54 protein-coding genes (1 of these 54 running past the window's edge) are annotated in these 57,671 nt (G+C 72.5%); 19 read left to right on the top strand and 35 right to left on the bottom strand.

Translation table 11 applies throughout. The annotated features are described in order from the left end of the window. The 8 genes from ffh to ftsY form a co-directional block, all read right to left on the bottom strand. Positions 1-434: the 5' portion of a signal recognition particle protein gene (gene ffh, locus NIE79_RS27075; RefSeq protein WP_238681251.1), read on the bottom strand. Its footprint begins 1,126 nt before the window's first position; the window shows 434 of its 1,560 coding nt (coding positions 1-434); its start codon is at positions 432-434; the stop codon falls past the left edge of the window. A 114-nt stretch (positions 435-548) separates the two neighbouring features. Beyond that, positions 549-1,205 carry a response regulator transcription factor gene (locus NIE79_RS27070; protein WP_238681250.1) on the bottom strand — a complete coding sequence of 219 codons (657 nt, stop codon included), beginning with the start codon at positions 1,203-1,205 and terminating at the stop codon, positions 549-551. Then, positions 1,202-2,365 carry a sensor histidine kinase gene (locus tag NIE79_RS27065; RefSeq protein WP_238681249.1) on the bottom strand — a complete coding sequence of 388 codons (1,164 nt, stop codon included), beginning with the start codon at positions 2,363-2,365 and terminating at the stop codon, positions 1,202-1,204. Before NIE79_RS27065 ends, NIE79_RS27070 begins: the two co-directional genes overlap by 4 nt. A 320-nt stretch (positions 2,366-2,685) precedes the next feature. Beyond that, on the bottom strand, positions 2,686-4,962 hold the full coding sequence (locus NIE79_RS27060; protein ID WP_238681248.1) for a [protein-PII] uridylyltransferase: 2,277 nt from the start codon (positions 4,960-4,962) through the stop codon (positions 2,686-2,688). A 17-nt stretch (positions 4,963-4,979) separates the two neighbouring features. Continuing rightward, positions 4,980-5,318 carry a P-II family nitrogen regulator gene (locus NIE79_RS27055; protein ID WP_172862163.1) on the bottom strand — a complete coding sequence of 113 codons (339 nt, stop codon included), beginning with the start codon at positions 5,316-5,318 and terminating at the stop codon, positions 4,980-4,982. Between the two features lie 25 nt (positions 5,319-5,343). Beyond that, entirely contained in the window at positions 5,344-6,756 is a 1,413-nt protein-coding gene (locus tag NIE79_RS27050; protein ID WP_238681247.1) for an ammonium transporter, read from the bottom strand. A gap of 275 nt (positions 6,757-7,031) precedes the next feature. After that, positions 7,032-7,895 (bottom strand): phosphotransferase, encoded by an 864-nt coding sequence (locus NIE79_RS27045; protein WP_238681246.1) that lies wholly within the window; start codon positions 7,893-7,895, stop codon positions 7,032-7,034. A gap of 6 nt (positions 7,896-7,901) precedes the next feature. After that, the gene (gene ftsY / locus NIE79_RS27040; protein ID WP_091393035.1) at positions 7,902-9,083 is read right to left on the bottom strand and encodes a signal recognition particle-docking protein FtsY; all 1,182 of its coding nucleotides are present in this window, start codon (positions 9,081-9,083) and stop codon (positions 7,902-7,904) included. Positions 9,084-9,211: 128 nt separating this feature from the next. On the opposite strand from ftsY, the gene NIE79_RS27035 reads away from it, so the two are divergent. From NIE79_RS27035 to NIE79_RS27015, 5 genes are all read left to right on the top strand, one after another. After that, entirely contained in the window at positions 9,212-10,939 is a 1,728-nt protein-coding gene (locus NIE79_RS27035; RefSeq protein ID WP_238681245.1) for an alkaline phosphatase D family protein, read from the top strand. Positions 10,940-10,949: 10 nt separating this feature from the next. Continuing rightward, positions 10,950-11,390, top strand: a complete 441-nt coding sequence (locus NIE79_RS27030) for a MarR family winged helix-turn-helix transcriptional regulator (RefSeq protein ID WP_238681244.1) — start codon at positions 10,950-10,952, stop codon at positions 11,388-11,390. Positions 11,391-11,608: 218 nt separating this feature from the next. Next, positions 11,609-13,186 (top strand): MDR family MFS transporter, encoded by a 1,578-nt coding sequence (locus NIE79_RS27025; protein ID WP_504894141.1) that lies wholly within the window; start codon positions 11,609-11,611, stop codon positions 13,184-13,186. A gap of 9 nt (positions 13,187-13,195) precedes the next feature. Next, positions 13,196-13,690, top strand: a complete 495-nt coding sequence (locus tag NIE79_RS27020; protein WP_238681242.1) for a universal stress protein — start codon at positions 13,196-13,198, stop codon at positions 13,688-13,690. 44 nt (positions 13,691-13,734) lie between these two features. Beyond that, complete coding sequence (locus NIE79_RS27015) at positions 13,735-14,256, top strand: DinB family protein (protein WP_238681241.1); 522 nt, start codon at positions 13,735-13,737, stop codon at positions 14,254-14,256. A 7-nt stretch (positions 14,257-14,263) separates the two neighbouring features. Here NIE79_RS27015 and NIE79_RS27010 read toward each other — a convergent pair whose 3' ends face one another. From NIE79_RS27010 to NIE79_RS27000, 3 genes are all read right to left on the bottom strand, one after another. After that, positions 14,264-14,884, bottom strand: a complete 621-nt coding sequence (locus tag NIE79_RS27010; protein ID WP_238681240.1) for an HAD family hydrolase — start codon at positions 14,882-14,884, stop codon at positions 14,264-14,266. Next, a complete protein-coding gene (gene smc, locus NIE79_RS27005; protein WP_238681239.1) occupies positions 14,884-18,498 on the bottom strand; it encodes a chromosome segregation protein SMC in 3,615 nt (1,204 codons plus the stop codon). The genes NIE79_RS27010 and smc overlap by 1 nt, the downstream gene beginning before the upstream one ends. 348 nt (positions 18,499-18,846) lie before the next feature. Beyond that, a complete protein-coding gene (locus NIE79_RS27000) occupies positions 18,847-19,041 on the bottom strand; it encodes a hypothetical protein (RefSeq protein WP_030487463.1) in 195 nt (64 codons plus the stop codon). Positions 19,042-19,413: 372 nt separating this feature from the next. Between NIE79_RS27000 and NIE79_RS26995 the strand changes: the two genes are divergently transcribed. After that, positions 19,414-20,577 carry a CAP domain-containing protein gene (locus NIE79_RS26995; protein WP_238681238.1) on the top strand — a complete coding sequence of 388 codons (1,164 nt, stop codon included), beginning with the start codon at positions 19,414-19,416 and terminating at the stop codon, positions 20,575-20,577. Between the two features lie 116 nt (positions 20,578-20,693). Beyond that, positions 20,694-21,536, top strand: a complete 843-nt coding sequence (locus NIE79_RS26990; RefSeq protein WP_238681237.1) for an endo alpha-1,4 polygalactosaminidase — start codon at positions 20,694-20,696, stop codon at positions 21,534-21,536. 51 nt (positions 21,537-21,587) lie between these two features. Here NIE79_RS26990 and NIE79_RS26985 read toward each other — a convergent pair whose 3' ends face one another. From NIE79_RS26985 to rsmD, 9 genes are all read right to left on the bottom strand, one after another. Beyond that, positions 21,588-23,807, bottom strand: a complete 2,220-nt coding sequence (locus NIE79_RS26985; protein WP_238681236.1) for an MMPL family transporter — start codon at positions 23,805-23,807, stop codon at positions 21,588-21,590. Positions 23,808-24,028: 221 nt separating this feature from the next. Then, positions 24,029-24,886 (bottom strand): bifunctional DNA-formamidopyrimidine glycosylase/DNA-(apurinic or apyrimidinic site) lyase, encoded by an 858-nt coding sequence (mutM, locus tag NIE79_RS26980; protein ID WP_112582008.1) that lies wholly within the window; start codon positions 24,884-24,886, stop codon positions 24,029-24,031. Beyond that, complete coding sequence (gene rnc, locus NIE79_RS26975; RefSeq protein ID WP_238681235.1) at positions 24,879-25,802, bottom strand: ribonuclease III; 924 nt, start codon at positions 25,800-25,802, stop codon at positions 24,879-24,881. The genes mutM and rnc overlap by 8 nt, the downstream gene beginning before the upstream one ends. Then, a complete protein-coding gene (locus NIE79_RS26970) occupies positions 25,799-26,782 on the bottom strand; it encodes a phosphate acyltransferase (RefSeq protein WP_238681234.1) in 984 nt (327 codons plus the stop codon). Before NIE79_RS26970 ends, rnc begins: the two co-directional genes overlap by 4 nt. 114 nt (positions 26,783-26,896) lie before the next feature. Further along, positions 26,897-27,070, bottom strand: coding sequence for a 50S ribosomal protein L32 (gene rpmF, locus NIE79_RS26965; RefSeq protein WP_030335284.1), 174 nt, complete (start codon positions 27,068-27,070; stop codon positions 26,897-26,899). 5 nt (positions 27,071-27,075) lie between these two features. Further along, complete coding sequence (locus NIE79_RS26960) at positions 27,076-27,639, bottom strand: YceD family protein (RefSeq protein ID WP_238681233.1); 564 nt, start codon at positions 27,637-27,639, stop codon at positions 27,076-27,078. 109 nt (positions 27,640-27,748) lie between these two features. Beyond that, a complete protein-coding gene (locus NIE79_RS26955) occupies positions 27,749-28,246 on the bottom strand; it encodes an SPFH domain-containing protein (RefSeq protein WP_030335287.1) in 498 nt (165 codons plus the stop codon). 259 nt (positions 28,247-28,505) lie between these two features. After that, positions 28,506-28,988: a pantetheine-phosphate adenylyltransferase gene (gene coaD, locus NIE79_RS26950; RefSeq protein ID WP_030335289.1), complete on the bottom strand. Its 483-nt coding sequence runs from the start codon at positions 28,986-28,988 to the stop codon at positions 28,506-28,508. Continuing rightward, positions 28,985-29,548, bottom strand: coding sequence for a 16S rRNA (guanine(966)-N(2))-methyltransferase RsmD (gene rsmD / locus NIE79_RS26945; RefSeq protein ID WP_238681232.1), 564 nt, complete (start codon positions 29,546-29,548; stop codon positions 28,985-28,987). Before rsmD ends, coaD begins: the two co-directional genes overlap by 4 nt. A 395-nt stretch (positions 29,549-29,943) precedes the next feature. On the opposite strand from rsmD, the gene NIE79_RS26940 reads away from it, so the two are divergent. After that, entirely contained in the window at positions 29,944-30,906 is a 963-nt protein-coding gene (locus tag NIE79_RS26940; RefSeq protein WP_238681231.1) for an LPXTG cell wall anchor domain-containing protein, read from the top strand. Between the two features lie 76 nt (positions 30,907-30,982). Here the strand turns inward: NIE79_RS26940 and recG are convergent, their stop codons facing one another. Next, complete coding sequence (gene recG / locus NIE79_RS26935) at positions 30,983-33,181, bottom strand: ATP-dependent DNA helicase RecG (RefSeq protein WP_238681230.1); 2,199 nt, start codon at positions 33,179-33,181, stop codon at positions 30,983-30,985. Next, positions 33,178-34,791, bottom strand: a complete 1,614-nt coding sequence (locus NIE79_RS26930) for a DAK2 domain-containing protein (protein WP_238681229.1) — start codon at positions 34,789-34,791, stop codon at positions 33,178-33,180. The genes recG and NIE79_RS26930 overlap by 4 nt, the downstream gene beginning before the upstream one ends. A gap of 287 nt (positions 34,792-35,078) precedes the next feature. Here NIE79_RS26930 and rpmB point away from each other — a divergent pair, with 287 nt between their 5' ends. Beyond that, entirely contained in the window at positions 35,079-35,270 is a 192-nt protein-coding gene (gene rpmB, locus NIE79_RS26925; protein ID WP_007456456.1) for a 50S ribosomal protein L28, read from the top strand. A 128-nt stretch (positions 35,271-35,398) separates the two neighbouring features. On the opposite strand, the gene NIE79_RS26920 is transcribed toward rpmB, so the two are convergent. Then, positions 35,399-35,860 carry a GNAT family N-acetyltransferase gene (locus tag NIE79_RS26920; protein WP_238681228.1) on the bottom strand — a complete coding sequence of 154 codons (462 nt, stop codon included), beginning with the start codon at positions 35,858-35,860 and terminating at the stop codon, positions 35,399-35,401. Positions 35,861-35,889: 29 nt separating this feature from the next. Further along, entirely contained in the window at positions 35,890-36,879 is a 990-nt protein-coding gene (locus NIE79_RS26915) for a thiamine-phosphate kinase (RefSeq protein WP_238681227.1), read from the bottom strand. Positions 36,880-36,975: 96 nt separating this feature from the next. Between NIE79_RS26915 and NIE79_RS26910 the strand changes: the two genes are divergently transcribed. After that, positions 36,976-37,209, top strand: a complete 234-nt coding sequence (locus NIE79_RS26910; protein ID WP_030487446.1) for an Lrp/AsnC ligand binding domain-containing protein — start codon at positions 36,976-36,978, stop codon at positions 37,207-37,209. Between the two features lie 9 nt (positions 37,210-37,218). Then, on the top strand, positions 37,219-37,902 hold the full coding sequence (locus NIE79_RS26905) for a DUF3515 family protein (protein WP_274524705.1): 684 nt from the start codon (positions 37,219-37,221) through the stop codon (positions 37,900-37,902). Positions 37,903-37,956: 54 nt separating this feature from the next. On the opposite strand, the gene NIE79_RS26900 is transcribed toward NIE79_RS26905, so the two are convergent. Both NIE79_RS26900 and NIE79_RS26895 read right to left on the bottom strand, forming a co-directional pair. Next, positions 37,957-39,057, bottom strand: a complete 1,101-nt coding sequence (locus NIE79_RS26900) for a D-alanine--D-alanine ligase family protein (RefSeq protein ID WP_238681225.1) — start codon at positions 39,055-39,057, stop codon at positions 37,957-37,959. A gap of 196 nt (positions 39,058-39,253) precedes the next feature. Further along, positions 39,254-39,472: a hypothetical protein gene (locus NIE79_RS26895; protein WP_030335309.1), complete on the bottom strand. Its 219-nt coding sequence runs from the start codon at positions 39,470-39,472 to the stop codon at positions 39,254-39,256. Positions 39,473-39,750: 278 nt separating this feature from the next. Here NIE79_RS26895 and NIE79_RS26890 point away from each other — a divergent pair, with 278 nt between their 5' ends. Both NIE79_RS26890 and NIE79_RS26885 read left to right on the top strand, forming a co-directional pair. After that, a complete protein-coding gene (locus NIE79_RS26890; RefSeq protein ID WP_091393087.1) occupies positions 39,751-40,596 on the top strand; it encodes a helix-turn-helix domain-containing protein in 846 nt (281 codons plus the stop codon). Between the two features lie 5 nt (positions 40,597-40,601). Further along, positions 40,602-40,802, top strand: coding sequence for a DUF397 domain-containing protein (locus NIE79_RS26885; RefSeq protein WP_124817266.1), 201 nt, complete (start codon positions 40,602-40,604; stop codon positions 40,800-40,802). A gap of 42 nt (positions 40,803-40,844) precedes the next feature. Here NIE79_RS26885 and NIE79_RS26880 read toward each other — a convergent pair whose 3' ends face one another. From NIE79_RS26880 to NIE79_RS26860, 5 genes are all read right to left on the bottom strand, one after another. After that, positions 40,845-41,894, bottom strand: coding sequence for an ROK family protein (locus NIE79_RS26880; RefSeq protein ID WP_238681224.1), 1,050 nt, complete (start codon positions 41,892-41,894; stop codon positions 40,845-40,847). Between the two features lie 194 nt (positions 41,895-42,088). Beyond that, positions 42,089-42,874 carry a putative protein N(5)-glutamine methyltransferase gene (locus NIE79_RS26875; protein ID WP_238681223.1) on the bottom strand — a complete coding sequence of 262 codons (786 nt, stop codon included), beginning with the start codon at positions 42,872-42,874 and terminating at the stop codon, positions 42,089-42,091. 8 nt (positions 42,875-42,882) lie between these two features. Continuing rightward, a complete protein-coding gene (locus NIE79_RS26870) occupies positions 42,883-44,001 on the bottom strand; it encodes a cystathionine gamma-lyase (protein ID WP_238681222.1) in 1,119 nt (372 codons plus the stop codon). Positions 44,002-44,009: 8 nt separating this feature from the next. Continuing rightward, positions 44,010-45,017: an NAD(P)H-dependent glycerol-3-phosphate dehydrogenase gene (locus tag NIE79_RS26865; RefSeq protein ID WP_238681221.1), complete on the bottom strand. Its 1,008-nt coding sequence runs from the start codon at positions 45,015-45,017 to the stop codon at positions 44,010-44,012. A gap of 182 nt (positions 45,018-45,199) precedes the next feature. Further along, positions 45,200-45,937, bottom strand: a complete 738-nt coding sequence (locus NIE79_RS26860) for a lysophospholipid acyltransferase family protein (protein WP_238681220.1) — start codon at positions 45,935-45,937, stop codon at positions 45,200-45,202. 128 nt (positions 45,938-46,065) lie between these two features. Here NIE79_RS26860 and cofC point away from each other — a divergent pair, with 128 nt between their 5' ends. The 5 genes from cofC to NIE79_RS26835 are packed head-to-tail and all read left to right on the top strand — an operon-like array spanning position 46,066 to position 51,798. Continuing rightward, entirely contained in the window at positions 46,066-46,713 is a 648-nt protein-coding gene (cofC, locus tag NIE79_RS26855; protein WP_238681219.1) for a 2-phospho-L-lactate guanylyltransferase, read from the top strand. Positions 46,714-46,771: 58 nt separating this feature from the next. Next, on the top strand, positions 46,772-46,969 hold the full coding sequence (locus tag NIE79_RS26850) for a cold-shock protein (RefSeq protein ID WP_030335323.1): 198 nt from the start codon (positions 46,772-46,774) through the stop codon (positions 46,967-46,969). Between the two features lie 54 nt (positions 46,970-47,023). Then, the gene (locus tag NIE79_RS26845; protein ID WP_238681218.1) at positions 47,024-49,387 is read left to right on the top strand and encodes an RNA degradosome polyphosphate kinase; all 2,364 of its coding nucleotides are present in this window, start codon (positions 47,024-47,026) and stop codon (positions 49,385-49,387) included. Positions 49,388-49,411: 24 nt separating this feature from the next. After that, the gene (locus tag NIE79_RS26840; protein WP_238681217.1) at positions 49,412-50,932 is read left to right on the top strand and encodes a CYTH and CHAD domain-containing protein; all 1,521 of its coding nucleotides are present in this window, start codon (positions 49,412-49,414) and stop codon (positions 50,930-50,932) included. After that, positions 50,920-51,798, top strand: a complete 879-nt coding sequence (locus tag NIE79_RS26835) for an NUDIX hydrolase (RefSeq protein WP_238681216.1) — start codon at positions 50,920-50,922, stop codon at positions 51,796-51,798. The genes NIE79_RS26840 and NIE79_RS26835 overlap by 13 nt, the downstream gene beginning before the upstream one ends. A gap of 48 nt (positions 51,799-51,846) precedes the next feature. Here the strand turns inward: NIE79_RS26835 and NIE79_RS26830 are convergent, their stop codons facing one another. The 4 genes from NIE79_RS26830 to leuC form a co-directional block, all read right to left on the bottom strand. Next, positions 51,847-53,778 (bottom strand): endonuclease/exonuclease/phosphatase family protein, encoded by a 1,932-nt coding sequence (locus NIE79_RS26830; RefSeq protein ID WP_238681215.1) that lies wholly within the window; start codon positions 53,776-53,778, stop codon positions 51,847-51,849. A gap of 162 nt (positions 53,779-53,940) precedes the next feature. Beyond that, a complete protein-coding gene (locus NIE79_RS26825) occupies positions 53,941-54,624 on the bottom strand; it encodes an HU family DNA-binding protein (protein WP_181562658.1) in 684 nt (227 codons plus the stop codon). A gap of 172 nt (positions 54,625-54,796) precedes the next feature. Next, a complete protein-coding gene (leuD, locus tag NIE79_RS26820) occupies positions 54,797-55,384 on the bottom strand; it encodes a 3-isopropylmalate dehydratase small subunit (RefSeq protein ID WP_238681214.1) in 588 nt (195 codons plus the stop codon). A 14-nt stretch (positions 55,385-55,398) separates the two neighbouring features. Beyond that, positions 55,399-56,844 (bottom strand): 3-isopropylmalate dehydratase large subunit, encoded by a 1,446-nt coding sequence (leuC, locus tag NIE79_RS26815; protein WP_238681213.1) that lies wholly within the window; start codon positions 56,842-56,844, stop codon positions 55,399-55,401. Between the two features lie 49 nt (positions 56,845-56,893). Here leuC and NIE79_RS26810 point away from each other — a divergent pair, with 49 nt between their 5' ends. Then, positions 56,894-57,580 carry an IclR family transcriptional regulator gene (locus tag NIE79_RS26810; RefSeq protein ID WP_007456408.1) on the top strand — a complete coding sequence of 229 codons (687 nt, stop codon included), beginning with the start codon at positions 56,894-56,896 and terminating at the stop codon, positions 57,578-57,580. The last annotated feature ends 91 nt before the right edge of the window (positions 57,581-57,671 follow it).

Genomic DNA, 57,671 nt, shown 5'->3' with positions numbered 1-57,671 from the left:
CCGACGGCGTTGGGGCGCTGGAGGTCGGCGGCGACGAGCAGCGGCTGGTGCCCCTGGCCCTTGAGCCAGCGGGCCAGCTTGCCGGCGAGGGTCGTCTTACCGGAACCCTGGAGACCGGCCAGCATGATGACCGTCGGCGGCTGCTTGGCGAACTGGAGCCGTCGCCCCTCGCCGCCGAGCACCTTGATCAGCTCTTCGTTGACGATCTTGATGATCTGCTGGGCCGGGTTCAGCGCCTGGGAGACCTCGGAGCTGCGCGCCCGCTCCTTGACGGCCGCGATGAAGCCCTTGACCACCGGCAGCGCGACGTCCGCCTCCAGCAGCGCGAGACGGATCTCGCGCGCGGTGGCGTCGATGTCGGCGTCGGTGAGCCGCCCCTTGCCGCGGAGCTTGGTGAAGATCCCGGACAGGCGGTCACTCAAGGTGTCAAACACGCGAACATCCCGTTTGTCAGTGTTCCGGCGGGCACAACGCGGCCGGCACTGCGGAGTCCGGCCACCGCTAGGGTAACCGCCCGGCCGTAGGGCCGCTGTCGCCCGGCCCTGGCCTCACCCCGACACCAACCCCGACTGGTACGCGAACACGACGAGCTGGGCCCGATCCCGGGCTCCCAGCTTGCCCATCGCCCGGCTGACGTGGGTTCGCGCGGTCGCCGGGCTGACCACCAGCTGTGCGGCGATCTCCTCGTTGTTCAGGCCCTCACCGACCAGACCCACGACCTGACGCTCCCGATCGGTCAGCGTCTCCAGTCGGGGGTGCGGACGAAGCACCCGGGACGGCCGGGTGGCGAACTCCCGCACCACCCGACGGGTCACCGACGGCGACAGCAGCGCCTCCCCCTCGGCGACGAGCCGGATCGCGCGCAGCAGCTCGGCCGGCCTGGTGTCCTTGGTGAGGAACCCGCTCGCACCGTGGCGCAGCGCGTCGAAGACGTACTCGTCCAGCTCGAAGGTGGTGAGCACCACGACCCGCGTACCGGCCAGATCGGGGTCGGCGACGATCCGGCGGGTCGCCTCGATGCCGTCGATACCGGGCATCCTGATGTCCATCAGCACCACGTCCGGCCGTTCCCGACGCGCCAACTCGACCGCCAGCAGCCCGTCGGACGCCTCACCGGCCAGCGCCAGGTCGTCCTCGCTCTCCACCAGCGCGCGCAGCCCGAGCCGGACCAGGTCCTGGTCGTCGGCGATCAGCACCCGGATCATGTCGTCGGCTCCACGGGCAGCCCGGCGTACACCCGGAACCCGCCCTCGGCGCGCGGCCCGGTGGTCAACCGCCCGCCCAGCGCGGCGACCCGCTCGCGCATCCCGGCCAGACCGTGACCGCCCTCGCCGTCGGCCGGAGCGGTTTCGGCGCGGTCGGCACCCACCCCCCGGTCGGTGACCTCGACGGTCACCTCGTGGGCGCGGTAGTCCACCGTCACCTCCGCGCTCGCCACCCCCGCGTGACGCAGCACGTTTGTCAACGCCTCCTGCACCACCCGGTACGCGGCCAGGTCGACAGCGGCCGGCAGCTCCCGGGGGTCACCGACCACGCGCACGTCGACGGCGAGCCCCGCCCCGGCGAGCCGGTCGCGCAGCACGGGGAGCCGGGCCAGGCCCGGTACCGGCTCGCGCTCGGCACCCCGCCGCACCGCGCCCAGGGTGACCCGCAGCTCGTCCAGCGCCTCGCGGCTGGTCCGGCTGATGGCGGTCAGGGCCACCTCCGCCTGCTCCGGCCGCTTCGGCAGCAGGTGCAGGGCGATCTCCGCCTGCATGCTGATCGCGGCCAGCCCGTGCCCCACCACGTCGTGCACCTCCTGCGCGATGCGCAGCCGCTCCTCGTCGGCCTGCCGTCGCGCCTGTTCAACACGGCTGCGGGCCTCTTCGGCACGGGTACGCGCGGTCGCCTCACGGCTCACCCGCACCACCACCCCCACCGCGAACGGTACGACCACCCAGGCCGACGCGGGCAGCACACCCGTCCAGCCCGGTGCCGGCCCCCGACCGAAGAAGACGTGCGCCGACAACAGGACGAACGCGCCACCGGTGGCGAGCGCCGCCGGTCGCACCGGCAGCCTCACGGCCACTGTGTACACCGCGACCAGGAACGTGACCAGGATCGGCCCGTACGGGTAGCCGATCAGCAGGTACGTCGAGGTGGCCACTGTGACCACGGCGAGGGCAGCGACCGGAGCACGTCTCCGGACCAGCAGGGCGAGCGCGGCGACGGCGATCAGCACCCGACAGGCGGCGTCCACCGGCCTCGACCCCGGTTGGTTGTCCCCGGCCAGACCGGTGGCGAGCAACCCGAACGCGAGCAGCGCCAGGGCGAGCGCGGCATCCGCCATCACCCCCGGCCACCGCCACTGCCCGCCTCGTCGCATGGCCGTCATTCTGCCCGCGCAGGCGCCGCTCGACGTGCGCCCACGAGCGACACCGCCCCTACGCCCCCGGACGTACCCGCGCACCGGGCCTCCGATCGCGCCGCGTTGGCGGCGGGCACCCGCACGAGCGTGATGACACTCCCGACCGCAACCCGCAACGGCGGCGGACACCCTCACGAGCCTGATGACTGTGAGGCATCAAGATGACTGTGAGGCATCACGCTCGTAGGAGTGACCCGGCTGGCACGCGCGGCCAACGGCCGAGCAGCACCCGACCGCGCTACGCGGCAAGGCAGTCAGGCATCCGGCGTCGTCCTGGGTCAGACGGCGGCGAGGACCGCGGCTTCCAGGCGGGCCCGGGTGGCGTCGTCCGGCCAACCTCCGACCAGGTAGAAGGCGTCGACCACGTCGGCGCCGAGGGTGGAGATGCGGGCCGCGCGAACCAGGGCGCCGGCCTCGTCGAGCGCACAGGCGACCCGGTAGAGCAACCCGGCGGCGTCGGCGGCGCGCAGTTCCAGCAGTACGGCGTCGGTGGCCGCCTCGCGGTGCCAGACCACTCGTGGGGCTGCGCCGCCACCACGGCTGGCGAGCGCACGGCCCCGCAGCCGTTGGGTGACCGACACATCACCGGCTACCGCCCGGCGCAGGTCGGCGCGGAGGGGCACCGGGTCCGGCGGGAGGCCGTAGCGGGGCTGCACCCGGCACTCGACCAGGGCCCGGCCGTCGACGGCGGAGGCGTCCGCGGAGATCACCTCCAGCCGGTGCAGTGCCAGGCAGCCCGCCACCGTGGCGAGCAGACCCCGCCGGTCGGCAGCCGCGACCGACACCCGGTCGCCGGTCAGGTGGACGACCGGCAGGGGCCCGGCCAGCAGCTCCGGGTCCGGGGCGGGTGGCTCGGGGAGTACGCCGGTGTCCAGCGCGGTGCGAACACGGGCGACCAACTCGGCGACGAGTCGGCCCTTCCAGTCTGACCAGGCCGCCGGCCCGGTCGCCGCCGCGTCGGCGCGGACCAACGCGTGCAGCACGTCGAGGGTGCCGGTGTCACCGACCGCCTCGGCCACCGAGGCGATGGTGACCGGGTCGGCCAGGTCCCGGCGGGTGGCCACGTCGGGCAGCAGCAGGTGCAGCCGGACCAGCTTGCCGATCAGCTCGACCTCCGCCGTGGGCAGACCGACAGTGGTGGCCACCGCCTGGGCTACCGGCACACCGACAGTGCTGTGGTCACCCGGGAGGCCCTTGCCGATGTCGTGCAGGAGAGCGCCGAGGAGCAGCAGATCGGGGCGTTCCACCTCGCGGGCGTGCCGGCTGGCCTCGTACGCGGTCTGCACGAGGTGCCGGTCGAGGGTGAACCGGTGCACCGGGTTGTGCTGGGGCAGGCTGCGCAGCCGGGTCCACTCGGGCAGCCAGCCGTCGACCAGCCCGTACCGGTCGCAGGTCTCCCAGGCCGGTACCAGGCCGGCACCGGCGCCGAGCAGGGTGATCAGCGCGGCCCGGGCCTCGGCCGGCCAGGGGGCGGGCAGGGGCGGGCAGTACGCCGCCAGCCACTCGCAGGTGGCCCGCGCGATGGGGATTCGGGTCGTGGCCGACGCGGCGGCCACCCGCAGCGACAGGCTCGGGTCGGGGCGTGCCCCGATCGCCGTACGGGCGAGCACCAGCTCGCCGTCGTGTTCGACCACGTCACGGGCGACCGGACGGCGGGCCGGGCGGCCGTTCCCGCCCCGGGAGCGACCGGAACGCAACCGCTCGGCGGCTCGGAAGGCGTCGTCCAGGGCGTGGCTGACAGTGCGCGCGTCGCCGGCGACCCGCCGCAGCAGAGCGTCGCCGTCTTCGAGGTCGAGCAGGGTGGCCACTCCGTCGCGTTCCTGGGCGACCAGCCGGTCGACGCGTCGGCCGACCTGCTGGTGCAGGGCGTCGCGGGTGTCCAACAGGCGCAGGTGGGCGGCGCGTACGGCGGGACGCAGCGCGTCGGTGATGCCGGCCGCGGAGATCGCCCGCAACAGCCCCACGTCGCGCAGACCACCGGCGGCCTCCTTGAGGTCGCCCTCCAGCAGGAATGCCAGCTCACCATGGGCCTGCCAACGGGCTTCGGTGACCTCCCGCAGGCCGGGCAGGTGCCGGACGGCGGTACGCCGCCAGTGGTCGGCGGCGGTGCGGATCAACGCGTCGGCCAGCGCCTGGTCCCCCACGACCAGCCGGGCGTCGAGCAGCCCGAGGGCGACCTTGACGTCGTCCTGGGCCACCGAGAGCGCCTCGGCGACGGTGCGGACGGAATGGTCGAGCCGCAGGCCCGCGTCCCAGATCGGGTACCAGACCGAGGCTGCCAGCTCGTCGGTGCCGGGCACTCCGGCGTGCAGCAGCACCAGGTCGAGGTCGCTGTACGGGGCACACTGACGTCGACCCAGACCCCCGACGGCCAGCAGTGCCACCCCGCCCCGCGCCGGCAGCAGCCCTCGCAGGAACGCGTCGTACGCCGCGGCCCGCCCCCGCCGGGCCGCTTCCCCGATTCCCCCGGGAACGCCGACGACCTCGTTGATCAAGAGGTTCGCGTCGCCGTCATCGGCGGGTCCTGACGCGTTCTTCTTGATCAACGAGGTCATGTCAGTCGTGGCCGCGGTCAGAGTGCGTCGAGGCCGCGTTCGCCGGTACGTACCCGGACGACCTCTTCGACACCGGTGACCCAGACCTTGCCGTCACCGATCTTGCCCGTGCGGGCCGCTCCGACGATCGCGTCGACCACCTTGTCGACGTCGATCTCATCGGTGAGCACCTCGACCCGGATCTTGGGCAGGAACTCGACCGTGTACTCGGCACCCCGGTAGACCTCGGTGTGCCCCTTCTGTCGCCCGTACCCCTGAACCTCGCTGACGGTCAGCCCGGCCACCCCGAGGGCGTGCAGGGCCTCCTTCACCGCGTCCAGTTGGTACGGCTTGATGACTGCGGTCACCAGCTTCATGTCCAACCCCTCCATCCCAGGAACGTTAACCGGCGACCTTTTCGCTGACCGGCTCGGCGGGCTCCGCCTCCGGCTTGGCACCGCTCGTCGCGCCGCCACCGGGGGTGCCGATGCCGGCCATCGCGAACGCGCTGCCCGTGCCGCCGCCGGCCGGGGACAGGTCGTAGCTGCTCTCGGCGTGCTCGGCGATGTCGATGCCCTCGACCTCCGCCTCGCCAGTGACGCGGAAGCCGATCGTCTTCTCGATCACGAAGGCGAGCACCCAGGCGACGCCGAACGACCAGGCGGTGACGATCAGGCCGGCGAGGGCCTGCCGCCCGAGCTGGGTCGCGCCGCCACCGTAGAAGAGGCCGTCGGAGGCACCCACCACGTCGGTGATCGCGGCGTTGACCGAGTTGGTGGCGAAGAGGCCGAGCCAGAGCGACCCGATCCACCCACCGACGAAGTGCACGCCGACCACGTCGAGCGAGTCGTCGTAGCCGAGCTTGTACTTGAGACTGACGGCGAGCGCGCACACCGCGCCGGCGACGATGCCGAGCAGGACGGACGCCCACGGTGCGATGAAGCCACAGGCCGGGGTGATGGCGACCAGACCGGCGACGGCGCCGGACGAGGCACCGACCATCGTCGGCTTGCGGGTCTTGACCCACTCGACGGCGATCCAGCCGAGCACCGCCGCCGCCGTGGCGAGCTGGGTGTTGATGAAGGCGAGGCCGGCGACCGAGTCGACGGTCAGCTCCGAGCCGGCGTTGAACCCGAACCAGCCGAACCACAGCAGACCAGCACCGAGCGCGACAAGCGGGATGTTGTGCGGCTTCATGCCCTCACGCGGCCAACCGAGCCGCTTACCGAGGACCAGGACCACGGCCAGGGCCGCCGCGCCGGCGTTGATGTGCACAGCGGTGCCACCGGCGAAGTCCAGTGCGTGGATGTCGCCGCCGATGATGCCGCCGCCCCACACCCAGTGGGCGACCGGGAAGTAGACCAGGGTGGCCCAGCCGAAGGCGAACAGCAGCCAGCCGGCGAACTTGGCCCGGTCGGCGATGGCACCGCTGATCAGCGCGACGGTGATCACCGCGAAGACCATCTGGAAGGCCATGAACACGTAGAGCGGGACGCCGATGCCGCTGGGGTTCTCCGCCGTGGCACCCCACAGGTCGGTTTCGGCGAGGAAGGTCTTGGTGCCGAGGTACGCGCCCGGGTCGCCCCAGAAGCCGTTCACGTCGGTCCCGAAGGCGACGCTGAATCCGTAGAACCACCACAGAATAGAGATGAGCCCGATAGCCGAGAAGCTCATCATCATCATGTTGAGTACGCCCTTGGCCCGGTTGAGGCCGCCGTAGAACAGCGCCAGTCCGGGGGTCATGAGCAGCACGAGCGCTGTCGAAACCAGCAGCCACGTGGTATTGGCGCCGTCGATCGTCGGTGCTTCAGGCACGCTGGCCTCCTAAAGGTGAAGTCCTCCTTCGCGGCTTTCCGGGGCAGCGTCGCCCGTAGGCCGGTTGCGCGGAAGCTTCGCGGCCGGCTGTTTCACTTTGGGTCCCGTGCGGGTTTCCGTTTCGTGACGGGTTGTTTCGGACGTGTCACGAACTCCGCACAGTCATCAGCATGGACGATTGTGGATCGACCGGACGGCGATCGTCGATGGCTGACCGGTCAACGGCATCGACCGGTGCGCTTGACGAGCCCGGCCGAGCATCGCCCGACCGGCGCTCAGCGGAGGGCGTTCTCCAGGGCGTGCCGCTCGTAGTCGAGCAGCCGCAGATCGCGCATGGGGCGACGCAGGTGACCCTTGTGCACGATCCGGACGAACGCCGGCTCACCGGCGGCGGCCATCCGGCGGATCCCCTCGACGTGGTCCACGATCCGTTTGCGGATGGTCCGGATCAGCCGGTGCCGGTCCCGGGGGATCAGCCCGTACGCGTCGGCGAAGAGCCGGAGGCGGCGGGGCCGGTCCGGGTGCTTCCAGCCCAGCGTGATCGAGTCGCGGTCCGCGAAGATCGGCACCCAGGTCCAGGCCGCGTACGCCACGTCGTAGATCCGCGCTCCGGGTGAGGCGAGGTCGAAGTCGATCAGCCCGAGGGTGCCGTCCGGACGCCAGATGACGTTGTGCGGCGCGGCGTCGTGGTGGCAGATCACCTCGGTGTCCGGTGGTGGGGGCCCGAACGAGCGCCAGACCGCCGCCTGCGGAGGGGTGAAGCCGTACTGCGCGTCGTGGAACATCCGCAGCATGGTGGCGACGGTGACCAGTGCCTCGTCGGTCACCCAGTGCGGGGCGAGCGGATATTCTCCGCACTCCCCCTCCAGGTACGACAGCACCTCACGGTTGCGCTCGTCCATTCCGAGCGCCCGGGGTGCGCCGGTGAACCCCACGTACTCCAGGTGGCGCAGCAGCGCGTGCACGGACGGGGTCCATGGCCCGGCGTTGCGCCGGACCGTGTCACCCACGCGGACAACTGTGCTCACGTTGCCGCCGTGCAGCGGGATCTCCTGCGAAGTCACGTACGGTCTCCCGAGGCGCTGCGAGGCATGGCCGGGGTCACGCCAGCCCGCGTACGCGCGATCGTCAGTGGTCACCCGAGACTACGCGTCCCGGCCGGTGGCCTCGGTCCCCAGCAACGCGTCGACGAACTGCGCCGGGTCGAACGGGGCCAGGTCGTCCTTGCCTTCGCCGAGGCCGACCAGCTTCACGGGGATGCCGAGCTTGCGCTGCACGGCGATCACGATGCCGCCCTTGGCGGTGCCGTCGAGCTTGGTCAGCACCACACCGGTCACGTTGACCACCTCGGTGAAGACCCGGGCCTGCTCCAGGCCGTTCTGCCCGGTGGTGGCGTCCAGGATGAGCAGTGTCTCGTCGATCGGGCCCTGCTTCTCGACCACGCGCTTGACCTTGCCCAGCTCGTCCATCAGGCCGACCTTGTTCTGGAGGCGGCCGGCGGTGTCGATGAGCACGGTGTCCACGCCGGTGTCGATGCCGCGCTTGACGGCGTCGAAGGCGACGCTGGCCGGGTCGGCGGCCTCGGGCCCCCGGACGGTCTCCGCGCCGACGCGCGAGCCCCAGGTCTCCAGTTGGTCGGCTGCGGCGGCCCGGAAGGTGTCCGCCGCGCCGAGCAGCACGCTGCGACCGTCGGCCACCAGCACCCGGGCGATCTTGCCGCAGGTGGTGGTCTTGCCGGCGCCGTTGACGCCGACGACGAGGACCACAGCGGGCACGCCGTCCTTGGGGGCGGTCCGCAACGAGCGGTCCAGGCTCGGGTCGAGCGCGTTGACCAGCTCGGCGGCGAGCAGTGCCCGCAGCTCGGAGGCCGAACGGGTGCCGAGGACCCGGGTGCGCTCGCGGAGCCGGTCGACGATGTCGCGGGTGGAGTCGACGCCGACGTCGGCGGTGATCAGGCTGTCCTCGATCTCCTCCCAGACGTCCTCGTCGAGGTGGTCACGGGCGAGCAGGCCGAGCAGGCCCTTGCCGAACACGTTCTGTGAGCGGGACAGCCGCGAGCGGAGCCGGACCAGCCGCCCGGCGGTCGGCTCGGGGACCTCGACCTGCGGTTCGAGCACCGGTGGCGGCTCGACCAGGACGCCGGTGGACAGATCGGACTCCGGTGCCTCGACCGGCGGGCCGGCGAGATCCTCCTCAGCCCTGGTGTCGACCTCCGTGCGTGGCAGCGGAGGCTCGGGCCGTCGCCGCAATCGCGGGACGACCAGCCCGACTGTGCCGGCGATCAGCACACCGAGCAGGACCAGAGCGAGGACGAGATATTCGGCCATGCCGGAATCCTGTCAGATGCGGGCGGCGGCGTCCCAGCCACCGCACCCCGAGCCGTGCCGGGAGCGGTGCTCGGCGTCTCAGCCACCGCACCCGGCCGGTGCCGGGGACCGGCGGTAGGCTCGGCCGCATGCCCGCCGCACACCTTCTCATCGGCCCACTTCTGCGGCGAGTGGTGGACACCCGGGCGACGATCTGGGTGGAGACGGCGGCGCCCGCCGTGGTCACCGTCCGTACCGCCAGCGGCGCCACCGGCACCGCGCCCACCTTCTCGGCGTACGACCACCACTACGCCCTCGTGGTGGTGGAGGGCCTTGCCCCGGACAGCGAGACCACCTACGAGGTGCTGGTCGACGACGAGATCGTCTGGCCGGTGCCGAGCAGCGGGTTCCCACCCAGCGTGATCCGCACCCGGGCGGCCGACGATCGGGACCAGCCGGTCAACCTGATCTTCGGCTCGTGCCGGGAGACCACCCAGCACGCCACCACCCGCAAGCTGCCGCCGGACGCGCTCGACGCGTACGCCCGGCGGTTGATGGCCGACCCGGAGTCGAATCCGCCGCCCGACCTGCTGGTGCTGCTCGGTGACCAGGTCTACGCCGACGTCACCTCGCCCACAGTGCGCCGGCTGCTGCGTCGACGGCGGCGGCGGCCGAAGGGCGCTCCGGCCGACCAGGTGGTGAGCTTCGACGAGTACACCAAGCTCTACCTGGAGTCCTGGCGTGATCCGGAGATCCGCTGGCTGCTCTCCACGGTGCCCAGCGTGATGATCTTCGACGATCACGAGATCATCGACGACTGGAACACCTCGGCGGCGTGGCGAGCCGAGGTGCGCGAGCAGCCGTGGTGGCAGGAGCGGATCGGCAGTGGGCTCGCCTCGTACTGGGTCTACCAGCACCTGGGCAACCTCTCCCCCGACGAGATCGTCGCCGATCCGGTCTTCGCGAAGGTCGCCGCCGCCGAGGACGCCACCAGCGTGCTGCGCGAGTTCGGCCACCGGGTCGACCAGGAGTCCGACCTGGCGCACGACACCGAGCGCTGGCGCGCTGTGCAGTACCAGTGGAGCTACGCACTGGACCTGGGCCGGACCCGGCTGGTCATGCTGGACAACCGGTGCAGCCGGGTGCTCGAGCCCAACAGCCGGGCGATGCTGCCGCCCGGCGAGTGGGCCTGGTTCCTCGACCAGGCGCACGGGGTCTACGACCACCTGGTGGTGGGCGCCTCGCTGCCCTGGCTGCTGCCGCAGGGCATCCACCACATCGAGGCGTGGAACGAGAAACTGGCGGACTCACGCCGACCGTGGGTGGCCCGGGGGGCGGAGAAGCTGCGCCGCGCCCTGGACCTGGAGCACTGGGCGGCGTTCCGGCGTTCCTTCGAGGCGCTCGCGGAGACGTTCGCCCGCATCGGCACCGGCACGCCACGGCAGTCCGGCGCACGGATCGGGGCGGGCCCGGCGTACGCCCCACCGGCGTCGATCAGCGTGCTCTCCGGTGACGTGCACCACTCGTACGTGGCGCGGGCCCGGTTCGCGGACCCGGCGGTGGTCACTCCGGTGCACCAGCTCACCTGTTCGCCGATCCACAACCAGGTGCCGGCGGGCATCCGTCCGCTGATGCGGCTGGGCTGGTCGCCCGGTCCGGCCGGGGCCACCAGGGCGCTGGCCCGTTCGGCGGGCGTACGCCGGCCCGGGGTGCGCTGGCGCAAGCTGGCCGGCCCGTACTTCGGTAACGCCGTCGCCACCCTGACCCATCACGGGCGTGGGGCCGACGTGGTCATCGAGGGCACCACCAAGGACGGGCACCTACGGCCGGTGATGCGGCGTCGACTCTCCGGCGACGGCGAACCGGCCGCGCCGTAGTCTCTACGCCGTGGACGAGCACCTGCCGGAGCCGATCCGGGCGGTCGAGCACGAGTTGACCGCTCTGCTGCGCCGTGGGCGAGCGGTCTCCTGGGAGATCGCCCGGGAGGTGCACCCGAACCTGGAGCCGAACACCTACGGGTTGCTGCTCTGGTTGCGGCGGAGCGGGTCCATCCGGTTGACCGAGTTGGCGGCGCGGCTGGGCGTGGGCAAGGGGACGCTGAGCCGGCAGATCAACGCGCTGGAGGTCCTCGGTCTGGTGCACCGCGACCCCGATCCGAGCGATCGGCGGGCCGCGCAGATCAGCCTCACCGACGAGGGGCAGCGCCGGTTCGACGTGGCCCGCGCGGCTCGGCTGGGCGAGTTCCTGCGTGCTCTGGACGGCTGGCCGGAGCGCGACGTCGAGGAGTTCGCCCGGCTGCTCGGCCGGTTCAACGACTCCTGGCAGTAGCCACCCGACGCCAGGAAATCCTGGCGATAGCCGCCCAGAAGCAGGGAATAGGGCACCGGTCCAACAAGTTGTTGCTTCAGGCAACCAAGGCATACGGTTGCCTCAGGCAACTCACAGGCGGCCCGTGCGTACCAGCCCCGCCGTTCCACCTCGACTCCGCTCGGAGGCAACAAACGATGAGCCAGGCGACAGCGCCTCCCCAGGCGACCGCCGTGACCATGACCCACCGGCAGATCCTGGAAGCACTCTCCGGTCTGCTGCTGGGCCTGTTCGTCGCGATCCTCTCCTCCACGGTCATCTCGAACGCGCTGCCGCGGATCATCACCGAACTGCACGGCGGTCAGTCCGCGTACACCTGGGTGGTGACCTCGGCCCTGCTCGCGACCACCGCGACCACCCCCATCTGGGGCAAGATGGCCGACCTGACCAGCAAGAAGACCCTGGTCCAGCTGGCCCTGGGGATCTACGTGCTGGGCTCGGTGCTGGCCGGCCTCGCCCAGGGCACCGGTGAGCTGATCGCCTGCCGCGTGCTCCAGGGCGTCGGCGCCGGCGGCCTCACCGCGCTGGCCCAGGTGATCATGGCCACGATGATCGCGCCCCGCGAACGTGGCCGCTACAGCGGCTACCTCGGCGCCGTGATGGCCGTCGGCACCATCGGCGGCCCGCTGATCGGCGGCGTGATCGTGGACACCTCCTGGCTCGGCTGGCGCTGGTGCTTCTACGTCGGCGTGCCGTTCGCCATCCTCGCGCTGATCGTGCTCCAGAAGACCCTGCACCTGCCGGTGGTCAAGCGGAAGGCCGAGATCGACTGGTGGGGCGCCACCCTGATCACCGCGGCCGTCTCGGTACTGCTGATCTGGGTCTCGCTCGCCGGCGACCAGTTCGCCTGGGCCTCCTGGCAGAGCGCCGTGATGGTCGTCGGCGCGCTGGTCCTCGGCGCACTGGCGATCCGGGTCGAGACCCGGGCCGCCGAGCCGATGATCCCGCCGCGGCTGTTCCGCAACCGCACCATCACCCTCGCCGTCGTCGCCAGCATCGCGGTCGGTGTGGGCATGTTCGGCGCGTCGATCTTCCTGGGCCAGTACTTCCAGATCAGCCGCGGGCAGAGCCCGACCATGTCCGGTCTGATGACCCTGCCGATGATCCTCGGCCTGTTGGTCGCCTCCACCGTCATCGGGCGGGTCATCAGCAAGACCGGCCGTTGGAAGCAGTACCTGGTGATCGGGTCGGCGCTGCTCACCATCGGCTTCGCGCTGATGGGCACCCTGCGCGCCGACACCAGCTTCACACTGCTCAGCGTCTACATGCTGCTGATCGGCGTCGGCCTGGGCATGACCATGCAGAACCTGGTCCTCGCCGTGCAGAACACCGTCGGCCCGCACGAACTCGGCGCGGCCAGCTCGGTGGTGGCGTTCTTCCGCAGCCTGGGTGGTGCGATCGGCGTCTCCGCCCTCGGCGCGGTGCTCGCTCACAAGGTCAAGGACTACACCGCCGACGGGCTGGCCCAGCTCGGTATCCCCGCCTCCAGCTCCGGCAGCGGCGGTGCCCTGCCCGACGTGCACACGCTGCCCGGCCCGCTGCGCGCGGTGGTGGAGAGCGCGTACGGCCACGGCGCCGGCGACATCTTCCTGACCGCCGCCCCGTTCGCGCTGATCGCGCTGATCGCTGTGGCGTTCATCAAGGAGGTGCCGCTGCGCCAGCACAACGGCAACCCGGTTTCCGACGAGGTCGAGCGGGAATCGACTGTCGCTGCCGGCGCCGGCTCACCCGTGATCCGTACCGGCGAGCAGAGGTGAGGTAGAGCCATGGGCGTGGGAGCACCGGACCGCGAGGAGTACGGCCCCCGGACCCGACCGTTGCCCTTCGAGCGCGGCACGGACGGACCTCGGGTGATCATGGTGGGTGTCGACGGCACCCGGACCTCCGAGCGGGCCGGCTCCTACGCCGCGGGCCTGGCCCGTCGACAGAGCGCCGCGCTGGTGGTGGTCTTCGTCAGCTCACCGAGCGGGCTGACCGCCCTGGTGCCCGGCATGGACGCCGGCGCGGTCCAGCGCACCCACGACGAGTTGGCCGACGAGCTGCGCCGGGAGTGCCGGCGCGGGGCCGAGCAGTGGGGCATCCCGGTGACCCTGCTGGTGCGGCGCGGCGACGCGTACGGCGAGCTGCGCGCGGCGGCCGACGAGTTCCAGGCCGACATGGTGGTGGTCGGCGCCTCCGAGCAGGCCGGACACCGCCTGGTCGGCTCGGTCGCCACCCGGCTGGTCCGCGCGGGCCGCTGGCCGGTCGTCGTGGTGCCCTGATAACCCGTCGCGGAGTGTCCGAGGTGCCGGGCAGGATGCGCGGCATGACCTGGATCGCACCGGAGATCACCCGGACCCCCGAACCGTACGTCGGCGACGAGCGCACCATGCTCGACGGCTGGCTCGACTACCACCGACAGACGCTGCTGCTCAAGTGCGCCGGCCTCACCGAGGCGCAGTTACGGACGCCGAGCGTGGAACCGTCCGGGCTGACCCTGCTCGGCCTGGTCCGGCACCTGGCCGAGGTCGAAGCCTGGTGGTTTCGGGAGAACTTCGCCGGCGAGCCTGTCGACTACCCGTACTTCACCCCGGAGAACCCGGACGCCGACCACGACGTCAGCGCCGCCGACGCCGCTGCCGACTTCGCCATCTTCCACCGCGAGGTGGCGCTGGCCCGCGAGGCCGCCGCAGGCCACGCGCTCGACGAGACGTTCACCGAGGTCGGCGCGAAGAAGCGCACCTTCAACCTGCGCTGGGTGTACGTGCACATGATCGAGGAGTACGCCCGGCACAACGGTCACGCCGACCTGATCCGGGAACGCATCGACGGCGTCACCGGCGAGTGACAGGCGCTCAGTAGTCCAGGGCCGCCCGCAGGTAACGCAGGTCGGCGTGGCCGCCCCAGCGGTGCGCCGACAGCCCGGCGGCGCGAGCACCCCGCACGGCCCAGTCCTCGTCGTCGACGCAGAGGACCCGGGCCGGCGGGGTGGCCAGGGCCACACAGGCGGCCTTGAAGTATTCCGGGGCGGGTTTGTGCACGCCGATCACCGAGGAGTTGACCACCACGTCCAGCTCGCCGACCAGGCCGAGCGCGGCCAGGTCGGCGTCGAGCAGGTCGGTGGCGTTGGTGCCCAGCCCGACCCGGACGCCCGCCGCACGGACCTCCCGGACGAACGCCAGCACCTCCTGGTCGACCTCTCCCCGGTAGCTCTGCCACTGCTCCACCGCGGCGCGGGCCCGTTCCGGGCTGCCCACCGATTCGCTCAGGGCATCCGCCACGCTGTTCATCCACTCGGCGTGGTTGACCTGGCCGGTGAGCACCGGCTGGAGCCGCCCCCACTGCATGGCGATCTCGCCGAGCACCCCCTCGGAGAGGCCGTACTCCCGCTCGACAACGGCGGCCACCGCCGGGTCCCACCGGCGCAGTACGCCGTCGAAGTCCAGCAGGAGCGCCGTCGCGCGTTCCCGAGCCACTACCCGTTCTCCTCGCCGCGGCCGTGCCGCTGGTCGTCCTCGTCGGCCCGGTTGAGCCGTTGGCTGATCACCTGAGTGACCCCACTGCGCATGGTCACGCCATAGAGCGCGTCGGCGATCTCCATCGTCCGCTTCTGGTGCGTGATGACGATCAACTGACTCTTCTCGCGCAACTGTGCCAGCAACAGGATCAGCCGGCCCAGGTTGACGTCGTCGAGGGCCGCCTCCACCTCGTCCATGATGTAGAACGGGCTGGGTCGGGCGCGGAAGATCGCCACCAACATGGCCACCGCTGTCAGCGACCGCTCGCCACCGGAGAGCAGCGACAGCCGCTTGATCTTCTTGCCCGGTGGGCGGGCCTCCACCTCGACGCCGGTGGTGAGCAGGTCGTCCGGTTCGGTGAGGATCAGCCGCCCCTCACCACCGGGGAAGAGCACTGTGAACACCTGCTCGAACTCCCGGGCGGTGTCCTCGAAGGCGCTGGCGAAGACCTCCAGGATCCGCTCGTCCACGTCCTTGACCACTGTGAGCAGGTCGCGACGGGTGGCCTTGAGGTCCTCCAACTGCTCGGAGAGGAACTTGAAACGCTCCTCCAGCGCGGCGAACTCCTCCAGCGCGAGCGGGTTGACCTTGCCGAGCAGGGCGAGTTCGCGTTCCGCCTTCGCGGCCCGCTTCTCCTGCACCGGCCGCTCGTAGCGCACCGGCTCGGGCACCGGCAGACCGTCACGTTCGGCCGTCGCGACGTCCACCTGGGTCGGCGGAACGGGCTGCGTCGGACCGTACTCGGCGACCAGCGTCTCCACGTCGAGCCCGAAGTCCTCGGCGGCCTTCGCCTCCAACTGCTCGATGCGCAGCCGCTGCTCCGCCCGGGCCACCTCGTCGCGGTGCACCTGGCTGGTCAGCCGCTCCAACTCCGCGCCCAGCCGCTTGGCGGCCCCGCGTACCTCCTGAAGCTCTGCCTCCCGCGCGGCGCGCTCCAGGGCGACCGCGTCGCGGTGCTCCTCGGCCGTCGCGATCGAGGTGGTCAGCCGGGTCAGCGCCTCCCGGGCGCCACCGGCGACGGACCGGGCGATGCCCGCGCCCCTGGCGCGGGCGGCCCGCCGGGCCGCCGCGCGTTCCCGGGCGGCACGCTCCGCGGTGGCCTGCCGGGCGAGCGAGTCGGCCCGGCCGGCGATCGAGGAGACCCGCTCCTCGGCGGTACGCACCGCGAGCCGGACCTCCATCTCGTTCTGCCGGGCCCGCGGCACCATGGCCGCCAGCTGATCCCGTTCCTCGCTGGAGGGCTCGGCGTCGACAGGGGTCTCCTCGGCCAGCCGTAGCCGCTCCTCAAGCTCGGCGAGCGCTGTGAGGTCCCGTTGCCGGGCGGCCTCGGCGCGCGAGCGGGAGTCGCCGAGCCGGTCGGTCTCGGCCTTCGCGGAGCGGGCCGCCGCACCCAGCTCGGCCAGCCGGCGAGCGGCGGCGTTGCGGTGGCTCTCCGCCTCGCGCTTCTCGGCGGCGGCGTGCTGCACGGCCTCCTTGGCGGCGGTCACCTCGGCGCGCGCCTCGACCAACTGATCACGCAGCTCCAGGCCAGCGCGTTCGGCGGTGACCCGGTTGGCGCGGGCCTCCTCGACGGCGGCCTGCACCTCGATGTAGCTGGGGGCCTTGGCCGACCCGCCCGCCGCCGCGTACGCCCCGACCACGTCACCGTCCGGGGTGACAGCCCGCAGCTCGGGGTTGCTGGCGACCAGCTCCGCGGCGGCGGCGAGATCGTCGACGAGCGCCACGTCCCGCAGGGCCCGGTGCACCGCCGGACGCAGCTCGGCACTGCACTCCACCAGGTCGGGCGCCCACCGGGCGTCGTCCGGCAGCTTCGGTCGCAGCGCGTCGGCGGAGCCGGTCATGCCGGGTCCCGCCGGGCTGCCGACCAGTAGGCCGGCCCGGCCGGCGTCGGAGATCTTCAGCAGCCGCATCGCCTCGACGGCCTCGTCCACCCCGCTGACGGCGACCGCGTCGGCGAGGCCGCCGAGCGCGGCGGCCAGCGCGGCCTCGTGGCCGGGCGCGACGGTGAGCAACCCGGCGAGGCTGCCGAGCAGGCCGGGCACGTCTCCGGCGCGGGCGAGCAGCGCCCCGGCGCCGTCCTTGCGCCGCAGCCCCAGGGCCAGCGCCTCTTCGCGGGCCTTCCAGGTGGCGGCGTCCTTCTCCGCCGCCCGCTCGGCGTCGGAAAGTGAGCGCACTGTGGCCTGGGCCCGTTCCTGCACGGCGACCGCCTCGGCGTGCCGGGCGTCCAGGTCCGCGTTGTCCCGGTCGGCCTCGGTGGACTGGGCGGCGACAGCGTCCAGGTCGGCCTGCGCCTGCTCGGCGCGGCCCAGCGCGTCGGCGTGCGCGATCGCGAGGCGTTCGATCTCCTCGCCGGCGCTGGTGGTCCGGGCCCGGGCGGAGTTGACCTGGCCGGTGAGCCGGGCCATTCCCTCCCGCCGGTCGGCGATGGCCTTGGCCGCGGCGACCAGCTCGCGCTCGGCGGCCGCCAGCTGCCGCTCCAACTCCTGGCGGTGCTCGACCGCCTCGGCGAGTCGGATCTGGTCGTCGGTGAGCGCGCCGCGCAGCTCCTCCTCCTGCTCGCGGACGCGGTCCGCCTCGGCCTCCAGCTGGTCCGGGTCGCGGCCGGGCCGCTCGTCGTCGCCGGTGGCGCTGAGGTGCCGCAGCCGCTCCCGGGCCAACTGCTCGATCGAGCGGAAGCGTTCCTGGAGCGCGGAGAGCTTGTACCAGGTGTCCTGGGCGGCGGCGAGCAGCGGCGCGTCCTCCGCGAGGGCGGCCTCCAACTCGCCGAGCCGGCCCTGCACCTCGGTGTGCTCACCCTCGATCTGCTCGCGCCGCTCGCGCAGCGCGGTCTCGTCGGCGATCTCCCGGTCGAGGGTGGTCCGCAGAGTGGCCAGGTCGTCGGCGAGCAGCCGCAGCCGGGCGTCGCGCAGATTGGCCTGGATGGCGGCGGCGCGCCGGGCCACCTCGGCCTGCCGGCCCAGCGGCTTGAGCTGACGACGCAGCTCGGCCGTGAGGTCGGTGAGGCGGTTGAGGTTGGTCTGCATCGCGTCGAGCTTGCGCAGCGCCTTTTCCTTGCGCTTGCGGTGCTTGAGGACGCCGGCCGCCTCCTCGATGAACGCCCGGCGGTCCTCCGGCTTGGCGTGCAGCATGCCGTCGAGGCGGCCCTGCCCGACGATGATGTGCATCTCCCGGCCGATGCCGGAGTCGGAGAGCAGCTCCTGGATGTCGAGCAACCGGCAGGAGCTGCCGTTGATCTCGTACTCGCTCTCGCCGGAGCGGAACATCCGGCGGGTGATGGAGACCTCGGTGTACTCGATCGGCAGCGCGCCGTCGGTGTTGTCGATGGTGAGGGTGACCTCGGCGCGACCCAGCGGCGCCCGGCCGGCGGTGCCGGCGAAGATGACGTCCTCCATCTTGCCGCCGCGGAGGGCTTTGGCGCCCTGCTCGCCGAGGACCCAGGCGATGGCGTCGACGACGTTGGACTTGCCCGAGCCGTTCGGGCCCACCACGCAGGTGATCCCGGGCTCCAGCTTCAACGTCGTCGCGGAGGCGAAGGACTTGAACCCCTTCACCGTCAGGCTCTTGAGATACACCTACTCGATCCTCGTCCGGTGGCCGCCGTACCGTCGCCGGCTGCGGGGACCTGGGTGAACCCGCAGACTAACCCGGCGGCGGGAGCGGCCCGGCACGCGACCCGCCCCGCGTCGCGTCGACAGTGGGCGCGCTGCTGTTCGGTCGACAGCGATAAAGACAAGCGCCTTTCATGATCGGCTTATCCACCGACGCGCTTTTCGGTAACTGTGCGGCGCTGTTCCCACACGGTCGGCCGCATGATCATGAATCGTCGGCGCCGAAAAGGTGCCGGACAGTGTTGCGCGCCGGCACAGAGGTGTCGGCGCGCATTTTTGCGGTGGTGCGATTCAGTTTTTACGATCTGAAGATCAGGTCAGCGCCGGCTCGGCCAGACGGAGCAGATCGTCCGCCTCCGCCGCAGCCGCCGCGAGCCGATCATTGTCGGCACGCAGACGCGTGATCTCGAACTCCAGTGCCTGAACCCTGGAACGCAGTCGGGTGACCTCGTCGAGCAGACGCCGGTCGGGCGCTGCACCTACGTGGCCGTAGAGGGCCTTCGCCATGCTGACTCCTTGATATGCGCTGCCGGAAAGGCCGGCCAACGCGCGCCCAATTCATACGCGGCTGTCATTCCAGGCTGTATCTGGGCATGACCGGGCGCGACTGGCGACACCTATATATTGAGCCGCAAACCCCTCCTTCGTCAAGTTCTCGCAGGCCGTAGATCATCTCTACGTCGACCTGTCCACTTGTCGGGGGGCTGCCGCAAGGCACGGACACTCTCTGTCCGGACACCTTTACTGTACGCCCGGATCTACGGAAGTCCGCACCCTGGCGTCCGACTTCCCCTTAACTCTTTCTTAGCCACGTTGCCGCAGGTCGTAGGCGCGCCGTAGCGTCACCCCGGCCCGCAACCAACCCCTGGAGGCATAGGCGTGTACGGCTGGACCGATCCGATGGACCCGAACGGCGCACCCCGGCGCGCCGAGGGGCCGACCGACGAGCCGGCCTGGCTGCACGACCGCCCGGAGCCCCGCTCGGCCTACCTCTTCGGCGACGAGCCCGCTCAGCCGGGCGACGAGTGGCACCGGGAGCAGCCCTCCGGCGGCCGGCAACCGGACCCGGCGATCCCCGCCGAGCCGGCCGACGCCCGCACCGCCGCCTGGGATGCCTACCAACCGGAGGGCGGGACCGGCGACTGGGGCGACAGCCACCCGGCCCAGGACACCACCGCCGGCCGGCGCGCCGAGGCGCCCGGCGGCTGGCACACCGACACCGACCCGGAGACCACCGACGGCTGGCGCGACACCGCCGAGACCGGACGGCCCGGCGAGGGACGGCACCGCTCCCCACGCCGCTGGCGCCGGCCGCTGATGATCGGGGGCGCCGCCGCGGCCGCCACCCTCGTGGTGAGCTTCGGCGTCGGCGCGCTCACCCTGCCCGGCGGTGACGACGGAGCCGCGCAGCCGACGGCCGTCGACGACACCTTCGCCACGCCGGACGCGCCGACCGGGGAGCCGGCGCTGGACACCCTCGCCGCACCCTCCCCGTCCACCATCCCCAGCCCGACGTCCGCGAGCCCGTCGCCGACCAAGGTCGTCAAGCCCACACCGGCGACGTCGCGGAGCACCGCCGCGTCGCGCCGCAGCGTCGAGCGCAGCGCCGCGCCGAGCAACACCGGCAGCTCCACCGGTTCCAACGGCTCCAGCGGCTCCGTCAGCGGTCAGGCCCGCGAGGTGGTGGACCTGGTCAACGCCGAGCGCGCCAAGGCCGGCTGCAAGGCGCTGAGCATCGACGACAAGCTGATGACGGCCGCCCAGCGGCACAGTCAGGACCAGGCCGACAACCAGAACATGTCGCACACCGGCAGCGACGGCAGCAACGCCGGCACCCGGCTGGACCGGGTCGGCTACACCTGGCGCACGTACGGCGAGAACGTGGCCTGGAACCAGAAGAACCCGGCAGCGGTGATGGACGCCTGGATGAACAGCTCCGGCCACCGGGCCAACATCCTGAACTGCGCGTTCACCGAGATCGGCGTCGGCATCGCCAACAGCAACGGACCGTACTGGACGCAGGTCTTCGCGGCGCCGCGCTGACCGCGCGTCGTTCCCGCCCCCGCGCTCGTTGACCCGGTGAGGTACGTCGGGCCGGAGCGTGGGGGCCGCGTACCGGTGCGGGCGGCGACCGGCCGTCCGGGACCCGGGAGCTGCCGATGCGGATCCGGCCGCGGCGACGCGTCGCCGTACGCCCACTGCGCCGCGTCCTGTCCGCCAGCGTCGCTGTCGTGCTGGCGGTGCCTGCGTACGGCTGCCGGCCCGCGCTGACCCCGCCCGGCGCGCCCACCGCGTGGCCGGCGACACAGGCCCGGCACTGGCAGTGGCAGTGGCAGCTCAGCGGCCCGCTCGACCCGGCGGTGGACGCCCAGGTCTTCCTGCTCGACCCGGTGGCCACCACCGCCGCACAGACCGCCGAACTGCGTTCCCGCGACCGCCGGTTGATCTGCCAGGTGAACGTGGGATCGGTCCGCTCCGACGACCCGGACGCCAGCCGGTTCCCGGAGATCGTTCGAGGCGCCACCGGGCGTCGCCCCGACAGCCGGTGGCTGGACGTCCGGAGTTGGGATGCGCTCCGGCCGGTGCTGGCCGACCGCTTCCGGCTCTGCCGGGGCAAGGGCTTCGGCGCGGTGGCTCTCTTCGACGCCGACGGGTACGCGGCACGCACCGGCTTCGCGCTCGACTTCGACGACCAACTGCTGTTCAACCGCCGACTGGCCGAGCTGGCCCGCTCGCTGAGCCTCTCCCCAGGGCTGGTCAACGACGTACCGCAGCTCGCCGCGCTGGCCCCGGACTTCGACTTCGCGGTCAACGAGGAGTGCGTCCGGCTCGCCCAGTGCGCCAAGCTGCTGCCGTTCAGCGACGCCGGCAAGCCGGTCTTCCACGTCGAGTACACCGGCTCGCCGGACGACTTCTGCGTCACCACCGTCGGCTACGGCTTCGCGTCGATCCGCAAGGACCGCACATTGGACGCGTCCCGAGAACCCTGCCCCCTCCCCTGACCCCACTGGGCCGGGCCGCGATTCGCGGCCCGGCCCAGCTGGTCTGGGTGGTCAGGGCACCGGGACCAGTTCCGGGGCGGGGGCGGGCGGGTCGGTGGGCGCGGGTGCCGGGCGGGGGCGCAGGAAGCGCGGGGCCCACCAGTTGGCGTCGCCGAGCATGGTCATCAACGCCGGCAGCACCACTCCCCGGATGATCGTGGCGTCCAGCAGGATCGCCGCGGCCAGACCGATGCCGAGCTGCTTCATGTCGATGGTGCTCAGCGTGGCGAAGATCGAGAAGACCCCGACCATCACGATGGCCGCGCTGGTCACCACCCCGGCCGACGAGGTGATGCCGTACGCCACGGCATCACGGTTGGGCAGGCCGGACCGAACTCCCTCGCGGATCCGACTGACCACGAAGACGTGGTAGTCCATCGAGAGGCCGAAGAGCACCACGAACAGGAACAGCGGCAGCCAGGACACGATCGCGCCCATCGACGTGAAGCCGAGCAGCCCCTGCGCCCACTCACCCTGGAAGATCAGCACCAGCAGGCCGTACGCGGCACCGGCGGAGAGCAGGTTCAGCGCGATCGAGCTTGCCGCGATCACCACCGATCGGAAGGTGAACGTCATGACCAGGAAGGTCAGCACCAGCACGAAGCCCATGACCAGCGGCAACTTGTCCCGGACGTGCTGGGCGTAGTCCTCGCTGTCGGCCACGCCCCCGCCCACCGCGTACTCGATGCCGGGAATGCCGCGCAGCTCGGCCGGGACCAGGTCCCCGCGCAGCTTCTCCAACGACTGCACCGACCGGTCGTCCCGACTGGCGTACGGGGTGGGGACGTCCAGCACCGAGACCCGCCGGTCGGCCGACACCTCGATCTTCGGGCCGTCCGCCTCGGCCGGGGCGAACAGCGGATCGCCGGCCGCCCTGGTGGACAGGCCGGTGAGGGCGGCGCGTACCCGATCGGCCTGGTCGGCGGGCGCCCGCACGGCCACCACGTGGTTGGTGCCGGCGCTCGGGAAGGCGGCGGTGAGCCGGTCGTACGCCTGCATCGCCGGAGTCGTGCGGGGCAGATCCTCCATGCCGGGGAACTTCAGCTTCATGCCGAGCGCCGGCGCGGCCAGCGCCAGCAGCAGCCCGACCGAGATGACAAGGGTCGCCACCGGCGCGCGCAGCGCGGGCCGGAGCACCGCCGGCCACAGCCGGGCCGCGCGGGGCTCGCCGTGCCGGCCGGTACGCGGCGCGGTCAGTCGCCACAGCAGCGGCACCCGGGGCCGGTCCACCCAACGGCCGAGCCGGGCCAGCATGGCGGGCAGGACGGTCAGTGAACCGGTCACCGCGACGGCCACCACGAGGATCGAGCCGATGGCGAGCGACGAGAAGACCACGTCGCCGGCGAGCAGCAGCCCGGCCATCGAGATGATCACCGCGAAGCCGGAGACCACCACTGCGTGCCCGGAGGTCTCCGCGGCGATCTCCACAGCGTCCAGACCGGACCGACCCTTGGCGCGTTCCTCCCGCTCGCGACGGATGTAGAACAACGAGTAGTCCACGCCGACCGCCATGCCGATCAGCAGGATCACCGGTGCCGTGGTGTCGGTGGCCGGCACCAGGTGCGAGGCGAGAGTGGACAGACCCATCGCGGCGGCGACCGAGGAGAGTGCCAGCAGCACCGGCACGCTCGCCGCGATCAGCGCGCCGAACGCGATGATCAGGATCGCCAGGGTGACCGGCAGGCTGAGCAGCTCGGCGCGCTTGAAGTCCTTGCCCAGGGTGTCGTCGAGGGCCTGACCGATCGACGGCCCGCCGACCTGCTCGACGCGCAGCCCGGGATGCGCTGCCTGCACGGTGGCGGTGGCGTCCCGCAACGGCTGCACCCGCTCGGAGGCCGTCTCCGGGTCACCGGACATGGTGATCGGCAGCAGCAGCGCCGAGCCGTCCCCCGCGGTGACCGGCTGGCCCACCCCGGCCACCCCGGCGACAGTACGCAGCCGGGCCGCCGCGTCGTCGGCCGCCGCCTTCGCCGCCGCCGGGTCCAACGCGCCACCCCGGGAGGTGATGAGGACGTTGTCCACGGCCGGGTCGTCGAAGTCACCGGCGTCGACGATCAGGCTGGCCCGCCCCGCCTCGCCGATCGCCTGGTCGCCGCTGGTGGCCTCGTTGAGTCCGGCGGCGCTGCCGCCAACGAAGCACACCGCCACGAACACGGCCCACAGTGCGATCGCCCGCCACGGGTGCTCGGCGCTCCACCGCGCCAGCCGCACCGTCACCGGTCTTCTGCCCATCTCGGGTCCCCCTGTCACGTCAACCCCCTGTCAACGGTGCTGACGCTAGGTGCGTAACGAGACGGTCACATCGGGGATCGACCCGGGGCCACCCTGGAACCGCCGGACCGGGAGCGGGGGTGCGTTCGTCCGACGTCGGCCCGCGATCCGGACGTACACCGGGGTCCAGCCCGGAGCGACAGGCCGCGACCCGCCGGCATCGCCCCCGAGGCGGCTCCGGGTCATCCCCGAAGGGAACCCCGGGGCCGTGGCTGACAGTGCGGGCAACTGTACGAGGACCGGTTCATGAACGCCTCGCGGCGGATCGGCGCGCCGCACCGCCGGCACGGCTCGCCCTCGCGGCCGTAGGCGTTGAGCGCCCGGTCGAAGTAGCCACTCTCGCCGTTGACGTTCACGTAGAGGGCGTCGAAGCTGGTGCCGCCCTCGCTGATCGCCTCGGCCAGCACGTCACGGACGTGGCCGAGCAGGCGCTGCGCGGCCGGGCCGGTCAGCGCGTCGGTGGGTCGGCCGCCGTGCAGCTTGGCGCGCCAGAGCGCCTCGTCGGCGTAGATGTTGCCCACCCCGGAGATCAGGGTCTGGTCGAGCAGTGCCCGCTTCACCTCGGTGTGCCGGCGGCGCAGCGCCGCGACGAACGCCTCGTCGGAGAACTCCGGGTCCATCGGGTCGCGGGCGATGTGCGCGATCTCGTCGGGCAGCTCGGCGCCGCCCTCGCTCACCGAGAGCCCACCGAACGTGCGCTGGTCGACGAAGCGCAGCTCCGGGCCGTCGTCGCTGAACCTGAACCGGACCCGCAGGTGGGTCTCATCCGTCGTGCCGGGCGGCTGGAGCAGCAGCTGACCCGACATACCGAGGTGCCCGACGATCGCGTCACCGCTGTCCAGTGGCAGCCACAGGTACTTGCCGCGACGACGGGCGTCCAGCACCGTCCGGCCGGCGAGCACGTCGGCGAAGTGCACGTCGCCCGGGGCGTGCCGGCGGACCGCACGCGGATGACGAACCTCGACGGAGGCGATCCGACGGCCGACGACCCACTGGGCGACCCCCTGTCGGACGGTCTCCACCTCGGGCAGCTCAGGCACGCCGCCGACCCGTCTCGTGGCCGTCGGCGCCCCCGGCCGGCAGCGCCTGCGCCAGATGGTCGGCCTGCTCGGCCTGAGCCGCCCGCTCGGCGCGCTCCAGCGGCCCGAACGGCTCGTCGGAGTCGGCCGAGTCGTCCCGACCGACCGGCTGGTCCTGACGGTCGTCGCCGGCCCGACCGTCCTGACCGTCGTCGCCGTTCTGACCGTTCTGCTCGGCGAGCGTCCGCCAGGCGGCCTCGGCGGCCCGCTGCTCGGCCTCCTTCTTGCTGCGCCCCTCGGCGCCGCCGTACCGGTTGCCGGCCACCACCACCCAGGCGGTGAACGTCTTGAGGTGATCCGGGCCGGTGCCCTCGATCCGATACTCCGGGACGCCGAGCCCGAGCGCCGCCGTCAGCTCCTGGAGGCTGGTCTTCCAGTCCAGTGCTGCCCCACGACCGGCCGACTCGGCCATCAGCGGGTCGAAGAGCCGGTGGATGACGATCCCCGTGGTGTCCAGGCCGTACTGGAGGTAGATCGCGCCGAGCAGCGCCTCCAGCGTGTCGGCGAGGATGCTCGCCTTGTCCCGGCCACCGGTCGTCTCCTCACCCTTGCCGAGCAGCAGGTACGCGCCGAGCCCGTCCGGGCCCAGACCGCGGGCCACGTCGGCGAGCGCCCGCATGTTGACCACGCTGGCCCGCAGCTTGGCCAACTGCCCCTCGGGAAGATCCGGGTGATTGTGGAAGAGCGCCGTGGTGATCACCACGCCGAGCACCGAGTCGCCGAGGAACTCCAGCCGCTCGTTGGTCGGCAGCCCGCCGTTCTCGTACGCGTACGACCTGTGGGTCAACGCGCGCTGGAGCAGCTCAGGTTCCAGGCTCACTCCGAAGGCGGATTCCAGGTGACCGACGGACGCCCGCCGCCGCTTGTCGTTGCTCATGTGCGTACCTCGGTGTCGGTGGAGCGGTCGGTGCGATCCGTCGCGGCGTCGCGGTCGAGCAACGCGGAGACCAGATCGGTGGCGCGCCGCCGCCACAGGTGGGCGGCGAGAGCTATGCCGGAGGCGACGTCGTCGGCGCGGGCGGACCCGTGACAGACGACCACCGTCCCCGCGACGCCCAGCAGGGCCGCAGCGCGGGGCGCGCCGCCCTGGGCAGGTGGGCCGCCGGCCATCGCGTACGCGCCCTCGATGGCCTTGAGCAGCACGTTACCGGTGAAGCCGTCGGTGACGACCACATCGGCGCGCGCGCCGAGGGCCACGTCGTACCCCTCGACCAGGCCGATGTAGCGCGCCCCGCCGGGCAGCGGTTCGACGGCGAGCAGGGGGTCGGTGGCGCGGCGGACCCGGTCGCCCTTGCCGGCTTCGGTGCCGACCGAGAGCAGCCCGACCCGTGGCGCGGCGATCGAGTGGGCCACCGCCGCGTACGCGGCGCCGAGCACGGCGTGGCGGGCGAGGGTGGCCGGGCGGGGTTCCAGGGAGCCGCCGACGTCGAGCAACACGACAGGCCCCGCCACGGCGGGCAGGGTGGCGGCCAGCGCGGGTTGGCGGATCTCCGGCGAGCGGCCGAGGCCGAGCACGGCAGCGGTGACGGTGGCGCCGGTGGCGCCGGCGGAGACCAGGGCGTCGGCGGTCCCGTCCCGGACGGCGGTGACCGCGGCCCGGACGGTGCTCTCGGAGCGGGCGGCGCTGGGATGGTCGGCCATGCCGACGACATCGCGGACGGGCCGCACCGTGATCCGGGCGCGTTGCGCCGGATCGAGGGCAGCAATCAGCTCGTCGGCGACCTCGGTCGGACCGACGAGAAGCAGATGCAGGTCAGGGTCGGCGCGCATGGCCCGCAGAGCGCCGTCAACCACGACGGCGGGAGCGTCGTCCCCGCCGAGGAGGTCAACGGCGATCCGCGCGGCGCCCGGCTCCACCGGAACGCCGGCCGGATTGGGCCGGCCGGCGTCGGAGGGAGCCGGAGCACCGGGCGAATGCCAGGATGCGCGCGCCGCCCGACCTGGGGTCGGGGGCGTCACTCGGCGTCCAGGTCAGACCTCGAGAACCTGGCGGCCGTTGTAGGTGCCGCAGACGGAGCAGGCGGCGTGCGGCAGCTTCGGGGACTTGCACTGCGGGCACGCAACGGTCGCGACCACTGTCGCCTTCCAGTTCGCCCGGCGGGACCGGGTGTTGCTGCGCGACATCTTGCGCTTCGGGACGGCCACGGTTCTTACTCCTCTGTAACGGTCAGTTGCGACAGGCCCGCCCAACGCGGGTCGATCTGCTGGTGACTGTGGTCGGCCGGCAGATCGTCCCAGTGCGCCCCGCATTCAGGGCACAGTCCTGGGCAGTCCTCCCGGCAGAGCGGGTTGGTCGGCAGCGTGAGCACCAACGCGTCCCGCAGCGCCGGCTCCAGGTCGATCAGATCGCCCTGCATCCGGCCCACCTCGTCCTCGTCGGTCGTGGCGTCCGTGGTGCTGTCCTCGTACGCGTACAGCTCCTGGATCGTCACGCCCATCGAGTCGTTGATCTCGCGCAGGCAACGGCCGCACTCGCCCCGGACGGGACCGGTGATGGTCCCGGAGACGAGCACGCCCTCGGACACCGACTGCAACCTCAGATCGAGGTCGAGGTCCGCGCCCGCCGGCACGCCGATCAACTCCACACCGAGGTCCGCCGGTGCCGGCACGACCCGCTGGACCTCACGCAACGCGCCAGGGCGACGCGGCAGGTCCCTCGTGTCGAGGACCAGCGGCGCCCTGGGGTTGAGTGTCGATGGCGAGTGCTTGGGCATAGTTAGACTCCGGCCGGTGAGAGGCCGACAAAAAAGGTTACCTGGGCGACCGCCGGACCGTCGAACCGGGGGCGACGCCCGCCTGAGAAGTCGGCTGGTGAGGTGCCGCTCAGAAGGGTAGCGGGCGTTCCGCCTCATCCCCAGCGAAGGTGCCGATCTCTCGCAGCGCGTGCATCTTGTCCCGGCCGCGCTCTATCGAGGCCAGCGCCCGGGTGAGGAACTGCTCGAAGTTGGCCAGCGCGGTGTCGACGTAGTCGTCGACCTCCTCACGCAGGCGCTGCGCCTCGGCGCGGGCCTCGCCGATGATCCGGGCACCCTCGTGCTCGGCCGACACGGTGATCTCGTTCACCGAGACCAGGCGGGCGTGTTCTGCCTCACCCTCACTGATGATCCGGTCCGCCTCGCGCTTGCCGGCTTCCATGATCTTGTCGCGCTCCTCCAGGAGCGCGGCGGCGCGACGCAGGTCGGCGGGGAGATCGGCACGCATCTCATCGAGGGCAGCGATCATCTCACCCCGGTCGACCATGCAGTTGTTGCGCGACATCGGGACGGAGCGGGCCTGCTCCAGGATGGCGATCAGTTCGTCGATGCGATCGAGCGGGTCCACCGGCTACCTCACTCCTGTCGTTCGTCGGCCGACCTCCATGATGCGGGCTACGGCCGTTCCCCGCGCCACCAATCATGTCGTGCCCGCCCCACCGCCGCCCCACTCACCCCAACCCGGCGAGTCGCGACATAGTCACCCCGGGCTCCCACCGCGCCGATCTCGCACTTTCCGTCGCACCAAACCGCCCTGAAAGGGCATTCCGGGCGCCACAAGTGCAAGATTTCGAGGGTGAGCGAGGTGGGAGGGAGACAGGGCCTGTTCAGCGGCGGGGGCCCAGGCGGGCCTGGAGGGCCTCGCGGACCGGGTCGGGGACGTGGGCGGAGATGTCGCCACCCCACTTGGCCACATCCTTGACCAGGCTCGACGAGAGGAACGAGTAGAGCGGGTTGGTCGGCATGAAGAGCGTCTCGACGCCGGCCAGACCGATGTTCATCTGGGCCATCTGCAACTCGTAGTCGAAGTCGCTGACCGCCCGCAGCCCCTTGATCAGCACACTGGCCTGCTGAGCCCGGCAGAAGTCCACCAGCAGCCCTCGGAACGACTCGACCCGCACGTTGCCGTACGACGAGGTCACCTCGCGGAGCATCTCGATGCGCTCCTCGACGGTGAACAGGCCACTCTTCGACTGATTCACCAGCACACCGACGATCACCTCATCGAAGAGCCGACTGGCCCGCCCGATGATGTCGAGGTGTCCGTTGGTGACCGGGTCGAACGAACCGGGGCACACCGCACGTCTCATGATCGGCGACCGTACCAAAGGGTGGTCTCGCCGTAACGGCGACTGCGCTCGGGGGTGATCCCGTCCACCCAGTCGAACTCCCTGGTGCGGCGGGACCGCTCCACCACCACCAACGCGTCGGGCGCCAGCCAGCCGCCGCCGACCAACGCGGCCAACAGTGCGGTGATCTCCTCGTCCGGCACCGCGTACGGAGGGTCGGCGAAGACCACGTCGTACGGCTCGCCGTCCGGTCCGGCGGCCAGCACCGTCGCCACCTTGCCGGTGATCAGACGGGCCGCCGGACCGGCACGGAGGGCCGCCACGTTCTCCCGGATCACCCGGGCCGCCCGCGGGTCGGACTCGACCAGCAACACGTGCCGGGCACCCCGGGAGAGCGCCTCCAGGCCGACCGCGCCGGAGCCGGCGTACAGGTCGGCGAAGCGGGCACCATCGAGATCGACCTCGGCCTGGACGGCACTGAACAGCGCCTCCCGGACCCGGTCCGAGGTGGGTCGGGTGCCGGCGCCGGGCGGCGCGGCGATGCGCCGGCCACCGAGGGTCCCGGCCACGATCCGGGTCACCGTTTCCTCCTGCTCATGCCCGAGACGCTACGCGATGCGGCGCGGACCCGGTCAGCACGGCGTGGATCCGGGGAACTGGTCGGCGGCGACGACGCGGAGCACCTGAGCAGCCCCGACGGCTCCGCATTCACAGTGGAGCCTCAGCGGGCGGACCGTCCCCAGTGATCGGACCGACACCTTCGGTGTATCAAAGATCACGAATCGACTACATTGCCGGATGGCAATGATCTGAACTCCCCTCATTAACCACCCATCAGTACAGTCACCCCCTGTCCCCGCTTTAGCCGCGGGAACACCACCGCGTCGCGCGACGCCCCGGTGAGCAGGTGACTCCCCGGTCACGATGTCTCCCGGCCTCCCGCCACGCGATCCGTACCCCCTCACCAGGAGCAGGCGTGAACCCTCCCAAGTCTCCGTTCCGGCGCGTCGCGGCCATCGCCGCGGGCGCGTTGATCGGCCTCGCCGGCGTCGGCGTCCTCGCGAGCCCCGCGAGTGCCCACCACCCCGAGCCCTCCGGCACCTACTGCCTGACCTCCGACGGCCAGGTCAAGGTGACCTGGACGGTCGGCAACAGCGAAGACATCGAAGCGAAGATCACCAAGCTCGAGTCGACCGTCGCCGCCGACTTCACCGGCGGCCTGACGAAGGACGCCACCCTGCCGGCGAAGGGCAAGGGAGTCCTCACCGGCACCCAGGCCCACCGCTTCGACACCAAGCGGCCGACGATCGAGCTGACCGTCGAGGCGCGGTGGGTGCGCTCCGACCGGATCGTGACCGAGGAGCGGACCGTCGCCGCCGAGCCGAAGGGCACCTGCGCGGCGGAGTCCACGCCCACGCCGAGCAGCCCGACGCCGACCGCCACTCCGTCGGCGACCCCCACCCCGACCCCCACTGTCGCCTCTCCGTCGCCGAGCCAGTCTCCGACCCAGACCCCGCCCCCGGCTGCCACCCCGGCTCCGGCGGAGCCGGTGGGCTCGGTCGAGTCGACCTGCGACAAGCTCACCTTCACGATCGAGAACCCCGCCGACGGTGAGACCGTCACGCTCACCCTCACCCCGAACAAGGGCGAGGCGAAGACGCTGGTCGTGAAGCCGGGCGAGACCGGTTCCGTCTCCTTCGACGCGACCGAGGGTCTGGTCGTCACGCCGGCCGCCGAGGGCCTCGACGACACCGCGCCGATCGCCTGGGAGCAGCCGGCCGACTGCGCCCCGGGTCAGGGTGGCGGTAAGGACGAGCCGGCTCTGCCGCTGACCGGTGCCGCCACCGGCGGCATCATCGCCGGTGCCGTGGTGCTGCTCGCGGCCGGTGCTGCCCTGTTCGTGGTGGCCCGTCGTCGTCGGGTTCGCTTCACCGCCTGAGACAACCCGCTCTGACATCTGAGGGCGCGTCGACCAACCGGTCGGCGCGCCCTCAGCCATGTAGTGGCCTGCGAAGTCAGCCCTTCTCCAGGTACTCCGCGCGGTCCTCGTCCACCAGGGCGGCCACCGAGGCGGCCAGCGCCGGGCTGCGGGCCAGCTCCGGGTCGTCCTCGATCAGAGTGATCGCCTCGGCGCGGGCATCGCGGATCAGGTCGGCGTCGCGCCGCAGGGACAGCAACCGCAGGTGCGAGCGGTGCCCGGACTGGGTGGCACCCAGCACGTCGCCCTCACGGCGTTGCTCCAGATCCAGTTCGGCGAGCTTGAAACCGTCGCCAGTGGACGCCACCGCGTCCAACCGTTCCCGCGCCGACGAACCCTCGGCCGCCTCGCTGACCAGCAGGCACAGCCCGGCGGCGGCACCCCGGCCGACCCGGCCCCGCAACTGGTGCAACTGGGAGACGCCGAACCGGTCGGCGTCCAGCACGATCATCACTGTGGCGTTCGGCACGTCCACGCCGACCTCGATCACTGTCGTCGCCACCAGCACGTCCAGGTCACCGGCCGCGAAGGAACGCATCACCGCGTCCTTCTCGTCGGCCGGCAGGCGACCGTGCAGCACCCCGATCCGCAGGCCGTGCAGCGGGCCCTCGGCCAGCAGCGGAGCCACCTCGGTCACCGCCATCGGCGGCCGACGGCCGTTGTCGTCCTCGGGCGGCGGTTCCTCGTCGCTGGTCGGGCCGTCACCAATTCGCGGGCACACCACGTACGCCTGGTGGCCGGCGGTCACCTCCTCGCGCAGCCGACGCCAGGCCCGGTCCAGGTAGGCCGGCTTCTCGGCGGCCGGCACCACGTGCGAGGTGATCGGCGACCGCCCCCGGGGCAACTGGGAGAGCGTGGAGACCTCCAGGTCCCCGTAGACGGTCATCGCCACAGTGCGCGGGATCGGGGTGGCCGTCATCACCAGCACGTGCGGCGGCTGGTCGGCCTTGGCCCGCAGGGCGTCGCGCTGCTCCACGCCGAAGCGGTGCTGCTCGTCGACCACCACCAGGCCGAGGTCGGCGAAGTCGACCCCCTCGTAGAGCAGGGCGTGGGTGCCGAGCACGATGCCGGCGGCACCGCTGGCCACCTCGCCGAGCGCCCGCCGGCGGGCCGCCGCGCCCAGCGAGCCGGTGACCAGCTCGACCCGTGTGGCGTGCTCGGCGGAGCCCAGCTCACCGGCCCGCCCGAGCGGCCCGAGCAGGTCGAGCATGCCGCGGTGGTGCTGGGAGGCCAGCACCTCGGTGGGCGCCAGCAGCGCGGCCTGCCCACCCGCGTCGACCACCTGGAGCATCGCCCGCAGCGCCACCACCGTCTTGCCCGAGCCGACCTCGCCCTGGAGCAGGCGGTGCATGGGGTGCGGGGCGGCGAGGTCCGCGGCGATCTCCACACCGACCTCGTGCTGACCGGCCGTCAGCTCGTACGGGAGTCGGGCGTCGAACGCCTCCAGCAGCCCGCCCGGGCGCGCCGGGCGGGGCCGGGCCGGCCAGTCGGCCGCCCGGTGCTTGCGCTGCACCAGGGTCACCTGGACGGCGAATGCCTCGTCCCACTTGAGGCGCCGCCGCGCCTGGTGCAGCGCCTCCTTGCTGGACGGCCGGTGGATCTCGGTCAGCGCGGCGCCCAGCCCGACCAGCTTGCGGCTGGCCCGCACGGCGCTCGGCAGTGGATCGTCCGGCGGGGTGAACGTGTCCAGTACGACGCGCACGCAGCGCGCGATCACCCAGGTCGGCACGGCCGCCGCGGCCGGGTAGACGGGGATCAGCGCCCCGGCGAACTCCTCGATGTCGTCGCTGACCGCCGCCTCGCCGTCGCCACCCTCGCCGAGCAGGACGTACTCCGGGCCGTTGAGCTGCCGTTTGCCCCGGAACTCGGTGACCTTGCCGGCGAACAGGCCCCACCGGCCCGGGCGCAGCTCGCGCTCGCGCCACGCCTGGTTGCCGAAGAAGGTCAACGTCAGGACCCCGCCGGAGCCGTCACCGACGGTCACCTCCAGCAGGTTGCCCCGCCGCTGACGCATCGGGCGCACCGCGGTGCGCTGCACCTGGGCCAGCACTGTGACCTGCTCACCGACGTCCAGTGAGCGGATGTCGGTGTGCTCACCACGCTCGTCGTAGCGACGCGGAAAGTGGTAGACCAGGTCACCCGCTGTGCGCAGGTCGAGGTGCGAGGCCAGCGCCTTGGCTGTCTTGTCCCCGACCAGCTTCTTCAGCGGAGTGTCCACAGTGGCTGGTTCGCTCATTCGATCCCTACCAGGAGCGGATAAAACGGCTGGCCGCCCGGGTACGCGTGCACCTCGACGAACGGCCAGCGTCGCGCGACGTGCGCGCGGACGGCATCGGTGAGCCCGGCCGGAGCGTCCACCCCGGCCAACAGGGTGACCATCTCGCCGCCGCCACCGAGCATCCGGTCGACAACTGCCGCGCAGGTGTCGGTGAGGTCGGTGCCAATCAGGTGCACCTCCCCCTCCACCAGCGCCAGCACGTCACCGGGACGGCACGGGCCGGCCACCGTCAGCGCCTCCCGGCTGGCATGGCAGACCTCGGCGTAACGGCAGGCGCCGGCCGCCTCGGCCATCGCGATGACGTCGTCCTCGAAACGGCGGTCACCGTCGCGGACCGCGAGGGCTGCGAGGGCCTGCACCGGCGAGCGGGTCGGCACCACGCTCACCTTGATGCCGTACCGGTGGGCCTCGCGGGCGGCGGCGCTCGCCACCGCCTCGGTGTTGGCGTCGTTGGGCAGCACCACCACCCGGGCCGCGCCGGTGCTGCGGACGGCGTCCAGCAACTCGCCCGTGGACGGGTTGCCCGGCACGACGGTGGCGCCCTCAGCGGCGAACAGGTCGGCGATGCCGCCGCCGGTGGCCACCACCACAGCGGCCCGGCCGGCCACCACCGGGCCGGAGGGCGACTCCGACTGGTCGGCGAAACGGGTCACCGAGATCCGGTACGGGCGGCCGGCGGCGACACCCGCCTCGACCGCCGCACCCACGTCGTTGACGTGCACGTGCACGTTCCAGGTGCCTTCCGGCTCACGCCCGTCGCCGACGACGACCAGCGAATCTCCCAGGGCGTCGAGCGCCTGCCGCAGCCCGGTGACCGCCTCGGCTCGGGCGTCGAGCAGGAACTGCACCTCGTACGCGTACTCATCGGAACCGGTCTCGCGGGCGACGGTGGCCGCCGGCCGGGCGGAGCGCGGCGCCGGCGCGGGCCGGGCCGTGCGCTCCCCGGTGAGCACCTCGACCAGGGCGTCGAGCAGCACGCAGAGCCCTCGGCCACCGGCGTCGACCACGCCCGCGCGGGCCAGCGCCGGCAGCTGTTCCGGGGTGCGGGCGAGCGCCTCGGCCGCCGCCCGGGCGGCGACGCCCGCCACCGCTGGGAGGTCGTCGCTGTCCGCGCCCTCGGCTGCGGCGGCGGCCGCCGCTACCACCGTGAGCACTGTGCCCTCGACCGGCCGGGAGACCGCTGTGTACGCGGCGGCGGTGCCGGAGCGTAGCGCGGCGGCCAACTCCCGGCCCCGCACCGCCGACACCCCGGCGACCTCATCGGCGAAACCCCGCAGGATCTGCGAGAGGATCACCCCGGAGTTGCCCCGCGCGCCGAGCAGCGCGCCCTGGGCCATCAGCCGCAGCGCGTGCCCGTGCGCTGTCGGCCCGCTGTCGGGCAGAGTGTCCAGATCCATGGCGAGGGCCTGCTGCGCCGAGGTGAGGGTGAGCACCAGGTTGGTGCCGGTGTCGCCGTCGGGCACCGGATAGACGTTGAGCTGGTCGATCTCGCCCTGGTGGCGCTTCAGTGCGGCCAGCCCGCTCGCGCACCAGCGGCGGACCGCGGCGGCGTCGAGGGTGTCCAGCACGGGCAGAAGCCTACTGGCGCGCACCGACACCCGTCGGACTCGTCCGGCGTGTCCCCGCCGGCCCGGGCCGGCGCTGGCCGCAGCGGGGACGAACGCCTCCGGTACCCTTGCCGCCGGGCCGGCCCACCGCAGGGCGGACGGGCCCACGACCAGGCGGAAGCCGGGGCACGGGCGAGCGCCGGACCGGGCCGGTTGGCCGGGTCGGCGACTCATCGGGTAACCTGACCAGGTTGCCCGGGCAGCACCTGCCGGCGACCTCATGAACGTATCAATCCCAGGAGTATCCCGTGGCTAGCGTGTGCGACGTCTGTGGCAAGGGACCGGGCTTCGGCCACAACGTGTCCCACTCGCACCGGCGGACCAACCGCCGCTGGAACCCGAACATCCAGTCGGTGCGTACCCCGGCCGGTGGCGGCAACACCAAGAAGTTGCAGGTCTGCACCTCGTGCATCAAGGCCGGCAAGGTCACCCGCGCCTGACGCGGTAGCACCCACCTTCTCGTACGGCTCAGCCGGCGGACCCCGAGGGTCCGCCGGCTCTGTCGTGTCCCCCGGGGGCAAACGTCGCACACCGGCCGCGCCGGGCCCGTCGGGGCCCGGCGCCCAGGTCAGAGGGTGCGACCGAAGGAGACGCAGCCCTCCGCGTCCTTGTAGAAGCCGAAGTTCGGGATCCGCTCGTACCCGGCGGAGCCGTACATGGCGATCGCCTCGGGCTGCTTGTCGCCGCACTCCAGGACCACCCGCTTGCGGCCCTGGTCGCGCGCGGAGCGCTCGACGGCCGCCAGCACCGCGCGGGCCACGCCCCGCCCCCGCGCCGCCGGGGCCGTGTACATCCGCTTCAGCTCCGCGGTGTCCGCGCCGTGGCTGCGCCAGCCACCGCAGCCGACCGGCTCGCCGGCCAGGTAGGCCACCAGGAACGCGCCATTGGGCGGCTCGAACTCGGCCGCGTCCACCGGGGTGTCGTCGCCGGTGCCGCCGTAGCGGGCACCGAGGTCGGCCAGTGCGGCCTGGATCAGGTGCTGCGCCACCGGCGCGTCGAACCGCGCCGCCCGGATCTCGATCTCACTCACGGTGTCCAGGGTACGACGGCGCGCGGGCCTCACCGGAAGTGGTCCCAGCCGGCCGGGCCGTCATAGGCGACGCCGTCGACAGTCACGCCGGCACCGTCGCTGACCAGGCCGATCGGCCGCCAGTCCGGCGGCAGCGCCACCGCCGGGGGGAAGGTCGCGGCCAGCGCGTGGTCGTCGCCACCGGCCAGGATCCAGGTGTACGGGTCGACGCCGAGTGCCTGAGCCGCGTCGGCCATCTGCCGGGGCACCTCGAACCCGTCGCGGCGTACGTCGATCGCCACCCCGCTGGCCGCCGAGACGTGCCCGAGGTCGGCGAGGAGCCCGTCCGACACGTCGATCATGGAGGTGGCGCCGAGCTGGGCGGCCTGCGGGCCGGCCTGATAGGGCACCTGCGGCCGCCGGTACGCCTCGACCAACAGCCGGGGCGTCCGGAAGCCCCGGGTCAGCACGGTCAGCCCGGCTGCCGCGTACCCGGTGCGCCCGGCCAGGGCGAGCACGTCCCCGGGTCGGGCGCCCGAGCGCAGCACCGGCGGGCGGCCTGCCAGGTCGCCCAGCGCGGTGACCGCGACGGTCAGGGTGGGGCTGGCCGACATGTCCCCGCCGACGACGCTCGCGCCGACCGTCGCCGCCTCCGCGGAGAGCCCGTCGGCCAATTCCTCCGCCCAGGCGGTGTCCAGGTCCGCCGGCATGCAGAGCGCGACCAGCAGGGCGGTCGGCGTGGCACCCATCGCCGCGATGTCCGCCAGGTTGGCGGCTGCCGCCCGGTGCCCGACGTCGCGGGCCGAGGACCAGTCCCGCCGGAAGTGCCGCCCGTCGACCAGCACGTCGGTGGAGGCTGCCACCCGGCCGTCCGGCGCGGCCACCACCGCCGCGTCGTCGCCCGGGCCGAGCAGGGTCGTCGGCCCGTACGACAGCCGAGCGGTGATCCTCCCGATCAGCCCGAACTCCCCGATCCCGGACACGCCGACGCCACCGCGGGCGTTCCGCCCGTGCTGCCCGGCTCCGCCGTGCTCGCTCACCGCTGCTCCTTGACGACCGATAGGGATCAGACCTGGTCCGTAAGGTAGTTTCACCCTTCGGGCCGCTCCCGGGCGGCGACGGACGGAGGTCGAGTCGTGGTACAGGCGTACATCCTCATCCAGACCGAGGTAGGCCGCGCACGTGACGTGGCGGGTCTCATCGCGGACATCCCCGGCGTGGTACGCGTCGACGCCGTCACCGGGCCGTACGACGTGGTCGTCCTCACCGAGGCGAACACCGTCGACGAACTCGGCAAACTCATCGTCAGCAAAGTGCAGATGGTGCCCGGCATCACCCGCACCCTCACGTGTTCGGTGGTGCGGCTGTAAGTGGACGAGATGACGACCCCCTCCTCGGCTCTGGACGACGACGGGGCGCGTGACGCGGCCGACGGGACGCCCGAGCCGGCTGACGGTAACCGCGAGTCGACCGATCCCGCCGCCGCCGCGCCGGCCGGCCGCGATCGGACCATGCGTGGCGCGGCCCTGCTGGCCACGTTGATCGCGCTGCCGATCACGCTGCTGGTGGCCGTGCTGGCCTTCAGCAAGCTCAGCCCGGACGCGCCGGCCGCCGCGCCGACGCCCTCCGCGACCACCGCCCGGGCGCAGTCCACCACCCCGGTGGAGATGGCCGCCCCGGCGCTGGCCGCCCGCCCGGCCACTGTCTGCCGGGCCCTGCTCTCCCAGCTTCCGGCGAGCATCCGCGACCTGGCCCAGCGGCCGGTCACTGCCGGTCCTGAGCAGAACGCCGCGTACGGCGACCCCGCGCTGACAGTGGCCTGCGGCGGCACCGAGCCGAACTTCCCCAGCACCGACGAGGTCTGGACTGTCAACCGGGTCTGCTGGCACCTGGCCGAGCAGGCCGACGCGGCGGTCCTCTCCACTGTCGACCGGGAGACGCTGATCACCGTGCGTGTTCCGCGCTCGTACGAGCAGCCGTTGCAGTGGCTGCCGACGATCTCCAGCACGATCGTGGCGAGCGTGCCCTCCGGCGGCGCCATCCCGTCCGGCTGCCAGCGCTGACGTCGAACCGGCTCCGCCCGCGCCGGCTGACCTGCGCGGGCGGGGCCGGACGGCTCAGTGCAGGCCGACGCCGCGCCGCTGGGCGGTACGGATCAGCCGGTTGACCAGCTTCGGGTACTCCAGGCCGGAGGCCGCCCACATCCGAGGGAACATCGACGTCGGGGTGAAGCCCGGCATCGTGTTGATCTCGTTGAGGTAGACGTCCAGTTCGGGGGTGACGAAGAAGTCGGCCCGGGCCAGACCGGCGCAGTCCAGCGCGGTGAACGCGCGGACGGCGTACTCCTGCACCTGGCGGGTCACCTTATCCGGCAGGTTGGCCGGAATGTCGTACTCGCAGGAGTCGTCGAGGTACTTGGCCTCGAAGTCGTAGAAGTCGTGGTCGGCGACGACCCGCACCTCGGCCAGCACGGACGCCTCGGGCGCGCCACCGGCCTCGCCCTCCAGCACACCGCACTCGATCTCGCGGCCGACGATCGCGGCCTCGATGATGACCTTCGGGTCGAACTGCCGGGCGGCGGCGACGGCCGCGTCCAGCTCGGCCCAGTCGGTGACCTTGCTGACGCCGAACGACGACCCGGCCCGGGACGGCTTGACGAAGACCGGCAGGCCGAGCCGCTCCTTGTCCTGCTCGCTGAGCGTCATCCCGTTGCGCAGCACCGCGTACGTGCCGACCGGGATGCCCTCGACGGCACAGAGCTTCTTGGTGAACTCCTTGTCCATGGCGGCCGCGGAGGCGAACACGTTCGCACCGACGTAGGGGATGCCGGCCATCTCCAGCATTCCCTGGATGGTGCCGTCCTCGCCGTAGGTGCCGTGCAGCACCGGGAAGACCACGTCCACGTCGGCCAGCGCCCGGGGGCCCTCGGTCGGGTCGAGCACCATCAGGCCGTTGCCGGTGGGGTCGGCGCGCAGCACGATGTCGTCGCCGGAGTCGGCGGTGATCTCCGGCAGCTGACGGGCGTTGATCGCGAGCTGGGCGGGGTCTCCGTTGGTCAGCACCCACTGGCCGGCCCGGGTGATGCCCACGGGCACCACCTCGAACTCGTCCGGGTCGAGGGCGCCGAACACGCTGCCGGCGCTGACGCAGGAGATGCCGTGCTCCGGGCTGCGGCCGCCGAAGACGATCGCCACGCGGGTCTTGCCTGGGGTGGTCACTCCGGTCACCTCTTCGTACGCGACTGCGGCTGGTCGTGCTCGCCGGTGGCGCTCACCCGGTTGACCTTACTGTGCGTGGCGGCAGGGCGAGGCGATACCCGGCGAGCCACGGCGCGACACGGCAATCGGTCAGGAGAGGATATACGGTGCGTGATCGGGCGGTAGCGGTGTCGCAGGCCAGTTGAGCTGGGCCTGCTCAGTCCCGGGAGTGCCGGCGGCCGACCGCGATGACCTTCACCCGCTGCCGCCCGGCCCGGACCATGCCCAGCGCCATGAAGGCTCCGGCGATGCGGTCGGCGGCCTCCCGGCTGCTGGCGCCGACGACCTGCCGGCGCCGTTCCGGCGCGACCCGCTCGTTGCGGTTGACGCCCTCGACGGGACGCACGTCGGTGAGCACCACGAGGAAGCGGGTCATCGCACGCCACCCGAGGGTAAGGCGGGGGGCTCCGGGCGGGTTCGCACGTCGTCTCCTTCCGGCAGGCCGGGGTGGAGGGGCGGCACGCGACGATCGGGTACGGGGGAGAAACCCGATCGCCGCGCGCCCCATCCCCTCCGGTCGCTCACCACCACCGTCGCCACGACAACCGGCGGTGAGGACGCCATAACAGATTGACACGTGTACAGCCGTGAATGCAACTCTCATCGACGTTCTCTCATGCAGACGTTCCCGCAAATGTGTGCGACCATCGATGCATGGCTCCGAAGACCGCCCGTGCCCGCCGGCTCGGCATCGCCCTGCGTCACCACCGGGAAGCCGCCGGGCTGACGCTGGAGACCGCGGCGGATGAGATCAACAGCACCCGCAGCACCCTCTCCCGGTACGAGAACGCCCAGACCCTGATCAGCCCGGCCACCGTGCGCGCCCTGCTCACGTCGTACGGGGTCAGTGCCGAGGAGGTGGCTGCGGCGGTGCAGCTCGCCAAGGACGCCCGCAAGCCCGGCTGGTGGGTGTCGTACTCCTACCTGCTGGATCCGCGCACCATCGACTTCATCGCGCTGGAGGCCGAGGCGACAGCGATCGCCAACTTCGAGCCCTCGGTGGTGCCCGGCCTGTTGCAGACCGCCGACTACATCCGTGGCGTGATGCGCGGCGGGCCGCACACCCTCGGCGACGACCTGGTGGAGCAACGGGTCAAGATCAGGCTCGACCGACAACAGCGGCTCACCGCCGACCAGCCGCCCATCCTCGACGCGATCATCGACGAGGGTGCGCTGCTACGGCCGGTCGGTGACCAGTCGGTGATGAACGGGCAACTACGGCACCTGGTCAAGATGGCCGAGTTGCCGAACATCAGCGTCCAGGTGATCCCGCTCTCCGCCGGCTACCACCGGGGCACCCGGGGTTCCCTGCACATCCTCGAGTTCGCCGACCCGGAGGACCCGATCATCGCGTCGGTGGAGACCGTCGCGGGTCAGATGATCCTCGACCGCGCCGGCGAGACGCGTACCTGCACCAAGATCATGGAGCATCTCCGAAGCGTGGCGCTCAGCCCGGCGGACAGCCGCGAGATGCTCCTGTCAGTCCTGAAGGGACGGTAGGACCGATGACACCGATGATCACAGCGGCCTTGGCCGCGGCGCCGTGGCGCAAGAGCAGCCGCAGCGGCGACGAAGGCGCCTGCGTGGAGGTGGCCGCGATCCCGCGGCTCGTGGCAGTCCGCGACTCCAAGGACCCGGCCGGCCCGGCCCTGCTGTTCCCAACGGCGGCCTGGGCCGCCTTCGCCCAGGCGCCACCGCAGCGCTGACCAGAGATGCCGAGCCGGTGCGGGCCCGAGGCCCGCACCGGCTCAGGCAACCAGAGGGCGGGGCTCCGGAACGGCGCGTAGCGCCTCCAGCGCGGCGATCGCGACGCCTCGGGCGCCGGCCATGTCCCGGTCCGGTACCAGGGCGAAGGTGGCCACCGCCGCCTGCTCCTCGCGGAGCACTGTGTGCTCGCGAACCGTCGCCAGGAACCAGTCGCGGAACTCCGGTGCCGCCTCCACCACCCCGCCGCCGACGAAGTACGCGTGCGGGTCGGTGAAGTTCGCGGCGACGGTGAACAGCCGCGCCAGCGCCATCGCCTGCTGGGTGAAGAGGTCCCGCGCGAGAGCGTCCTCGCGCTCGCCGTACCCCCGGACCAGCTTGGCCGCCCGGGCCACCGGCTCGGCGGCGAGCGGGTGGTCGGGGTACCGGGTCAGCCAGTACGGCAGCAGGTTGCGTTCGATGCCGGTCAGCGAGGCGACGCTCTCGACGTCCCCGGTGAAGCCGCAGGCGCAGGTGGGCTCCGGCTGACCCGGGCCGAGTAGCCCGCTCAGCGGGATGTGCACGTGGCCCAACTCCCCCGCCATCCCGGCCGCACCGGCGATCACCCGACCGCTCTCGACCACACCGCCGCCCAGGCCGGTGCCGACGATCGCGGACACCGACGAGCGGGTCATCGCGTCGGCGCCGAAGTAGACGTGGTGCGCGTAGAGCGCTGCCGCGTTGCCGTCGTTGTGATAGATCACCGGAAGGCCGAGCCGTCGCTCCAGCGCACCTCGCACGTCGAAGCCACGCCAGGCCGGCTGGGAGAAGTTGGTGGAGCCCCGCGACGAGATGACGCCCTCGGCGCTGGCCGGGCCGGGGGTGTCCAGCCCGACCGCCTGGACCAGGTCGCGCGGCACGCCGGTCTGCGCCAGGGCGCCGTCCAGCGCCTGGGCCAACGCCTCGATCGCCGCCTCCGGCCCGGACCGCACCTCGCTGGGGATCTCCAACAGCCCGTCCACCAGGAAGCGGCCGTCCACCGTCAGCACTGTGGCGTTGTTGCTGGTGCCGCCGTTGTCCAGCCCGACGACCACCGGCACCCCTGCGCTGCCCACCGAAACCGCCTCCCGCCGTCATGAGTGTGAGCCGAGGCTAGTGCCAACCCCCCTCCCCCGCCATGCCCGGGCGGCCCGAGCAGCCTCAGCCGGGCCGCTCGACAGTCCGCCACCGTCGATCAAGGAGTTGTGGTGGGGGATGAACTGCCCGTGATGGCGCTTATCGGGCACCACAACTCCATGATCGACCCGAGTCAGGGGCGGCGGGCGGCTATCGCGGTGGCCTCCAGGTCTTCGTTGTGGTGCACCGTGGGCACCAGGCCGGCTTCCTCGAACGCGGCGCAGAGGGCTTCCACCTGGGTGGTGCCGGCTTCTACCACCAGGTGACCGCCGGGGATCAACCACCCGGCGGCGTCGGCACCAACCCGGCGCAACACCCAGAGCCCGTCCGGGCCGCCGTCGAGCGCCACCGGGGCCTCGTGCAGTCGCGCCTCCGGTGGCATCAGCGCTACCGCGTCGGTCGGCACGTACGGGGCGTTGGCGACCACCAGGTCCAGCCGACCCCGCCACCTCTCGGGCAGCGGCGCGAAGAGGTCGCCCTCGTACACCTCGGCGTTCAACCCGACGACGTTGCGGCGCGCACACGCCACGGCCGCCGGGTCGATGTCGGCGGCGGCCAGCCAGCGCGGCGTGAGCCGGTGCGCCAGCGCGACGGTGGTGGCCCCGGAGCCGCAGCACAGGTCGACCACTGCCGGCGCCGCGCCGGTCAGTTCGGCCGCCACCTCGACCAACAGGGCGGTCCGGGCCCGGGGCACGAAGACGCCCTCGTCGACGGCTATCCGTAGGCCGCAGAACTCCGCCCAGCCGAGCAGGTACTCCAACGGAACGCCCGCCACCCGACGGTCGGTCAGGTCGGCCAGCGCCGCCGGGCTGCGCGCGGCGGCCAGCAGCAACTCGGCCTCGTCCTCGGCGTAGACGCAACCGGCTGCCCGCAACCGGCCCACCAGGGCGGCCCGGTCGGTGGCGGACGGAAGCGCCATGGGAGACGTCAGACCGATCCCGCCACGTCCAACGCGGCGGCGATGTCGGCCACCAGGTCCGCGGTGTCCTCCGCGCCGCAGGAGAGCCGGACGAAGCCGGGAGCGGTGTCGTCGCCCCACTGCGCCCGCCGGTCCGCGGTGGTGTGCAGGCCACCGAAGGAGGTCGCCGCCGCCACCAGCCGGGCGGCCTCGACGAATCGGCCCACCCGATCGGCGTCGCCCAGGTCGAACGAGAGCACCCCCGGTATCCGGCGCATCTGCGCCGACGCCACCGGGTACGCCGGGTCGTCCGGCCGCCCCGGCCACCGCAGGCCGGTCACGTCCGACCGCCCGGCGAGCAGGTCGACGACCGCGGCGGCGTTCGCGCTCTGCCGCGCCAGCCGCAGGTCGAGAGTGGCCAGTGACCGGTGGGCCAGCCAGGCGTCGAACGCGCCCGGAACCGCCCCGGTGGTGGTACGCCAGGTCGTCACCGCGTCGATCAGCTCGGCGGACCGGCTGGCCAGGTAGCCCAGCAGCAGGTCGGAGTGGCCGGTGAGCGCCTTCGTGCCGGAGGCGACCACCAGGTCGGCACCGAGATCCAGCGGACGCTGACCGAGCGGGGTGGCAGTGGTGTTGTCCACCGCGAGCAGCGCACCGGCGGCGTGCGCCCGCTCGGCCAGGGCCGCCACGTCGACCACGTCGAGGCCCGGGTTGGCGGGCGTCTCCACCAGCACCAGCCGGACACCCTCGAACGACGGGTACGGCCCGACTGTCGGCACGAACAGCACGCGGACGCCGATCGCCTCCAGCACACCGGTGGCGAACGCCCGGACCGGGAAGTAACCGTCGGTGGGGAGCACCACGGTGTCCCCCGGCCGCAGCAGGGTGAGCAGCAGGCCGGTGATGGCCGCCTGCCCGGTCGCGAAGACCCGGCAGTCACCGCCTTCCAGCTCGCCCACCGCCGCCTCCAGCAGCCGCCGGGTCGGGTTGTCGGGCCGGCCGTAGCCGTTCGGCGACGTGCCCTGACCCTCAAACGGGTCGAGGTGGTACGGCGCGGCGAAGACCGGCCCGGGTAGGAACGGGTCCCCCGGTGCCGGCTCGGGCAGGCCAGCGCGTACGCAGCGGGTGCCGTCTCCCCACTCGCTCATCGGGTTCCTCACTCGTACGACTCGGGTTTGGCGGTGCGGCTCATCAGGGTCTCCACGGCGAGGCGGGGATCCATCCCCTCGTGGCAGATCCGCTCGACGTGCTCGGTGATCGGCATCTCCACGCCGTGCGCCCGGGCCAGGTCGCGGATCGCCAGGCAGCTCTTCACGCCCTCGGCGGTCTGCCGGGTGGCGGTCTGGGCCTGCTCCAGCGTCTCGCCCCGGCCCAGATGCTCACCGAAGGTGCGGTTGCGGGCCAGCGGGGACGAGCAGGACGCGACCAGGTCGCCCATGCCGGCGAGGCCGGCGAAGGTGATCGGGTCCGCGCCGAGCGCCACGCCCAGTCGGGCCGTCTCGGCCAACCCACGGGTCATCAGCATGGCCCGGGTGTTGTCGCCGAAACCCATCGCGGTGGCGATGCCGTACGACAGGGCGATCACGTTCTTGACCGCCCCGCCCAGCTCACAGCCGATCACGTCGTCGTTGGTGTAGGGACGCAGGTACGGCGTCCGGATCGACGACTGGACGAGCGTGGCGCGGGCGCTGTTCGTCCCGGCGACCACTGTCGCGGCGGGCTGCTCGGCGGCGATCTCCGGGGCCAGGTTCGGGCCGGACACGACCACCACCCGGTCCGCGGCGACCCCGGCGGTCTCCACGATGACCTCGCTCATCCGCTTGGTGGTGCCCAGCTCGATGCCCTTCATGAGCGACACCAGTGTGGAATCCGGGTGCAGGTGCCCGGCCCACTCGGCGAGGTTGCCGCGCAGGGTCTGCGACGGCACGGCCAACACCACCACCTCGGCGCCGGTGATCGCCTCGGCGGCGTCGGCGGTGGCGGTGACCCGGGTCGGAAGCAGCAGGCCGGGCAGGTACTCCGGATTGCGGCGCTCGGTCCGGATGCTCTCGGCGACCGGCGCCCGGCGGGCCCACACCGTCACGTCCCGCCCCGCGTCCGCGAGGATCTTGGCGAACGCGGTGCCCCAGGAACCGGCACCGAGCACCGCGACGTGACCGCTCATGCCACCGCTCCGCTTCGCTTCGCGCCGGCCTGAGCGACACCACTGCCGAGCCCGACGATTCGCTCGCTTCGCTCGCTCATGCCACCGCTCCGCTTCGCTTCGCAGCGGCCTGAGCGACATCACTGCCGAGCCCGACGATTCGCTCGCTTCGCTCGCTCATGCCACCGCTCCGCTTCGCTCGCTCATGCCGCTTCGTCCCGCTGCTCGCTGCCGACGGAGGACCGGGCCGGTCGCTCCCACAGTGGCGGCGGGGTACCGCCACGGATCTCGGCGAGCATGTCCCGCAGCCGCAACATGATGGTGTCCGTCATCTCCTCGAGGGTGGCCCGGGTCGGCTGGGCGTCCGCCCACCGGCTCAGGTCGATCGGCTCCCCGGCGGCAACGGTCACCGGGATCCGGGGGCGCAGGCTGACACGGGTCGTCCGCGGGTCGAAGATCCGTTCGGGCCCCCACATCACCACCGGTACGACCGGGGCGCCGGTGGCGAGGGCCAGCCGGGCCGCACCGGTCTTGGCCTTCATCGGCCAGAGCTCCGGCTGTCGCGTGGTGGTGCCCTCAGGGTAGATCACGACCGCGCCGCCGTCGTCGAGCGCGGCGACCAGTGCGTCCAGCGAGCGGACGGCGTCCACGCTGCCCCGCTCGACCGGGATCTGCCGGCACCGGTGCAGGATCCAGCCGACCACCGGCACCCGGAACACGCTGGCCTTGCCCAGGTACTGCGGCCAGCGCCCGGAGTCGTAGATGAAGTGCGCGGACACCAGCGGGTCGGCGTGGGAGATGTGGTTCGCCACGATGATCACGCCGCCGTCGCCGTGGAGATGCTCCTGACCACGCCAGGTACGCCGGGTCCAGACGGTCATCACCGGCTTCACCAGCCACACGGCGAACCGTTGCCAGAACCCCAGCCTCCGCCGTGCCACTGTGCCTCCTCTTCGCGCCCCAACCCCGTCGCGAAATCCCGCCCACGACGCCCGCAGCGGAAATCATGCCTGCTCGCCCCCGGTACGGCCAGCGAGGGGCCCGCCGTCCGGCTGGCAGGATTGCGGACGTGACTCAGCCGAGGTGGGCCGTGGTGGTGCCGGTGAAGCGGCTGGCCGTGGCCAAGAGCCGGCTGCGGGGCGCGCTGCCCGGCGTACCGCATGAGGAGTTGGCGCTGGCCCTGGCGGCCGACACGCTCCGCGCGGTGCTGGCCTGCCCGGCGGTCGCCGAGGCCCTGGTGGTGACCGACGACGCCCGGGTGGCGGCGGCGGCGCGGGCCGCCGGTGCGCGGGTGCTGCCGGACGAGCCGGACGCCGGCCTGAACGCCGCGTTCCGGCACGGAGCGGCCGGGGCCACCGCCGGGTGGGTGGCCGGGATCACCGCGGATGTGCCGGCGCTGCGCCCGGCCGAGTTGGCCGGCGCGCTGCTCGCGGCGCAGAACGGTCGACAAGGAGTACGCCGGTTCCTGCCGGACGCCCCCGGCGAAGGCACCGTGCTGCTCACCGCCGGGCCGGGTGTGCCACTGGATCCGCGCTTCGGGGTGGGCTCGGCGGTCGCGCACGCGGCGAGCGGGGCACTGCCGCTCGACGGCGACTGGCCCAGCCTGCGCCGGGACGTGGACACCGCCGCGGACCTGACCGCCGCCGCCCGGCTCGGGCTGGGGCCGCGCACTGCCGCACTGGTGGCCGCCGGTCGCCCCGCCCGCGCCGCCGGCTGAGCCGCCCGGTCCGCTGAGCCCACGCCACGGGGTGAACCAGCGGGTGTACGGTGCCAGCATGCAGGGCACGGTGGCCAGCTACGACGCGGCGACGCGCAGCGGTGTCCTGCTGCTCGACGACGGCACCGAGATGCGTTTTCCCGCCCGGGCCTTCGACGCCTCCGGGCTGCGGCTTCTCCGGCTCGGGCAGCGGGTCCGCATCGACACCGATCCCGACGGAGAGGTCGTCCGGGTGACATTGCCGACGATGATCTGACCCGGCGAGCCCAAGTTCATTTTGCGTTTACCGTAATCGGGTGATTATGAGCGGGTGAGCACCCCTCGCGAGCAACCGGTCCACCCGCCCGCCACCGACCTCCGCAACGGCTCCCGCACGCGCGGCACCGATGGGCGCTTCCGCCCGTCCCGCGCCGAACGTGCCGGTGCTGCCCGCGCCGACACGCTCGCCGACGACCCCGGCGCCGCCTCCTCCGGGCTGGACGAGGTCATCGACCCCGCCCCGAAGATCGAAGCGGACGGCCCCGCCGCCGGTGACGTCCACCCGGCAGTGCCGAACGACCTGCCGACCGGCGCCGCACCGGAGGACGACGACGAACCGCCGGCGGCCCCACCGCTGCCGGAGGACCGGTTCCTCAACCGGGAGCTGTCCTGGCTCGACTTCAACGCCCGGGTGCTCACCCTGGCCGAGGACCAGCGCACCCCGCTGCTGGAGCGGGCCAAGTTCCTGGCCATCTTCGCCAGCAATCTCGACGAGTTCTACATGGTGCGCATCGCCGGGCTGAAGCGACGGCTCTCCGCCGGCCTGCCGGTTCGCGGCGGCGACCGGCTGCCCCTGCGTACGCAGTTGGAGCTGATCGCCGAGCGAACCGCCGCGCTGGGTGCCCGGCATGCCGCCTGCTTCGTCGACGACGTGCTGCCCAAGCTGGCCGACGAGGGCATCCGCATCCTGCGCTGGGGCGAGCTGGGCGACGGTGAGCGGGAGCGGCTGCGCACCTACTTCCGGGAGCACATCTTCCCGGTGCTGACCCCGCTCGCGGTGGATCCGGCGCACCCGTTCCCGTACATCTCGGGGCGTTCGCTGAACCTGGCGGTGGCGGTTCGTGACCCGGACGGCGGTTCGGAGTTGTTCGCCCGGGTGAAGGTGCCCAACAACGTCCCCCGCTTCGTCCGGGTGGACCGGGACCAGCCGGGCGTGCGGATGTTGCCGGTGGAGGACCTGATCTCGGTGCACCTGGGGCAGTTGTTCAGCGGTATGCAGGTGGTCGAGTGCCACCTGTTCCGGGTCACCCGCAACGCCGAGGTGGAGGTCGACGAGGACCGCGACGAGGATCTGCTCCAGGCGCTGGAACGGGAGCTGGCCCGACGGCGGTTCGGTCCCCCGGTCCGGCTGGAGGTCGCCGACTCCATCTCCGACCACATGTTGGAGCTGCTCGTCCGCGAGCTGGACATGGACGACCAGGACGTGCTGCGCGTGCCCGGCCTGCTCGACCTGTCCGCGCTGTGGCAGGTCTACGGCGAGGCGGACCGGCCGGACCTGAAGGACCCGCCGTTCGTGCCGGCCACCCACCCCCGGCTCGCCGAGGGCGAGGTGCCGCGCAGCGTCTTCTCCACACTGCGCGACGGGGACATCCTGGTGCACCACCCGTACCACTCGTTCGCCACCAGCGTGCAGCGCTTCATCGAGCAGGCCGCCGCCGACCCCAACGTGCTGGCCATCAAGCAGACCCTCTACCGGACCAGCGGCGACTCCCCGATCGTCGACGCGCTCGTCGACGCGGCCGCCGCCGGCAAGCAGGTGGTGGTGCTGGTGGAGGTGAAGGCACGCTTCGACGAGGTGGCCAACATCGGCTGGGCCCGCACGCTGGAACGCGCCGGCTGCCACGTCGTGTACGGCCTGGTCGGCTTGAAGACGCACTGCAAGACCGCGCTGGTGGTCCGGCAGGAGGGCAACCAGATCCGTCGCTACTGCCACATCGGCACCGGCAACTACCACCCGAAGACGGCCCGCCTGTACGAGGACTTCGGCATGCTCACCGCCGATCCGGAGATCGGCGCCGACCTCACCGACCTGTTCAACGTGCTCACCGGGTACAGCCGGCAGACCGCGTACCGGCGGTTGCTGGTCGCCCCGCAGGGCATCCGCAGCGGCCTCATCGAGCGGATCGAGCGGGAGATCTCGCACGTCCGCCTGGGCATGCCCGGCCTGGTCCAGTTCAAGGTCAACTCCCTGGTCGACGAGGGGGTGACCGACGCGCTGTACCGCGCCTCCCAGGCCGGCGTCCACGTCGACCTGCTCATCCGGGGCATGTGCACGCTGCGCCCCGGGGTTCCGGGGTTGTCGGAGAACATCCGGGTCCGCTCGATCCTCGGCCGCTTCCTGGAACACTCCCGGGTCTTCCGGTTCGGCAACAACGGTGAGGCCGAGTTCTGGATGGGCTCGGCCGATCTCATGCACCGCAACCTGGACCGCAGGGTGGAGGCGCTGGTGCAGGTGAGCGACCCGATCGCCCGCGCCGAGCTGGACCATGTGCTCAGCGCCGCGATGAGCCCCGAAGTGGACGCGTTCGAGCTGGCTGGCGACGGCACCTGGACCCGGCGTACCGGCGGTGACAACGCCGCCCGGGCCCATCTGCAGGAACTGCTGCTGCGCCGCGTCGGTGGCACGGCCAGCTGACCGCGCAGCGCATAGGCTGAGCTGATGGTCGAGGAGGAGCAGAAGTACGAGGTGGACGACACCTACGTGCTACCGGACCTGGCCGGCACGGCCCCGGCCGGTGGTCGGGTCCGGGCACTGCCACCGGTGACGCTGGTCGCCCGCTACCTCGACACTGTCGACCTGCGGCTGGCCCGGGCCGGCGCCTCACTGCGCCACCGCCGGGGCGACGAGCAGCCCTGGACGGTGAAGCTGCCGACCGGGACGCCGGGCGTGCGGCACGAGATCTCCCGTCCCGGGCCGAAGGGGCAGCCGCCGCCGGAGCTGGTGGAGTTGGTCACCGTCCTGCACCGGGGTGCGCCGCTGGCCCCGGTGACTGTGGTCCGGACGGTGCGGCACGCGTACGAGGTGTGTGACCGGGCCGGCTCTGTGCTCGCCGAGGTGGTGGACGACCGGGTCACAGTGCTCGACGACGCCGGCAGCACCACCGCCACGTTCCGCGAGGTGGAGGTGGAGCTGAAGGCCGGCGACCGGAAGCTGCTCGACCGGGTCGGCGAGGTGCTGCGCGAGGCCGGCGCCCAGGGCGGGTCGTTCACGCCGAAGCACGTACGGGCGCTGGGCGCGACGGCGCAGGCCGATCCGGACCTGGTCGCGCCGACCGGGCTGACCGCCGAGCCGACCGCCGGTGACGTGGTGACCGAGGCCCTACGCAAGGAGATCCGCCGGCTGCTGGCGCACGACCCGCTGGTCCGGCTGCGCGCCCCGGCCGCCGGTGACGACACCGCCGTGCACCAGATGCGGGTGGCCTGCCGACGCCTGCGCAGTGATCTGCGCACCTTCAAACCGTTGCTGCGCAGGACCTGGTCCCGCCCGCTGCGCACCGAGCTGCGCTGGCTCGCCGACGTGCTCGGCGCGGCCCGCGACGCCGAGGTGCTGCGCGCACGGCTGCGGCGCACCGCCGACGCCGATCCGCTGAGCCCGCTCGACCGGGGCGCTGTGGACCGGCTCGACGAGGTCCTCGCCGAACGGCAGCGACAGGCGCTCACCGCCATCGACGAGATGCTGCGCTCCGCGCGCTACCTGGCCCTGGTGGACTCCCTGGTGCTGGCCGCCCGCGCCCCCCGGTTCACCCGCCGGGCGGCAGCGCCCGCCACGCAGGCGCTACCCGCGCTGGTGGCCCGCCCCTGGCGGCGGTTGACCGGGCCGGACGGCGTCGGCGGGCTCGACGCGCAGTCCCCGGACGAGCGCTGGCACGCCGTCCGCAAGGAGGGCAAGCAGGCCCGGTACGCGGTCAACGCGGTGGCCCCGACGGTCGGCAAGGGCGCGCGCCGGTTGTCCCGCGCCCTCGCCCGCGTGCAGGACGTGCTCGGCGAGCACCAGGACGCGGCGGTGGCGGCCGACACCTGGCTGGAGATCGCCGCCGAGCGACCGGACGACCACGAGCTGGCGGTCACCGCCGGGCGGCTGGCCGAGCGGGAACGCCTGTCGGTACGCCAGATGCGTGGTCTCCTCCCGGCCGCCTGGCACCGGGCCACCCGGCGACGGCGCACCAGTTGGCTGCCGTGACGGGCATCCGGGCGGCGGGCGGGGTGGCCTGGCGGCCGACCGACGACGGCGTACGCGTCTGCGTCGTACACCGCCCCCGCTACGGCGACTGGACGCTGCCGAAGGGCAAGCTGGAACCGGGCGAGCACGCGCTGGCCGCGGCGGTCCGTGAGGTGGCCGAGGAGGCCGACGTGCGGGGCGTGCCGCAGGTGCGGCTGCCGTCGGTGCGGTACCGCAGCGAGGGGCAGCCCAAGCTGGTCGACTACTGGTCGATGCTCGCGGTGGCCAGCGGCGGTTTCCAACCGGACACCGAGGTGGACGCCATCCGCTGGCTCGCTGTGGACGACGCGATCCGGTTGGTCAGCTACCCGCACGACGCCGAGGTGTTGGCGGCGTTCGCCGCGCTGCCGTCGGTGACGGCGACTGTCGCGCTGGTCCGGCACGCGCACGCCGGTAAGCGGGCCACCTGGTCCGGCCCGGACGTCGGGCGGCCCCTGGACGCCGAGGGGTGGGCCCAGGCGAGCACGCTGGCCGAGCTGATCGCTCTGATCCGACCGGCCCGGCTGGTGTCGGCGTCGCCGCGACGGTGCGTGCAGACGCTCGACCCGACCGCCGCGTTGCTCGACCTGCCGATCGAGGTCTGCGGCGACCTGGACGAGCCACAACCCGGCCAGCAGAGCGACGAGCAGATCCTGGCCACCGCCGCCCGGCTGTTGGAGCTGGCCGGCACCGGAGGGCAGTCGGCGGTGTGCAGCCAGGGCAAGGTCCTGCCGGGCGCCCTGGAGCGGCTGACCGGCCGCACCGATGAGGACTTCACCACCCCGAAGGGCGGCGGCTGGCTGCTCGCCTTCACCGCCGACCGGCTGTTGGCCGCCGATCGCCTGTAGGGCCCACGTTCGCACGGGCCCGCTCTTGTCAGCGGGGGCGGCAGGGCGTCAGCGGGGCGGCAGGGTCAGTGTCACAGCGACCGGCAGGTGGTCGCTGGCCGTGCTGCGCGGCGCGACCGGATCACTCGGGGTCAGGCCGGGCGAGACGAAGATGTGGTCGATCTGCTGGCGCGGGTCGTCCGCCGGGCTGGTCGCCAGCGGTCGGGCGGCGGCCAACGCATCGACCAGGCCGGCGTTGGAGAACTCCGCGAACGCCTCGTCGCCCGGCTCGGTGTTCAGGTCACCCGCCACCACCAACGGCCGGCCGGCCGCGTACCGGGTGGCGAAGTCGGCGACCGCGCGGGCCTGGACCACGGGGCCCTTGCCGGGCGGCGGTTGCAGGTGGGTGCTGACCACTGCGGTACGGACACCGTCGCCGAGGTCCAACGTGACGGCGAGGGCCTGCGCCCCGGTGGGCGCGCCGACGGCGGCCAGCGGCAGGGTCCGCGGATCGCGCACCGGCCAACGGCTGAGCACCGCGTCACCCCAGGCCGGGTCGGCGGCCGGCCCGAAGACGTACGGCATACCGAGCCGGTCTGACAACAGGTCCAGGGTGTCGTGCCCGCCGTTGAGCAGCCAGGCCCGGTCCACCTCGCTGAGCAGCACCACGTCGGGCCGTTGCCGGTTGACGACCTCGGCGAGGCCGCTCAGGTCGAACCGGCCGTCCAGCCCGAACCCCATCCGGATGTTGTACGCCACCACTGTCAACCGCTGCGGCGGGCCTTCCCGGTTGCTCGCCACCGGCACCTCGTCGGCGAGCACCGGTGCCAGCAGGGCCAGCGCGGTGACCGCGGCGGCGGCCCGGAGCGGCGGAAACGGCAGGGGCAGCCGGTGGACGACGGGACGGGCGGTGAACGCCACGGCGGCGATGAGCACTGCCACCACCACGGGCACCGCCGCGTTGGGGTAGCCGAGGTCGTAGGCCGAGTAGTACCCGACCGCCCCCAGCGCGAATACGAGCATCCCGGCGGCGACCGCGTACCCCCGCCGGGAGGCGCTGGCGCCGGTGCTCGCGGTGCCTGCGCTCGCGGTGTCGCTGGCTGGCTGGCTGGTGTCGTCGGTCAGGGCGAGGCAGGCGCCGAGGCCGACAGCGGCGAGGAGGATGGCCGGCAGGAGCAGGTCGCCCCGGTCCAGGGCGAACAGCACCGCGCCGCCGAGCAGCGCCACCGGTCCGTACGCCCGGAACCACCCGCGGGGCGGCCGTGTCAACGCGGCGCCCAGGAACCCGGCGACCGCCACTGGCACCGGCGCCAGACCGAACAGCGGCGAACGAGCCACCCCGTCCCCGGCGACGAGGTACGACATCCCGGTCCGGGCCAGTGCCGGGGAGAGCGCCACCATTCCGGCCAGCAGCAGCGCCGGCCCGGCCAGCAGCCAGGCTCGGCCCCCACCAGGGCCGGCTGGGGCGTCAGCAGGGACGTCAGCGCCGCGCTGGCCGGGTTGCGCCGTGCCGGCCAGGAACAACGCCGCCACGGCGGCGCTGAGCAGCCAGGCCACCCAGTCACCCCGCCAGACCAGGTCGACGGTGTCCAGCACCGCGTGCACTGCCGCGTTGACAGCGAACCCCAACGCCAGCCCCGGGACCGGGCGGTCGGTGTCGGCGGCGACGCCGACCAGCCAGACCAGCCCGGCGAGCAACCCGGCGGTGGCCAACCAGAGCTGGGTACGCCCGCCGGGAGCGGCGGTGAGCGTCAGCCGGGCGACGGCGAGCGCGACAGCGGCGACGACGGTGACCGGGCGGGCTCCGACTCGGCGTACCACAGCGGGCGCGCCCATCGCGAGCACGAACCAGCCGAGGGCGAACGCCCCCATCAGCTCGGCAGGGGTGGACGCCGCCTGACCGAAGATGGTGATGATGCCGGGCAGCCAGACCCGCAGCACGTCGATGAGGAGCAGCACGCCCAGCGCGAGCGTGCCGGTGGTGAGCTGGCGGTAGCGCACCGGCGCCCCATTTCCCGTCGACGGGCCGGCCCAGGGGTGGCCGGCACGGCGATTCTGCGCGAGCGAGCCAACCGGGTCAACGGTCCCCGTACGCCGGAAAGCCGTCCCGGTACGCCGAAAGGGCGCCCACCCACTGGTGGACGCCCTTTCGGTACTGGTCGGTCAGCGCTTGCTGGCCGCCTTCTTGGCCGGAGCCTTCTTCGCCGGCGCCTTCTTGGCCGCCGTGCTCTTGCTCGCCGCCGCGGTGGTCTTCTTCGCCGCGGTCGACCGGGTCGCGGCGGTGGTCTTCTTCGCCGCGGTGGTCTTCTTGCTGGCGGCCGTCTTGGTCGCCGTGGTGGTCTTGCTCGCCTTGGCCGGGGCGGTCTTCTTGCTGGCGGCCGTCTTGGTCGCCGTGGTGGTCTTGCTCGCCTTGGCCGGGGCGGTCTTCTTGCTGGCCGCCTTCGCCGTGGTCGCCTTGGTGCCCGCCGCCTTCGCGGTGGCCGCCTTGGTGCCGGTCGCCTTCGTGCCCGCCGCCTTGGCCGTGGCGGTGCTGGTGGTGGCCTTCTTGGTCGCCACCGTGGCCTTCGGCACCTTGCCGCTGGCCACCATCTCCTTGAACCCGGCGCCGGGGCGGAAGGTCGGGACTGACGTCTTCTTGACCTTCACCGCCTCGCCGGTACGCGGGTTGCGCGCTGTTCGCGCGCCACGCACACGCTTTTCGAATGCTCCGAATCCGGTGATCGCCACCTTCTCGCCCTTGGTGACCGCCGCCTGGACCTCGGTGAGGACCGCGTCGAGCGCGGCCGTCGCCATCTTCCGGTCCCCCAGGCGAACGGCGAGCGCCTCGATGAGCTCGGCCTTGTTCACGACTTCCTCCCGATTGTGCAACTGACTCGTCGCGAGCCATTCTGCGCGCACGGTATGCCCTGTGCTGCCGGGACACAAACATTCGGTAGAAAAAAGCCCTTGTGTCGTAACGGATTCACCCCCACCGGATGGACCGATGGGGGTGAAATCCGCTGTGCGAGCGGCCTAACGGCTATGCCACGGAGGGCAGGAACGGCAGTCGGCGCGCCTCGTAGGAGTCGATGTCGGCGGTGTGCCGGAGGGTGAGTCCAATGTCGTCGAGGCCTTCCAGAAGGCGCCAACGGCTGAAGTCGTCCAGCGGGAACGACCAGCTCGCGTCCCCCGCCCGGAGCTGGCGGGCGGTCAGGTCGACGGTCACCGGAGTCGTCGGATCCCCCTCGATCAGGTCCCACAACTCTTCGACGGCTTTCAATTCCAACTCGACCGGCAACAGACCTTCCTTGAGGGCGTTGCCGCGGAAGATGTCACCGAAGCGCGGGGCCACCACGGCGCGGAAGCCCCAGTCCCGTAGCGCCCAGACGGCGTGCTCTCGGGAGGAGCCGGTGCCGAACTCCGGGCCGGCGATGAGGATCGACGCCCCGGAATAGTTTTCATCGTTGAGCACGAATGCCGGATCTTCCCGCCAGGCGCTGAACAGCCCGTCGGCGAAGCCCGTCCGCGTCACCCGCTTGAGGTACACGGCGGGGATGATCTGATCGGTGTCCACGTTGGACCGGCGCAGCGGCACGGCAGTGCCGGTGTGGGTGGTGAACTTGTCCATCTCGTCGGTCCCTTCTACAGGTCGGCGGGGGCGGCCAGCCGGCCGACCACTGCGGTGGCGGCGGCCACCGGCGGGGAGACCAGGTGGGTACGCCCACCCCGGCCCTGACGGCCCTCGAAGTTGCGGTTCGAGGTGGAGGCGGAGCGCTCGCCCGGCTTCAGCGTGTCGGGGTTCATCCCCAGACACATGGAGCAGCCGGCGAACCGCCACTCGGCCCCGGCGTCGGCGAAGACCTTGTCCAGCCCCTCGGCCTCGGCGGCCTCGCGTACGGCGGCGGAGCCGGGCACCACGAGCATCCGGACGCCGTCGGCGACCTGGTGGCCCCGCAGCACGTCGGCGGCGGCCCGCAGGTCCTCCAGGCGGCCGTTGGTGCAGGACCCCACGAAGACCACGTCGATGGGCAGCTCCCGCAGCGGGGTGCCGGGGCGCAGGTCCATGTACTCCAGGGCCCGGCGGGCGGCGGTGCGCTCCGAGTCGGTGGTGAACTCCTCCGGGTCCGGCACCGGGGCGCTCAGCGGCGCACCCTGCCCGGGGTTGGTGCCCCAGGTGACGAACGGCGTGATCTGGCTGGCGTCCAGCGTCACCTCGGCGTCGAAGCGCGCGCCGTCGTCGGTGGGCAGCGTCCGCCACCACTGGACCGCCGCGTCCCAGTCCGCGCCCTGCGGCGCGTTCGGTCGACCCTTGAGGTACGCGAAGGTGGTCTCGTCCGGCGCGATCATGCCGGCCTTGGCGCCCCACTCGATGGACATGTTGGCGATGGTCATCCGCCCCTCCATGGAGAGGGCGCTGATCGCCTCGCCGCGGTACTCGACGATGTGGCCGCGACCTCCGCCCGTGCCGACCTGCGTGATCAGCGCGAGCACCAGGTCCTTGGCGGTCACACCGGGCGCGAGCTGGCCGGTGACGTTCACGGCCATCGTCTTCGGCCGGCTCTGCGGCAGCGTCTGGGTGGCCAGCACGTGCTCCACCTCGCTGGTGCCGATGCCGAAGGCGAGCGCGCCGAAGGCGCCGTGGGTGGCGGTGTGCGAGTCGCCACAGACGATTGTCAGGCCCGGCTGGGTGAGACCGAGCTGCGGGCCGATCACGTGCACGATGCCCTGGTTGTCGTCACCCAGCGGGTGCAGTCGGACCCCGAACTCGGCGCAGTTGCGGCGCAACGTCTCGATCTGCGTACGCGACGTGGGGTCCGCGATGGTGAGCAGGTCACCACGGCGGAGGCGGAACGCCGGGTCGGCGTACCCGGTCGGGGTGTTGTGATCCTCGGTCGCGAGGGTCAGGTCGGTACGACGCACCCGGCGCCCGGCGAGCCGCAGCCCGTCGAACGCCTGCGGGCTGGTCACCTCGTGCAGCAGGTGCAGGTCGATGAAGAGCAGGTCCGGCTCACCAGCGGCGGACCGTACGACGTGCGCGTCCCAGACCTTCTCGGCCAGGGTCCTCGGCTCAGGAGTGACTCCCACCATCTGGACATCCTAAATTCTGGGAGGTAAGTTTCGGCTTGTGGGACACAGTATGAGCGGTGTCGGCGTTCTCGACAAGGCGGTGGTCATCCTGGCCGCCTGCGTGGACGGCGCCAGCCTGGCCGAACTCGTTGAACGCACCAAGCTGCCCCGGGCCACAGCACATCGCCTGGCCCAGGCCCTGGAGATCCACCGAATGCTGGTGCGCGACACCCAGGGCAGATGGCGGCCCGGCCCCCGCCTGGGCGAGTTGGCCAATGCCGCACCGGACGTTCTGCTGACCGCCGCCGAGCCGCTGCTGGCCGCGCTGCGCGACGCCACCGGTGAGAGCGCACAGCTCTACCTGCGCCGCGCCGACGAGCGGATCTGCGTGGCGGCGGCGGAACGCGCCAGTGGTCTACGGGACACCGTTCCGGTCGGCTCGGTGCTGCCGATGACTGCCGGCTCCGCGGCCCAGATCCTGCTCGCCTGGGAGCCGCCGGAGGCGGTGATGCCGCTGCTGCCGCGCAGCAAGTTCACCGGCCGCACCCTCGCCGAGGTACGTCGCCGCGGCTGGGCGCAGAGCGTCGCCGAGCGGGAGGCCGGTGTGGCGAGCGTCTCCGCCCCGATCCGCGACCGTACCGGCCGCGTGATCGCCTCAGTGAGCATCTCCGGCCCGATAGAGCGCCTGGGCCGCCGCCCCGGCGAACGCCACGCCATGGCCGTAGTAAGAGCCGGCCAACGCCTATCCGGCCTCTAACCCCCCCCGCTCCCCCGCTCCCCCCGTCCCTCCCCTCTCCGCGTTGATCATGAGGTTAACGCCACCGGCAGCGGCTTGGGGTCAAGGGGTG

The sequence above is a fragment of the Micromonospora trifolii genome (assembly GCF_022229005.1).
Lineage (GTDB): Bacteria > Actinomycetota > Actinomycetes > Mycobacteriales > Micromonosporaceae > Micromonospora > Micromonospora trifolii.
The sequence above is the reverse complement of the archived record's forward strand: the minus strand, read 5'-3'. Positions and strand labels throughout refer to the sequence as shown.

Coding starts and splice junctions, on each gene's coding strand:
- NIE79_RS27020 (WP_238681242.1), top strand. CDS start 13,196: ATGGGCGTGGGAGCACCGGACCGCGAGGAGTACGGCCCCCGGACCCGA.
- NIE79_RS26885 (WP_124817266.1), top strand. CDS start 40,602: ATGACACCGATGATCACAGCGGCCTTGGCCGCGGCGCCGTGGCGCAAG.
- NIE79_RS26960 (WP_238681233.1), bottom strand. CDS start 27,639: ATGCCCAAGCACTCGCCATCGACACTCAACCCCAGGGCGCCGCTGGTC.
- NIE79_RS26875 (WP_238681223.1), bottom strand. CDS start 42,874: ATGGCGCTTCCGTCCGCCACCGACCGGGCCGCCCTGGTGGGCCGGTTG.
- leuD (WP_238681214.1), bottom strand. CDS start 55,384: ATGGACAAGTTCACCACCCACACCGGCACTGCCGTGCCGCTGCGCCGG.
- NIE79_RS27060 (WP_238681248.1), bottom strand. CDS start 4,962: ATGACCTCGTTGATCAAGAAGAACGCGTCAGGACCCGCCGATGACGGC.
- ftsY (WP_091393035.1), bottom strand. CDS start 9,083: ATGGCCGAATATCTCGTCCTCGCTCTGGTCCTGCTCGGTGTGCTGATC.
- NIE79_RS26850 (WP_030335323.1), top strand. CDS start 46,772: ATGCAGGGCACGGTGGCCAGCTACGACGCGGCGACGCGCAGCGGTGTC.
- NIE79_RS26870 (WP_238681222.1), bottom strand. CDS start 44,001: ATGAGCGAGTGGGGAGACGGCACCCGCTGCGTACGCGCTGGCCTGCCC.
- NIE79_RS26890 (WP_091393087.1), top strand. CDS start 39,751: ATGGCTCCGAAGACCGCCCGTGCCCGCCGGCTCGGCATCGCCCTGCGT.
- NIE79_RS26865 (WP_238681221.1), bottom strand. CDS start 45,017: ATGAGCGGTCACGTCGCGGTGCTCGGTGCCGGTTCCTGGGGCACCGCG.
- leuC (WP_238681213.1), bottom strand. CDS start 56,844: ATGGTGGGAGTCACTCCTGAGCCGAGGACCCTGGCCGAGAAGGTCTGG.
- NIE79_RS27055 (WP_172862163.1), bottom strand. CDS start 5,318: ATGAAGCTGGTGACCGCAGTCATCAAGCCGTACCAACTGGACGCGGTG.
- NIE79_RS27000 (WP_030487463.1), bottom strand. CDS start 19,041: ATGGCGAAGGCCCTCTACGGCCACGTAGGTGCAGCGCCCGACCGGCGT.
- coaD (WP_030335289.1), bottom strand. CDS start 28,988: ATGAGACGTGCGGTGTGCCCCGGTTCGTTCGACCCGGTCACCAACGGA.
- recG (WP_238681230.1), bottom strand. CDS start 33,181: ATGAGCGAACCAGCCACTGTGGACACTCCGCTGAAGAAGCTGGTCGGG.
- NIE79_RS27025 (WP_504894141.1), top strand. CDS start 11,609: ATGACCCACCGGCAGATCCTGGAAGCACTCTCCGGTCTGCTGCTGGGC.
- NIE79_RS26840 (WP_238681217.1), top strand. CDS start 49,412: ATGGTCGAGGAGGAGCAGAAGTACGAGGTGGACGACACCTACGTGCTA.
- NIE79_RS26905 (WP_274524705.1), top strand. CDS start 37,219: ATGACGACCCCCTCCTCGGCTCTGGACGACGACGGGGCGCGTGACGCG.
- rnc (WP_238681235.1), bottom strand. CDS start 25,802: ATGAGCAACGACAAGCGGCGGCGGGCGTCCGTCGGTCACCTGGAATCC.
- NIE79_RS26895 (WP_030335309.1), bottom strand. CDS start 39,472: ATGACCCGCTTCCTCGTGGTGCTCACCGACGTGCGTCCCGTCGAGGGC.
- NIE79_RS27070 (WP_238681250.1), bottom strand. CDS start 1,205: ATGATCCGGGTGCTGATCGCCGACGACCAGGACCTGGTCCGGCTCGGG.
- NIE79_RS26985 (WP_238681236.1), bottom strand. CDS start 23,807: ATGGGCAGAAGACCGGTGACGGTGCGGCTGGCGCGGTGGAGCGCCGAG.
- NIE79_RS27065 (WP_238681249.1), bottom strand. CDS start 2,365: ATGCGACGAGGCGGGCAGTGGCGGTGGCCGGGGGTGATGGCGGATGCC.
- NIE79_RS27015 (WP_238681241.1), top strand. CDS start 13,735: ATGACCTGGATCGCACCGGAGATCACCCGGACCCCCGAACCGTACGTC.
- NIE79_RS27035 (WP_238681245.1), top strand. CDS start 9,212: ATGCCCGCCGCACACCTTCTCATCGGCCCACTTCTGCGGCGAGTGGTG.
- NIE79_RS26990 (WP_238681237.1), top strand. CDS start 20,694: ATGCGGATCCGGCCGCGGCGACGCGTCGCCGTACGCCCACTGCGCCGC.
- NIE79_RS26810 (WP_007456408.1), top strand. CDS start 56,894: ATGAGCGGTGTCGGCGTTCTCGACAAGGCGGTGGTCATCCTGGCCGCC.